At 70.0% G+C, this 56307-nt stretch carries 51 protein-coding genes and 1 pseudogene (2 of these 52 only partly in view); 21 read left to right on the top strand and 31 right to left on the bottom strand.

Going from position 1 to position 56307, the window contains the following annotated elements:
• On the bottom strand, positions 1–468 hold the beginning of the coding sequence (locus tag ACFXJ5_RS03525) for an alginate lyase family protein (protein WP_384626180.1). It extends 849 nt beyond the left edge of the window; 468 of the gene's 1317 nt are visible here — the first part of the coding sequence; it begins with the start codon at positions 466–468; its stop codon lies off the left edge, out of view.
• Positions 469–775: 307 nt separating this feature from the next.
• Here ACFXJ5_RS03525 and ACFXJ5_RS03520 point away from each other — a divergent pair, with 307 nt between their 5' ends.
• Positions 776–2437: a glycoside hydrolase family 55 protein gene (locus ACFXJ5_RS03520; RefSeq protein WP_384626177.1), complete on the top strand. Its 1662-nt coding sequence runs from the start codon at positions 776–778 to the stop codon at positions 2435–2437.
• 68 nt (positions 2438–2505) lie between these two features.
• Here the strand turns inward: ACFXJ5_RS03520 and ACFXJ5_RS03515 are convergent, their stop codons facing one another.
• Positions 2506–3549 (bottom strand): right-handed parallel beta-helix repeat-containing protein, encoded by a 1044-nt coding sequence (locus ACFXJ5_RS03515; protein ID WP_384626175.1) that lies wholly within the window; start codon positions 3547–3549, stop codon positions 2506–2508.
• Positions 3550–3794: 245 nt separating this feature from the next.
• Positions 3795–6224 carry a SpoIIE family protein phosphatase gene (locus ACFXJ5_RS03510; protein ID WP_384626173.1) on the bottom strand — a complete coding sequence of 810 codons (2430 nt, stop codon included), beginning with the start codon at positions 6222–6224 and terminating at the stop codon, positions 3795–3797.
• 554 nt (positions 6225–6778) lie between these two features.
• Between ACFXJ5_RS03510 and ACFXJ5_RS03505 the strand changes: the two genes are divergently transcribed.
• Complete coding sequence (locus ACFXJ5_RS03505; RefSeq protein ID WP_384626170.1) at positions 6779–9046, top strand: M4 family metallopeptidase; 2268 nt, start codon at positions 6779–6781, stop codon at positions 9044–9046.
• A gap of 73 nt (positions 9047–9119) precedes the next feature.
• Here the strand turns inward: ACFXJ5_RS03505 and ACFXJ5_RS03500 are convergent, their stop codons facing one another.
• Positions 9120–9836 (bottom strand): SDR family oxidoreductase, encoded by a 717-nt coding sequence (locus ACFXJ5_RS03500; RefSeq protein WP_384626167.1) that lies wholly within the window; start codon positions 9834–9836, stop codon positions 9120–9122.
• A gap of 72 nt (positions 9837–9908) precedes the next feature.
• Here ACFXJ5_RS03500 and ACFXJ5_RS03495 point away from each other — a divergent pair, with 72 nt between their 5' ends.
• Positions 9909–10715, top strand: coding sequence for a helix-turn-helix transcriptional regulator (locus ACFXJ5_RS03495; protein WP_384626165.1), 807 nt, complete (start codon positions 9909–9911; stop codon positions 10713–10715).
• Between the two features lie 334 nt (positions 10716–11049).
• Here the strand turns inward: ACFXJ5_RS03495 and ACFXJ5_RS03490 are convergent, their stop codons facing one another.
• Entirely contained in the window at positions 11050–11478 is a 429-nt protein-coding gene (locus ACFXJ5_RS03490) for a cysteine hydrolase family protein (protein WP_384626162.1), read from the bottom strand.
• Between the two features lie 166 nt (positions 11479–11644).
• Between ACFXJ5_RS03490 and ACFXJ5_RS03485 the strand changes: the two genes are divergently transcribed.
• The 6 genes from ACFXJ5_RS03485 to ACFXJ5_RS03460 all read left to right on the top strand — a co-directional run bounded on the left by ACFXJ5_RS03485 (position 11645) and on the right by ACFXJ5_RS03460 (position 17381).
• Positions 11645–13153, top strand: coding sequence for a purine-cytosine permease family protein (locus ACFXJ5_RS03485; RefSeq protein WP_384626159.1), 1509 nt, complete (start codon positions 11645–11647; stop codon positions 13151–13153).
• The gene (locus ACFXJ5_RS03480) at positions 13150–13713 is read left to right on the top strand and encodes a cysteine hydrolase family protein (protein WP_384626156.1); all 564 of its coding nucleotides are present in this window, start codon (positions 13150–13152) and stop codon (positions 13711–13713) included. Before ACFXJ5_RS03485 ends, ACFXJ5_RS03480 begins: the two co-directional genes overlap by 4 nt.
• Positions 13710–14417 (top strand): GntR family transcriptional regulator, encoded by a 708-nt coding sequence (locus ACFXJ5_RS03475; protein ID WP_384626154.1) that lies wholly within the window; start codon positions 13710–13712, stop codon positions 14415–14417. The genes ACFXJ5_RS03480 and ACFXJ5_RS03475 overlap by 4 nt, the downstream gene beginning before the upstream one ends.
• Positions 14418–14438: 21 nt before the next feature.
• Complete coding sequence (locus ACFXJ5_RS03470; RefSeq protein ID WP_384626151.1) at positions 14439–15458, top strand: ADP-ribosylglycohydrolase family protein; 1020 nt, start codon at positions 14439–14441, stop codon at positions 15456–15458.
• Positions 15459–15462: 4 nt separating this feature from the next.
• The gene (locus ACFXJ5_RS03465; protein WP_384626148.1) at positions 15463–16422 is read left to right on the top strand and encodes a PfkB family carbohydrate kinase; all 960 of its coding nucleotides are present in this window, start codon (positions 15463–15465) and stop codon (positions 16420–16422) included.
• A 77-nt stretch (positions 16423–16499) separates the two neighbouring features.
• Complete coding sequence (locus tag ACFXJ5_RS03460) at positions 16500–17381, top strand: LLM class F420-dependent oxidoreductase (RefSeq protein WP_384626145.1); 882 nt, start codon at positions 16500–16502, stop codon at positions 17379–17381.
• 33 nt (positions 17382–17414) lie between these two features.
• On the opposite strand, the gene ACFXJ5_RS03455 is transcribed toward ACFXJ5_RS03460, so the two are convergent.
• From ACFXJ5_RS03455 to ACFXJ5_RS03445, 3 genes are all read right to left on the bottom strand, one after another.
• The gene (locus tag ACFXJ5_RS03455) at positions 17415–18434 is read right to left on the bottom strand and encodes an LLM class flavin-dependent oxidoreductase (protein WP_384626142.1); all 1020 of its coding nucleotides are present in this window, start codon (positions 18432–18434) and stop codon (positions 17415–17417) included.
• 125 nt (positions 18435–18559) lie between these two features.
• Positions 18560–19978 carry a glycoside hydrolase family 43 protein gene (locus ACFXJ5_RS03450; protein ID WP_384626140.1) on the bottom strand — a complete coding sequence of 473 codons (1419 nt, stop codon included), beginning with the start codon at positions 19976–19978 and terminating at the stop codon, positions 18560–18562.
• A 13-nt stretch (positions 19979–19991) separates the two neighbouring features.
• On the bottom strand, positions 19992–21467 hold the full coding sequence (locus tag ACFXJ5_RS03445; protein ID WP_384626137.1) for an RICIN domain-containing protein: 1476 nt from the start codon (positions 21465–21467) through the stop codon (positions 19992–19994).
• Positions 21468–21854: 387 nt separating this feature from the next.
• On the opposite strand from ACFXJ5_RS03445, the gene ACFXJ5_RS03440 reads away from it, so the two are divergent.
• Positions 21855–23345: an APC family permease gene (locus ACFXJ5_RS03440; RefSeq protein ID WP_384626135.1), complete on the top strand. Its 1491-nt coding sequence runs from the start codon at positions 21855–21857 to the stop codon at positions 23343–23345.
• Positions 23346–23512: 167 nt separating this feature from the next.
• Here ACFXJ5_RS03440 and ACFXJ5_RS03435 read toward each other — a convergent pair whose 3' ends face one another.
• The 3 genes from ACFXJ5_RS03435 to argS all read right to left on the bottom strand — a co-directional run bounded on the left by ACFXJ5_RS03435 (position 23513) and on the right by argS (position 26022).
• Positions 23513–23743: a hypothetical protein gene (locus ACFXJ5_RS03435; RefSeq protein WP_384626133.1), complete on the bottom strand. Its 231-nt coding sequence runs from the start codon at positions 23741–23743 to the stop codon at positions 23513–23515.
• On the bottom strand, positions 23730–23984 hold the full coding sequence (locus tag ACFXJ5_RS03430; protein WP_384626132.1) for a DUF6400 family protein: 255 nt from the start codon (positions 23982–23984) through the stop codon (positions 23730–23732). The genes ACFXJ5_RS03435 and ACFXJ5_RS03430 overlap by 14 nt, the downstream gene beginning before the upstream one ends.
• Positions 23985–24276: 292 nt before the next feature.
• Entirely contained in the window at positions 24277–26022 is a 1746-nt protein-coding gene (argS, locus tag ACFXJ5_RS03425; RefSeq protein ID WP_384626130.1) for an arginine--tRNA ligase, read from the bottom strand.
• Between the two features lie 123 nt (positions 26023–26145).
• Here argS and lysS point away from each other — a divergent pair, with 123 nt between their 5' ends.
• Complete coding sequence (gene lysS, locus ACFXJ5_RS03420) at positions 26146–27810, top strand: lysine--tRNA ligase (protein WP_384626127.1); 1665 nt, start codon at positions 26146–26148, stop codon at positions 27808–27810.
• A 40-nt stretch (positions 27811–27850) separates the two neighbouring features.
• Here lysS and ACFXJ5_RS03415 read toward each other — a convergent pair whose 3' ends face one another.
• The 3 genes from ACFXJ5_RS03415 to ACFXJ5_RS03405 all read right to left on the bottom strand — a co-directional run bounded on the left by ACFXJ5_RS03415 (position 27851) and on the right by ACFXJ5_RS03405 (position 30661).
• Entirely contained in the window at positions 27851–28996 is a 1146-nt protein-coding gene (locus ACFXJ5_RS03415; protein ID WP_384626571.1) for a DUF2637 domain-containing protein, read from the bottom strand.
• 120 nt (positions 28997–29116) lie between these two features.
• Positions 29117–29818, bottom strand: a complete 702-nt coding sequence (locus tag ACFXJ5_RS03410) for a DUF3558 family protein (RefSeq protein WP_384626124.1) — start codon at positions 29816–29818, stop codon at positions 29117–29119.
• A 54-nt stretch (positions 29819–29872) separates the two neighbouring features.
• On the bottom strand, positions 29873–30661 hold the full coding sequence (locus tag ACFXJ5_RS03405; protein WP_384626122.1) for a hypothetical protein: 789 nt from the start codon (positions 30659–30661) through the stop codon (positions 29873–29875).
• Between the two features lie 174 nt (positions 30662–30835).
• Here ACFXJ5_RS03405 and ACFXJ5_RS03400 point away from each other — a divergent pair, with 174 nt between their 5' ends.
• Both ACFXJ5_RS03400 and ACFXJ5_RS03395 read left to right on the top strand, forming a co-directional pair.
• Positions 30836–32029 (top strand): RtcB family protein, encoded by a 1194-nt coding sequence (locus ACFXJ5_RS03400; protein ID WP_384626119.1) that lies wholly within the window; start codon positions 30836–30838, stop codon positions 32027–32029.
• Between the two features lie 483 nt (positions 32030–32512).
• Entirely contained in the window at positions 32513–38680 is a 6168-nt protein-coding gene (locus ACFXJ5_RS03395; RefSeq protein ID WP_384626117.1) for a DNRLRE domain-containing protein, read from the top strand.
• Positions 38681–40221: 1541 nt separating this feature from the next.
• Here the strand turns inward: ACFXJ5_RS03395 and ACFXJ5_RS03390 are convergent.
• The 3 genes from ACFXJ5_RS03390 to ACFXJ5_RS03380 are packed head-to-tail and all read right to left on the bottom strand — an operon-like array spanning position 40222 to position 41222.
• On the bottom strand, positions 40222–40419 hold the full coding sequence (locus tag ACFXJ5_RS03390; RefSeq protein ID WP_384626115.1) for a DUF397 domain-containing protein: 198 nt from the start codon (positions 40417–40419) through the stop codon (positions 40222–40224).
• Positions 40416–40907: a DUF5753 domain-containing protein gene (locus ACFXJ5_RS03385; protein WP_384626112.1), complete on the bottom strand. Its 492-nt coding sequence runs from the start codon at positions 40905–40907 to the stop codon at positions 40416–40418. Before ACFXJ5_RS03385 ends, ACFXJ5_RS03390 begins: the two co-directional genes overlap by 4 nt.
• A 15-nt stretch (positions 40908–40922) precedes the next feature.
• Positions 40923–41222, bottom strand: a complete 300-nt coding sequence (locus ACFXJ5_RS03380; protein WP_384626109.1) for a multiprotein-bridging factor 1 family protein — start codon at positions 41220–41222, stop codon at positions 40923–40925.
• A 133-nt stretch (positions 41223–41355) separates the two neighbouring features.
• Between ACFXJ5_RS03380 and ACFXJ5_RS03375 the strand changes: the two genes are divergently transcribed.
• Entirely contained in the window at positions 41356–41595 is a 240-nt protein-coding gene (locus ACFXJ5_RS03375) for a hypothetical protein (RefSeq protein ID WP_384626107.1), read from the top strand.
• On the top strand, positions 41592–41843 hold the full coding sequence (locus ACFXJ5_RS03370) for a DUF7848 domain-containing protein (RefSeq protein WP_384626104.1): 252 nt from the start codon (positions 41592–41594) through the stop codon (positions 41841–41843). The genes ACFXJ5_RS03375 and ACFXJ5_RS03370 overlap by 4 nt, the downstream gene beginning before the upstream one ends.
• 97 nt (positions 41844–41940) lie before the next feature.
• On the opposite strand, the gene ACFXJ5_RS03365 is transcribed toward ACFXJ5_RS03370, so the two are convergent.
• Both ACFXJ5_RS03365 and ACFXJ5_RS03360 read right to left on the bottom strand, forming a co-directional pair.
• On the bottom strand, positions 41941–42705 hold the full coding sequence (locus ACFXJ5_RS03365) for an SDR family NAD(P)-dependent oxidoreductase (RefSeq protein WP_384626102.1): 765 nt from the start codon (positions 42703–42705) through the stop codon (positions 41941–41943).
• Positions 42706–42793: 88 nt separating this feature from the next.
• Positions 42794–44248: an FAD-dependent monooxygenase gene (locus ACFXJ5_RS03360; protein ID WP_384626099.1), complete on the bottom strand. Its 1455-nt coding sequence runs from the start codon at positions 44246–44248 to the stop codon at positions 42794–42796.
• Positions 44249–44369: 121 nt separating this feature from the next.
• On the opposite strand from ACFXJ5_RS03360, the gene ACFXJ5_RS03355 reads away from it, so the two are divergent.
• Positions 44370–44939 (top strand): TetR/AcrR family transcriptional regulator, encoded by a 570-nt coding sequence (locus ACFXJ5_RS03355; RefSeq protein ID WP_384626095.1) that lies wholly within the window; start codon positions 44370–44372, stop codon positions 44937–44939.
• A gap of 27 nt (positions 44940–44966) precedes the next feature.
• Here ACFXJ5_RS03355 and ACFXJ5_RS03350 read toward each other — a convergent pair whose 3' ends face one another.
• From ACFXJ5_RS03350 to ACFXJ5_RS03340, 3 genes are all read right to left on the bottom strand, one after another.
• Complete coding sequence (locus tag ACFXJ5_RS03350; protein ID WP_384626092.1) at positions 44967–45674, bottom strand: hypothetical protein; 708 nt, start codon at positions 45672–45674, stop codon at positions 44967–44969.
• A 118-nt stretch (positions 45675–45792) separates the two neighbouring features.
• The gene (locus ACFXJ5_RS03345; protein WP_384626089.1) at positions 45793–46635 is read right to left on the bottom strand and encodes a bifunctional 5,10-methylenetetrahydrofolate dehydrogenase/5,10-methenyltetrahydrofolate cyclohydrolase; all 843 of its coding nucleotides are present in this window, start codon (positions 46633–46635) and stop codon (positions 45793–45795) included.
• Positions 46632–47252: a cyclodeaminase/cyclohydrolase family protein gene (locus ACFXJ5_RS03340; protein ID WP_384626087.1), complete on the bottom strand. Its 621-nt coding sequence runs from the start codon at positions 47250–47252 to the stop codon at positions 46632–46634. Before ACFXJ5_RS03340 ends, ACFXJ5_RS03345 begins: the two co-directional genes overlap by 4 nt.
• Positions 47253–47355: 103 nt before the next feature.
• Between ACFXJ5_RS03340 and ACFXJ5_RS03335 the strand changes: the two are divergent.
• Positions 47356–47934 (top strand): annotated as a pseudogene (locus ACFXJ5_RS03335) (histidine phosphatase family protein).
• Here ACFXJ5_RS03335 and ACFXJ5_RS03330 read toward each other — a convergent pair.
• The 8 genes from ACFXJ5_RS03330 to ACFXJ5_RS03295 all read right to left on the bottom strand — a co-directional run bounded on the left by ACFXJ5_RS03330 (position 47929) and on the right by ACFXJ5_RS03295 (position 51656).
• Positions 47929–48294 (bottom strand): SbtR family transcriptional regulator, encoded by a 366-nt coding sequence (locus tag ACFXJ5_RS03330; protein ID WP_384626085.1) that lies wholly within the window; start codon positions 48292–48294, stop codon positions 47929–47931. The pseudogene ACFXJ5_RS03335 and the gene ACFXJ5_RS03330 overlap by 6 nt on opposite strands.
• Before the next feature lie 95 nt (positions 48295–48389).
• Positions 48390–48797 carry a VOC family protein gene (locus tag ACFXJ5_RS03325; RefSeq protein WP_384626083.1) on the bottom strand — a complete coding sequence of 136 codons (408 nt, stop codon included), beginning with the start codon at positions 48795–48797 and terminating at the stop codon, positions 48390–48392.
• Complete coding sequence (locus ACFXJ5_RS03320) at positions 48775–49461, bottom strand: rhomboid family intramembrane serine protease (RefSeq protein WP_384626080.1); 687 nt, start codon at positions 49459–49461, stop codon at positions 48775–48777. Before ACFXJ5_RS03320 ends, ACFXJ5_RS03325 begins: the two co-directional genes overlap by 23 nt.
• 133 nt (positions 49462–49594) lie before the next feature.
• Positions 49595–49996: a hypothetical protein gene (locus tag ACFXJ5_RS03315; RefSeq protein WP_384626078.1), complete on the bottom strand. Its 402-nt coding sequence runs from the start codon at positions 49994–49996 to the stop codon at positions 49595–49597.
• 196 nt (positions 49997–50192) lie between these two features.
• The gene (locus tag ACFXJ5_RS03310) at positions 50193–50483 is read right to left on the bottom strand and encodes a ribosomal protein L7/L12 (RefSeq protein WP_384626076.1); all 291 of its coding nucleotides are present in this window, start codon (positions 50481–50483) and stop codon (positions 50193–50195) included.
• Positions 50484–50510: 27 nt separating this feature from the next.
• Positions 50511–51017, bottom strand: coding sequence for an NUDIX domain-containing protein (locus tag ACFXJ5_RS03305; RefSeq protein ID WP_384626074.1), 507 nt, complete (start codon positions 51015–51017; stop codon positions 50511–50513).
• Between the two features lie 32 nt (positions 51018–51049).
• Entirely contained in the window at positions 51050–51310 is a 261-nt protein-coding gene (locus ACFXJ5_RS03300) for an SCO5918 family protein (RefSeq protein ID WP_384626071.1), read from the bottom strand.
• Positions 51311–51452: 142 nt separating this feature from the next.
• On the bottom strand, positions 51453–51656 hold the full coding sequence (locus tag ACFXJ5_RS03295; RefSeq protein ID WP_127361257.1) for a cold-shock protein: 204 nt from the start codon (positions 51654–51656) through the stop codon (positions 51453–51455).
• 296 nt (positions 51657–51952) lie between these two features.
• Between ACFXJ5_RS03295 and ACFXJ5_RS03290 the strand changes: the two genes are divergently transcribed.
• A complete protein-coding gene (locus ACFXJ5_RS03290) occupies positions 51953–52471 on the top strand; it encodes a GNAT family N-acetyltransferase (RefSeq protein WP_384626068.1) in 519 nt (172 codons plus the stop codon).
• Positions 52472–52485: 14 nt separating this feature from the next.
• Here the strand turns inward: ACFXJ5_RS03290 and ACFXJ5_RS03285 are convergent, their stop codons facing one another.
• Positions 52486–53598: a MerR family transcriptional regulator gene (locus tag ACFXJ5_RS03285; RefSeq protein WP_384626065.1), complete on the bottom strand. Its 1113-nt coding sequence runs from the start codon at positions 53596–53598 to the stop codon at positions 52486–52488.
• A gap of 106 nt (positions 53599–53704) precedes the next feature.
• Between ACFXJ5_RS03285 and ACFXJ5_RS03280 the strand changes: the two genes are divergently transcribed.
• The 3 genes from ACFXJ5_RS03280 to ACFXJ5_RS03270 all read left to right on the top strand — a co-directional run.
• Positions 53705–54484: a metallophosphoesterase gene (locus tag ACFXJ5_RS03280; protein WP_384626062.1), complete on the top strand. Its 780-nt coding sequence runs from the start codon at positions 53705–53707 to the stop codon at positions 54482–54484.
• 123 nt (positions 54485–54607) lie between these two features.
• The gene (locus ACFXJ5_RS03275) at positions 54608–56095 is read left to right on the top strand and encodes an NCS1 family nucleobase:cation symporter-1 (RefSeq protein ID WP_384626059.1); all 1488 of its coding nucleotides are present in this window, start codon (positions 54608–54610) and stop codon (positions 56093–56095) included.
• Between the two features lie 25 nt (positions 56096–56120).
• A protein-coding gene (locus tag ACFXJ5_RS03270; protein WP_384626056.1) for a pentapeptide repeat-containing protein crosses the window boundary here: on the top strand, positions 56121–56307 show its beginning. 1415 nt of this gene lie beyond the right edge of the window; only the first 187 of its 1602 coding nucleotides appear in the window; it begins with the start codon at positions 56121–56123; its stop codon lies beyond the right edge, outside the window.

Genomic DNA, 56307 nt, shown 5'->3' with positions numbered 1-56307 from the left:
GCCCCGCTCTGCGTGGTCGGTGATCGTGTCCACGTCCGGGTTGCGGACGCCGTCGCGCTGCACGTACGGGCAGCCTTGGGGGTTGTCCGCCGTGCTGGGCTCGGAGGGCCACCAGTACGGTGCCTGGCTGAGGTAGTCGTGACGGTCACCGCCGGGCGGGGTCTGCGGCTTGTCCATGACGGACCAGGGGCCCTGGTCCACGAGCGTGTCCGCCCGGGCCGTGAGGGTCCGCACCTCCTGCCGTAGTCCGGGGTCTCCCGCTCTGGCCCGGTCACGGGTCAGCCGCAGAGTGCGGCCGTCCAGGACGACGGTCTGCGGAACGCATGCCGCGTCGGCGAGGCATCTCCCACCACCGGCCGAGCCGTTGGTCGCGGCATCGGCGGAGGCGGAGCCGGTCAACGCGAGCAGGACGGCGACGATGCTGCCGACGGAGAGCACGGCGCGCTGTCGTGCGCGATCACGTCTCATGGAGTACCACCCGTTCATGTCAGTGATTGAGGGTCAGCCGCGTGGGAATGTAGCAGCGGCCCGGCAGCTGTCAACCGCTCTCGTGGCCCCCGACGGGGCGGGAGGGCGGCGATCCATCCGGACGTGGTCACTCCGTGGGTGCATGACCTGGTGTGATGCACGCCGGCTCGCACGGGCGAATACCCGTCGGGAAGAGACGTGGACAAGCAGTCGATGTACGACCCCTTCCCTGCGGTCGTGGACTCGTGGCACCCTCAGGTCCGTCGCCCACGTGAACACAGTTCATATACATGGAAGTCGGGGGCTCATGGCCATCAGCCGCAGAAGCCTGCTCCAGGCCGCCACGGCCGCCGCCGCGGTCGGCGCGGTCGGCGCCGGAGCCGGGTTCACCCGCGCGCCCGCGGAGTCGTCCCTCTGGGCTGAATACCGGTCAGCCCCCTACAGCCACCCGCAGATCCCGCACATCGCCCTGGCCGGTTACGCGGCCGGGGACAAGCCGCTCCCGTACCACCGGCCCGTACGCGCCAATGTGCTGGACTACGGCGCCCGCCCGGACGGCTCCGCCGATGCGGCGCCCGCCATCAACCGGGCCATCGCCGAGACCGGCGAGCGCGGCGGCGGCACGGTGCTGGTGCCGGCCGGGACCTACCGGATCGACGACATCATCCGCATCGGCTACAGCAACGTCACCCTGCGCGGCGAGGGCAGTGACGCGACCACGCTGTACGCCACCCGCTCGCTCACCGACGTCATCGGCGTCTACGGCAGCCGCTACGGCGGCACCAAATCGGCGTGGTCGTGGGCCGGTGGCATGGTCTGGGTGTGCCCGCGCGACCGCTTCCGCACCCTGACCGACGCCATCACAGCGCAGAACTGGCCCTTCGAGGGCTGGACCGGGAACAAGCGCGACGAGTGGGACAGCCTGGCGGCCATCACCGCACCCGCCCGCCGGGGCGACTTCACCGTCACCGTCGACACCCCGCACGCGCTGCGCCCCGGCGACCGGGTCCTGCTCCAGCTCTCCGACGACGCCGGACACACCCTCCTCGACCACATGGCCGGCGATCTCCCCGGCGCCTCCGACTACTACTGGACCGACAAGACCAAGCTGCTGTCCTACGTCCCCTACGAGTGGCCCTGCCGCATCGCCGCCGTACGCGGCCACCGGGTCACCCTCGACCGGCCGCTCCCACTGGACGCGCGCCCGGAATGGACCCCGCGCATCACCACCCTGGTCGAGCCCGTGGTGGCCTCCGGCGTCGAGGGGCTCACCATCGAGATGGTGGAAACCCCGCAGTCCCAGCACCTGCTCGACAAGGGCTACAACGGCCTTGCCCTGCAGTGCGCCTGGGACTGCTGGGCCGACGACGTGCATGTCGTCAACGTCGACAACGGCTTCCTGCTGGTCGCGGCCAAGGCCGTCACCCTGCGCCGCACGCGGGTCTCCGGACGCGGCAGCCACCATCCGTACGCGTGCCGTGAGGGCTCCCACGACAACCTCATCGAGGACTTCGCCATCGACCAGCGGACCGTACCGGCGCCCGCGGGAACCCAGTTGCACGGCATCAATGTCGAGGGCCTGTCCAGCTACAACGTCTGGTCGCGGGGCCGCATGGACATGGGTACGTTCGACAGCCACCGGGGCATGCCCTTCGCCAACGTCCGTACCGAGATCACCGTTGACAACGACGGTGTGCACGGCGGCGACGCCAGCGCCGGTCCCCTGTACGGCGCGCGCTTCACCCACTGGAACATCACGGTCACCAACGGCCGCGCGGGCCTCGTCAAGATCGACGACATCGCCCCGTACAGCGCAACCGTCGGCATCTCCCAGGTGACCCCCTTCGGCCAGATCGACGTCCCCGACTTCACCGGCCCCCTCGAATCCCGTCTCGAGTCCTACGGCGTCCCCGCCGTCACCCCGCCCAACCTCCACACGGCGCAACGCCGCCTGCTGGGCCGGGGCTGACGGACCGCGGTCCGGCCGTTTGCGCGGAAGGGCCCACCGGCCAGAGGCTGGTGGGCTCTTCCGCACGGTCAGCTCACGGAGATGTTGGTGAGGCCTTTGCCGCCGGTGGAGGTGTTGGTGGAGGCGACGGTGTTCTTGGTGGAGCAGCCGCTGTTGTCGGTGATGTTGATGCCGTAGCCGGGTGCGGAGCCGAGGGTGAATTTGTTGTTGGTGAATGTGTTGCCGCAGCCGTAGGGGTTGTAGACGTTGTGGACCTGGAAGCCGTCGGTGTAGGGGTTGGTGACGGTGTTGGCGTCGATGGTGTAGGTGTCGCCCTTGACGTCGATGGTGGAGTCGCCGGAGTTCTGGTTCTGTTCGCCGGTGCCGTTGAGGGTGTTGCCGCGGATGGTGCCGCCTTTGGTGCCTTCCTTGATGTCGATGCCTTCGGCGGCGATGTTGGGGCCGACGAGGTTGTTGAGGACCTGGACGTAGTCGGAGGCGTCGACGCCGGTGGGGCCGGCGTACTGGTCCCAGTTGCTGTTGGCGGAGCCGATGTAGATGCCTTCGCCGTAGCTGGGCTGGGTGGTGCCGGTGTCGTGGATGTTGGAGTTCTGGATGATGCCGTGGTCACTGCCGGAGCGGAAGTGGACGCCTTCGTAGCCGATGTCGTGGACGTGGACGTCGTCGAGGGTGACGTGCGGGGAGGCGTCCATCACGATGCCTTTGACGGAGTTGTCGACGGTGATGCCCTTGACCTTCCAGTAGGGGGCGGTGCTGAGCCACAGGCCGTAGCCGTTGCCGCCGTTGGAGGTCAGGACGGCTTTGCTGCTGCCGGTCAGGGTGATGGGTGAGGACGAGGTGCCGTCGGCGGTGGCCTTGAACTGGCCCTTGTAGACGCCGTCGGCCAGCGTGATGGTGTCGCCCGCCAGCGCGTTGGCCAGCGCGGAGGTGAGCTGTGCGGCGGTCGAGACACTGACCGTACGATTCGCGGAAGCCGCCGACGCCGGGCTGCCCAGGATCGACGCCAGGCCCAGGCCCATGGCGGCCGCGCCGCCCACGGCGCTCACGGCGACGGCGCGCCGGCGGACGCGGCGGTGACGGCCGTCGGGACGGCCTGTGCTGGAGCTGCTCATGAACTACCTCCTGTGTGGGGGGTGGTGGGGCCGCGGGACTCTCTGCCGCTCACCAGGATTCATATGTATGAACGCTGGCTCTGCATGTAAACGCTGCCCTGCTCGGCGAAGTTAGGTCGGGCCATTGGAGGCGTCAAGAGATGCTGCAAGAATCGCCTCAATCGCGGGACCGTTGAGCGGGGCACGGCATCCTTGGCCGTGGCGCGATTCAGGTAGCTGAACAACGGGTGGGGTGGTAGGGGGAGTTACTCGTCCCCGAGCACCTGCTCGCACCAGATGACCTTGCCCGTCGTGGTCTGCCGGGTGCCCCAGCCCTGGGTGAGCTGGGCGACCAGCAGCAGGCCCCGGCCACCCTCGTCGAAGACCCGCGCGCGCCGCATATGGGGTGCGGTGCTGCTGGCGTCGGAGACCTCGCAGATCAGGGTGCGGTCGCGGATCAGGCGCAGTTGGATGGGGGCGGCGCCGTAGCGGATGGCATTGGTGACCAGCTCGCTGACCACCAACTCCGTGACGAACTGCGCCTCCTGGAGCCCCCACACTTCGAGCTGGCGGACGGCCAGTTCCCTGGCGCCCATCACCCGCGCGTTGTCGGCGGGGATGTCCCAGGTGGCGACCTGTTCCGGCGACATGGCGCGGATGCCGGCGAGGAGCAGGGCGACGTCGTCGGCCGGCCGTTCCGGGTCGGGCAGCAGCGTGTTGATCACGGTGTCGCAGGTGATCTCCAGCGACTGCGCGGGCTGGGACAGGGCTTGGCGCAACTGCTCGAGCCCATGGTCGATGTCATGGTCGCGGGACTCGATCAAACCGTCCGTGTAGAGGGCGAGCACGCTGCCGGCGGTCAGTTCCAGCTCGATGGACTCGAAGGGCAGACCGCCGACCCCGAGCGGGGGCCCCGTGGACCCGGTGACCAACTCGACGGAGCCGTCGGGCGCGACGACGAAGGGCATCGGATGCCCGGCCGAGGCCAGGACGCAGTGCCGTGAGATGGGGTCGTAGATCGCGTACAGGCAGGTCGCGCCGAGTTCGCCGGCGGCCGCCTTGTCGCCTTCGGCGATCCCGGCCTGTTCCTCGCTGGTGAGGTGGATGACCAGGTCGTCGAGGTGGGTGAGCAGCTCGTCGGGCGGGAGGTCGACGTCGGCCAGGGTGCGTACGGCGGTACGCAGCCGCCCCATGGTGGCGGCGGCGTGGATCCCGTGGCCGACGACATCACCCACGACCAGGGCGACCCGGGTGCCGGACAGGGGGATCACGTCGAACCAGTCGCCCCCGACACCGGCCCGCGAGCCGGCCGGCAGATAGCGGGAGGCGACTTCCAGGGCCGCCTGTCCGGGCAGCCGCTGCGGCAGGAGGCTGCGTTGCAGGGCCAGGGCGGTGGCACGTTCGCGGGTGTAGCGGCGTGCGTTGTCGATGGCCACGGCGCCCTTGGCGACCACTTCCTCCGCGTAGGACAGCTCGTCGGCCTCGAACGGTTCGGACCGCTCAGAGCGCCAGAAGGTGACCACTCCCATCAGCACGCCCCGGGCCCGCAGCGGTACCGACATCAGCGAGTGCATGCCGAATTCGAGCAGTTTCGTGGCCCGGTCCGGGTCCTGGGCGCGCCAGTCGGTCGCGGTGTGCAGGTCGGGTTCGCTCACGGCCTGCCCGCCGGCGAGGCTGCGGGCCTGGGGGGTTTCCGGGGCCTGCGTGATCACCTCGCCGGGCGGGAAGAGCGGGGCGTCCTCGCGGATGCCGCTCACGGCCACCCGGAGCAGCCCCGTGAGGTCGTCCGGCGTTGGCTCCTCGCCCTGCAGGACCGAACCCGCCAGATCGACGGTGACATAGTCGGCCACCCCGGCGACCGCCACCCGTGCCAGTTCCTGCACGGTCCGCTCGACGTCGAGCGTGGTCCCGACGGCCACGCTGGCGCCGTACAACAGCTCGAGGCGTGCGCGCGCCATCTCCGCCCGTTCGAGGCTCCTCCCCAGCGACCTCCCCATGGTGTTGAACGCGACTTCCAGGTCGCCGATCTCCCCCACGCCGGTTTCCGGCATGCGTGTGGTGAGGTCGCCGTCGGCCAGCCGGCCGGCGACGGCGGCTGCCCTGCGGACGGGCCGGACGATGGCGCGTGACTGGTACCACGCGAAGGCCCCGACGAGGAGTATCGACCCCGCGAGGCCCGCCACTGCCCCGACGGTGGCCCGTCGGACATTGGCGGCGGCGGCGTCCTCACGTGCCGAGAGGGTGACTCGGGACACCTGGTTGTACCGGTCGAACAGCCTTCTCAGCGTGTCGACGCGCTGCCGCCCTTCCTGCGTCGTGGCGATGCTCGACGCGGACGGATCTCCCCGGCGCACCGATTCGACCAGCGGAACGGAATAGTCGTTGATGTAGGACTGCCCGTCCCGGGAGATCGTCACCGCGATGCTCTGCTGCCCAGGAGCGTCGGACAGCCGCACGAATTCCCGGGCCTGTCCGGCGAAGGCGGCCCGCCCGGCCCTCCACGGCTGCAGAAACTGCTCCCGCCGCGTGATGACGAAGCCACGCTCGCCCGTCTCGATGTCGAGGATGGTCTTCTCCAGCGCTCCCGCCTGGACCAGTGACGACCGGATGTGCTTACGCGCGTCGGTCGACGAGCGCACGTCGTCCACGGCCCGCAGGAGCGCGGCGAAGGTAACACCGAGCAGCAGCGCGACCACGCTGCTGGCGATGACTGTCCGGAGGGTCAGCCCCCGTCTGGCACCCGCCGTCCTCGATCGGGTTGGCGCCCGTGACCTCATAGTTCGCCTGCTGACTATCGAGATTTAAGGCGATATCAACAAAAATACCAAAAACCGGGCCTGGCGCGCCGGTCCTCAGTCGTCCGGGACAGGCGCGCCCACATTGCGGCCATGCAAAATCTCTCGGCGCCGCTGCGAACGGGAGGCGGGGGCGCTGATCCCGAAAAGGGCCCTTCTGCCTCCGGGTTGGCGGCGCGAGACACCCCTGCCGCCCTCGGTGCGAACGTATCCAGGTAAAGGGATTGCATTGACGCGCCCCTGACAACGTTGCCAAAAGGTGGCATGCTCTCCTCAGCCACGACCGCGGGGGTCTAGACCTGTGGTGTCCATCGGGCCTGAGGCCCAGCTCACTGCACCGCCCGGGCGGACCGACCGACCGTCCGGTTGTCTACGGCCGACGTCCCACGGCCGCGGAAGAAGGAGCAGCAGTGCAACATTTATCGTCCCGAGACCGCTCTCGTACGACGAAGTCCGTGACCCGCCGCACCACGACCGCCGCCGGCGCGCTGATCGCCGTGACCGCGCTGCTCGCCTTCGGCGCGCAGACGGGCACCGCCGGCGCCCAGCCCTCGACCGGCGCCCAGAAGAAGATCATCGCCACCCCGGAGCCGGGTGCCGCCCAGGTCGAACTGACCCCCACCCAGCGCGCGTCGCTGCTGCAGCGGTCCGCCGACTCCACCGCCACCACCGCGAGATCCCTGAAACTGGGCAGCGGAGAGAAGCTCATCGTGAAGGACGTCGTCAAGGACGCCGACGGCACCGTGCACACCCGCTACGCCCGCACCTTGGCCGGGCTCCCGGTGCTCGGCGGCGACCTGGTCGTCCACGAGCGCGCCGGCGGCGGGGAAACCGTCACCAGGGCCACCAACGCCCGGATATCCGTACCGACGACGAAGGCCGGGACGCCGAAGGCCACGGCGCAGAAGGATGCGCTCCGGGCCGCTCTCGCCGAGGGCGCGGAGAACGTGAAGGCGAAGAGCACGCCGCGCCTGGTGGTCTGGGCGGCCGCCGGCACGCCCGCCCTCGCCTGGGAGTCCGTGGCCACCGGGAAGCAGGACGACGGCACCCCCAGCGAGCTGCACGTCGTCACCGACGCCCGGACCGGCAAGCAGCTCTCCGCGTACGAGGCCGTGGAGACCGGCACCGGCACCGGCCAGTACGGCGGCACCGTCACCATCGGCAGCACGCTGTCCGGCAGCACGTACGAGCTGACCGACACCGCGCGCGGCGGCCACAAGACGTACGACCTCAACCAGGGCTCGTCCGGCACCGGCACCCTGTACACCGACGCGGACGACGTCTGGGGCAACGGCCTACAGAGCGACCGCCAGACCGCCGGCGTGGACGCCGCCTACGGCGCCCAGGAAACCTGGGACTTCTACCAGGACACCTTCGGCCGCAACGGCATACGCAACGACGGCGTCGGCGCCTACTCCCGCGTCCACTACGGCGCCAACTACGTCAACGCCTTCTGGCAGGACTCCTGCTTCTGCATGACCTACGGCGACGGCTCCGGCAATGCCAAGCCGCTGACCTCGCTCGACGTCGCCGCCCACGAGATGAGCCACGGCGTGACCGCCGCGACGGCGGCCCTCAACTACAGCGGCGAGTCCGGCGGCCTCAACGAGGCCACCAGCGACATCTTCGCCGCCGCCGTGGAGTTCTACGCCAACAACCCGCAGGACGTGCCTGATTACCTGGTCGGCGAGCTGATCGACATCCGCGGCAACGGCACCCCGCTGCGCTACATGGACAAGCCCTCCAAGGACGGCGCCTCCAAGGACTACTGGTCCTCCAGCCTCGGCAGCGTCGACGTCCACTACTCCTCGGGCCCCGCGAACCACTTCTTCTATCTGCTCTCCGAGGGCAGCGGCGCCAAGACCGTCAACGGGGTCGCCTACGACAGTCCCACCTACGACGGCCTGCCGGTGCCCGGCATCGGCATCACCAACGCCGAGCAGATCTGGTACCGGGCACTGACCACCTACATGACGTCGACGACCAACTACGCCGGCGCCCGCACCGCCACCCTGCAGGCCGCCGCCGACCTGTTCGGCGCCGACAGCGCGACGTACGAGACGGTCGCCAACACCTGGGCCGCGATCAACGTCGGCAGCCGTGTCGTGCACGGCACCTCGGTCACCAACCCGGGCGGCCAGACGGGCGTGACCGGACTGGCCGCCGCCCTGCAGCTCCAGGCCACCACCACCAACACCGGCGCCACGCTCGACTACGCCGCCACCGGCCTGCCCGACGGCCTGGCCATCGACCCGGCCACCGGGCTGATCTCCGGCACCCCGACCACGGCCGGCACCTCCACCGTCGGCGTCACGGTGACCGACTCCACCGGCAGCGCCGCCTCGGTGTCCTTCGACTGGAACATCGCCGCCTCCGGCGCCTCCGTCTGGGAGAACCCCACCAATATCGACATCCCCGACGCGGGCCCGGCCGTCGAATCCCCGATCACCGTCGCAGGCCGCGACGGCAACGCCCCGAGCACCCTGCAGGTCTACGTGAAGATCGTGCACACCTACCGCGGTGACCTGGTCATCGACCTGGTGGCGCCCGACGGCTCGACCTACCGCCTGAAGGGCTCCGGCAGCGACTCGGCGGACAACGTCGACACCACCTACACGGTCGACGCCTCCAGCGAGACCGCCGACGGCACCTGGAAGCTCCGCGTCCAGGACGTCTACAGCGTCGACACCGGCTACATCGACACCTGGAAGCTGACCTTCTGACCCCTCCCCGTCCCCACGCACTCCGGGCTCCGGCCCCGTCCCTGTCGGGGCGGGGCCGGAGCCCCCGGCGGGCCTACCAGGGCACAGTGGTTCCGTCCCAGCTGAAGAACTGGCCGGTGGGGCCGTCGTCCGGCAGGAGGGCCAGCCTGACGGCGCCCGCAGCCCCCTCGGCCGGGTCTCCGTCGCTGCCGGCGGCGCGTGCGTTGAGGTCGGTCGCCCGGAGGCCGGGGGCCAGGGCATTGACCTTGAAACCCTCGGCGGCGAGGGCCTGGGCGTAGAAGAGCGTCACCGCGTTGAGGGCCGACTTCGACGAGCGGTACGCGGCGCCGGAGCCGGCCGAGACGGCGAACTGGTGCTCCGGGTCCGCGCTCCAGGTCAGCGACCCGGTCCCGCTGGAGACGTTCACGATGCGGGGCCCCGCGGACCGGCGCAGCGCCGGCAGGAACGCGTTGGTGACGGCGAGGACCCCGAAGACGTTCGTCTCGTACGTACGGCGGAAGCTGTCGACGTCGGCCTCGGGCGGCGAACTGCCGTCGACCATGATGCCCGCGTTGTTGACCAGGATGTCCAGGCTTCCGATCCGCCGGGCGGCGTCGGCGATACTCGCGCCGTCCGTGACGTCGAGGACCAGCAGCCGGGCGTCGCCGCCGATCTCCTTGACGGCCTGCTCCCCGCGCCCGGCGTCGCGCGAGCCGACGTGGACGGTGAGCCCTGCGACGGCGAGCTGCCGTGCGATCTCTTTGCCGATGCCCTTGTTCGCGCCGGTGACCAGTGCTGTGGAATCGTTCATGGTGTCCACGATTCCGTAGGGACATCGGCCGATCCAGGGACAACCGATCCCTGTCAGCCGGAAGGAGGCGGCATGGCGAGGCCGGAGCTGGCCCGTTTCCTTCGCGACCGCAGGGAGAACCTGCGCCCCGCCGACGTCGGCCTGCCCGCCGACCGGCGCCGCCGAACCCCCGGCCTGCGCCGGGAAGAGGTCGCCGTGCTGGCCCACATGTCCGTCGACTACTACGCCCGCCTCGAACAGGCCCGGGGCCCGCGCCCGTCACCGCGGATCCTGGACGCCCTCACCGGCGCGCTCCGGCTCACCCCGGCCGAGCGCACCCACCTCTTCCGGCTGGCCGGCACCAACCCGACACCGCTCGCCGGCCCGGTGCGCCGGGTCCGCCCGCATGTGGTGGACCTGCTGCGCCGCATGCCCGAGACGGGGGCCATCGTCACCGACGCCACGTACGACGTCATCGCCTGGAACCCGCTCGCCGGTGCCCTGCTGGGCGGCGACCTCGGCGCGGAGCCGAACCTCGCCCGTCGGCGGTTCCTGGGCGTCGGCCGCCCGTACGAGAGCTCGAGCGCCGAGGAGTTCACCCACATCGTGGTCGCCCGGCTGCGCCGCGCCGCCGCCCGCTACCCCCACGACGAGGCACTCGGCCGCCTGCTGGCCGAACTGCGCGCCGGAAGCGAGGAGTTCGGCCAGATCTGGGAAACCGACCCGGTGCACGCCCCCGGTCACCGCATCAAGACCCTGACCCACCCGGAAGTGGGCCGCCTGCGCCTCAACTGCGACGTACTCACCGTCCCCGACGACGACCAGCAGGTCGTCTTCATCACCGCGGACCCGGGCACCCCCTCCGCCCGGGCCCTGCGCCACCTGCTCCCGGCCGGCTGACCGTCCGGGCTCACCCGTCGTGCGGTGCCGGTTCGCTCGGATCGCGCAGCCCTGCCGCCCAGCTGCGGGCCGTGGTCACATCGGCGGACCGGTCAGGGAAGACGGTCTCGACGAAGAAGTCGTGCACGCGCGGATCCGGGTCCGCGCAGGCATCGGCGAGGACCGTCAGCCGGTAGGGCCTGTCTTGTGGATCTCCGCGGCGTCGCGTGCCCTGGCACCAGCGCTCGCGGCGTTGTCGTCAGTCAACGACGCTCCGCGTCGCTTCCTTCCTCCGCCTTGCGATCACAGGCGCCAGACCCCGCTCCTTCTCCCACGGAGATCCACAAGACAGGCCCTAGTCCCGGTCGAGGGCGTCATAGACGGTCGCGGCCACCATCGCGCTCGTGGCCACTCCCGCGACCGCCGGCGAGCCCACGCCCCGGCCGCGGAGAACCATGTCCAGCTCGGTCCCGGTGAAGGCACTTCCGCGCCGCTTGGTCACGACCGCATCGCCGTCGGCGATCCCGAGCGCCGGATCCACCTCCGCACCGGGTGAGCCCTGGTGGAAGATGTCTCCGGCCGCGTGGCAGGCGGTGATCAGGGGGTTGGTCGGCGCGACGTCGAGGCCGTTGACACGCAGTGCGGTGCGGACGAAGACGATGAGCACCCCGGCCGCCCGTGCGGTCGGAAGGATCTCGGAGACCACCGGAACGAGGTTCCGCGCGAACGGATAGTTACGGGTGATTCCGGACTGCAGGTCGCCGACCACCAGCGCGTTGGTCATCACCCAACTCCTTCGACGGCGGTTCGAGCCGGACCGGTTGAGCCTAACAACGCCGAGTCGAATTCTCAGGCCGGTCCGGCGGTGACACCGGCCGGCCCTGCACTCTTGACGCACCGGGGTCACCGGCCTAGCCTCCACTGAACACGTCTAGACAGGTAGGTCGACGATGACGGATTCTCTCGGCGGCGGAACCGGCCGCGGCTCCTCGGGCCGACAGCTCCAAGTGGAGGTGCACGGCCTCGATGTGATCGGCGACGCGGAGCGCAAGGGCACTCCGCGCACGCTGTTCTGGCCCTGGTTCGGGGCCAACGTCTCGATCCTGGGCCTCAGTTACGGGGCCTTCGCGCTCGGCTTCGGGATCTCCTTCTGGCAGGCGCTGGCCGCCGGAGTGATCGGCATCGTGTTCTCCTTCCTGCTCTGCGGCTTCATCGCCGTGGCGGGCAAGCGCGGGTCGGCCCCGACGATGGTGCTCAGCCGTGCCGCGTACGGCGTGCGCGGGAACCGGCTGCCCTCGGTGATCTCGTGGATGCTGACCGTCGGCTGGGAGACCGTGCTCACCGCGCTCGCCACGATGGCCACCGCGACCGTCTTCGGGCGGCTCGGCTGGGGCGGCGGCACCGAGACCAAGGTGATCGCTCTGATCGTGGTGGGCGCGCTGACCGTGGTCGGCGGTGTGATGGGCTTCGACCTGATCATGCGGCTGCAGACGGTGATCACCGTCGTCACCGGCGTGCTCACGGTCGTCTACATAGCGCTGGTGGCCGATCACATCCACTGGCACACCGTCAGCGCCGTACCGGCGGGCTCCGCACAGGAGTTCATCGGCGCCCTGGTCTTCATGATGACCGGCTTCGGCCTCGGCTGGGTCAACGCCGCCGCGGACTACTCCCGCTACCTGCCGCGCGGCTCCTCCAGCCGGGGCGTGATCGGCTGGACGACCTTCGGCGCCTCGGTGGCGCCGCTGCTCCTGCTGGTCTTCGGCCTGCTCCTCGCGGGCTCCTCCGGCGACCTCAGCAAGGCCGTCGCCGCCGACCCGATCGGCGCGCTGACCACGATCCTCCCCACCTGGTTCCTGATCCCCTTCGCCGCCGTCGCCGTACTCGGCCTGGTCGGCGGCGCGGTCCTCGACATCTACTCCTCCGGCCTCGCCCTGCTCGCGGCGGGCCTGCGGATCCCGCGCTACCTGGCGGCGCTCGTCGACGGTGTCCTGATGATCGCGGGCTCGGTCTACATCGTCTTCTTCACCGACAACTTCCTCGGCCAGTTCATCGGCTTCCTGACCACGCTGGGCGTCCCCGTCGCCGCCTGGTGCGGTGTCATGCTGGCGGACCTGCTGATGCGGCGCCGCGACTACGACGAGAACGATCTGTTCCGCAGCGGCGGCCGCTACGGCGACGTACCGCTGCAGCCGCTGCTGCTCACCCTCGTCTCCACCGCGCTCGGCTGGGGCCTGGTCACCAACACCGCCGCGAGCTGGCTGGACTGGCAGGGCTATCTGCTCGGCCCGCTGGGGCTCGGCGGCAAGTCGGGCTCCTGGGCCTACGCCAACCTGGGCGTCCTGGCCGCGCTCGCCCTCGGCTTCCTCGGCACGCTGGCCCTCGCCGGCGGCCGCGTGCGGGCCCAGGAGCGGGAGGACCCGAGCCCGGCGGCGAGCGAGGAGGTGCTGAGCGCATGAGTGCCGAGGCCATCCGCGGCCGGCTCGCCGTCATCGACATGCAGCGGGTGTTCGCCGAGCCCGACAGCCCCTGGGCCACCCCGCGCTTCGACGAGGCCGCCGAGGGCGTACGCCGACTGCTGCCGGCGTTCGGGGACCGGGTCACCTTCACCCGCTTCCTCGCGCCCGACAAGCCCGCCGGCGCCTGGCGCGCGTACTACGACCAGTGGCCCTTCGCGCTGCAGCCGCCGCAGTCCCGGCTCTGGGAGCTGACGGACGACTTCGCGGCACACGCCCCGCATGTGGTGGACGCCACCACCTTCGGCAAGTGGACCCCCGGACTGGCCGAGCGGGTCGGCTCCGACGGGCGGCTGGTCCTAGCCGGGGTCAGCACGGACTGCTGCGTGCTGTCGACCGCCCTCGCCGCCGCCGACGCCGGAGTCGAGGTGCTCGTGGTCGCCGACGCGTGCGCGGGAGTGGACGACGACTCGCACGCCAAGGCGCTCCATGTGATGGACCTCTACCGGCCGTTGATCCGCGTCGTCACCGTGGACGACGTCCTCACCGGGGACCCGTCATGACCGCTGTCCGGCTCAAACACCAGCAGATCACCGAGGTGCTCGCCAAAGAGATCCGCAGCGGACACCGGCCGGCCGGCGAGCAGCTGCCGGGGGAGCACGCCCTGGCCCAGCGCTTCGGTGTCAGCCGCACCACGGTACGGGCCGCGCTCGCGGAACTGAGCGAAGCCGGCCTGATCGCCACCCGCACCGGCAAGGGCTCGTACGTGCTCTTCGACGGCCGACCGCTGGACGACCGGCTCGGCTGGGCGCACGCCCTGGCCGCCCAGGGCATCGACACGCGCGTACGGACCCTCGCGGTCCGGGAGGTCCATGACGAGGAGCTGGCCGAAGAACTCGCCCTGGAAAAAGGCGTGTTCGTACGGGTCGAGCGGATCCGGGAGCTCCTCGGGGACGGCTCCGTGATCTCGTACGAGCGGAGCTTCCTGCCGGCCGTCCCCAGCATCAGGGAGCTGCCACAGCGAGGCCTCGACGACCTGTCGCTCACCGAGGTCATGCTGCGGGCCGGGCTGCACCCCGACCACGGCGAGCAACGCCTGGCCGGGCGGCGGATCGACGCGCGCGAGGCGGAGGTGCTGCGGCGCGCGCCGGGTGACTGGTTCCTCGACACCCGGCGCACCAGCCGCGCGGCCGACGGCTCCTTCGTCGAACATGTCGTCAGCCTGCTCGATCCCGACCACTTCCAGCTGTCCCTCGAGTTCGGCTGACCCCACCACCGGAAAGCGCACATGAGTCCCGTGAGCCCCAGCCTCCACAGCCGCGCCACCGGAGCCCTGTACGGGCTCGCCCTCGGCGACGCCCTCGGCATGCCGACGCAGATGCTGTCCCGCCCGCAGATCACCGCCCGCTACGGGCCGGTCCTGACCGGCTTCCACCCCGCCGCCCCGGACCACCCCCTGGCCGCCGGGATGCCCGCCGGCGCGATCACCGACGACACCGAACAGGCCCTGCTGCTGGCCCGGTTGCTGCTCGACGGTGACGGCACCGTCGACGCGGCGGAGCTGGCCCGGCGCCTGGTCGCCTGGGAGGACGACATGCGGGCCCGCGGCTCGCTCGACCTGCTCGGCCCGTCCACCAAGCGCGCGGTGGAGCAGGTCCTCGCGGGCACCCCCGTGGACGAGGTCGGCCGGTACGGCGCCACGAACGGCGCGGCGATGCGCATCGCGCCCGTGGGCATCGCCGTGCCGTCGGCGGACCCGGTCGCCCTGGTGGACCGGGTGGTGGAGGCCAGCCGGCTGACCCACAACACCGGGGTCGCCCTGGCCGGTGCGGCGGCCGTCGCCGCCGCCGTCAGCTCGGGACTTGACGGTGCGTCGGTTCCGGAGGCGGTGGACGCGGCGGTCGGCGCGGCCCGCCTCGGGGCCGAGCGCGGCCACTGGGTCGCCGCCGCCGATGTCGCCGAGCGGATCGTCTGGGCCACCGGTCTCGTACGGGAGCTGCCCACGCAGGTCGAGGTGTGCGAGCGGGTCTACGCGCTGGTGGGCACCAGCCTCGCGACCCAGGAGTCCGTACCGGCCGCCTTCGCGGTGCTGACCGCCTGTCAGGACGACCCGTGGCGGGCAGTGTTGCTCGCCGCGTCCGTCGGCGGGGACTGCGACACCATCGCCGCCATCGCGGGCGCGATCGGGGGCGCCTGCCACGGAGTGGAGGCCTTCCCCGCCGAGGCGCGGGCCACCCTGGACCGGGTCAACAAACTCGACCTCGACGCGACGGCCACGCAGCTCCTCGCGCTGCGCGGGCGGAAGTAAGCCGATGCGATACGACCGGCTCCTGCACCTCGGCAACGTGGTCATGGATCTCGTCCTGGAGGTCCCGGTCCTGCCCGAGCGCGGCGGCGACGTGCTCGCCACCCGGACCGGGAGCACCCCCGGCGGCGGCTTCAACGTCATGGCGGCGGCCGCCCGGCAAGGACTGCCCGTGCTCTACGCGGGAGCCCACGGCACCGGGCCCTTCGGCGACCGCGCGCGGGCCGCGCTGCGCACCGAGGGCATCGAGACCCTGCTCCCGCCCCGCGCGCAACCCGACACCGGCTTCGTCGTCTGCCTGGTGGACGCCGAGGGCGAGCGCACCTTCGTCACCAGTCCAGGTGCCGAGGCCACGCTGACCCCGGAGGACCTGGCCCAACTACGCCCGGGCCCGGGGGACTTGGTCTACCTCTCCGGATACGGCCTGTTGTACGAGTCCAACCGCGCCGCCCTGACCGGCTGGCTGCCGCAGCTCGACCCGGCCGTCACGCTGGTCGTGGACCCGGGGCCCCTGGTCCATGAAATCCCTTCGACCGCACTGGAGTTGCTCACGGCACGCGCCGACTGGTGGAGCTGCAACGCCCGCGAGGCCGCGTTGCTCACCGGGATCGACGATCCGTCCGCCGCCGCCCACGCCGTGCGGTCCCGCCTGAAGCGCGGCTCGGCCCTGGTCCGTACGGGCCCCGACGGCTGTCTGCTGCACCACGACGGGACGCTCGACGTGATCCCCGGATTCGCCGTGGACGCCGTCGATCTCAACGGCGCCGGCGACGCCCACACCGGCGCCTTCATGGCCGCCCTGGCCCAGGGCCTGGCCCCGGCCGCCGCCGCCCGCCGCGCCAACGCCGCCGCCGCGATGGCCGTCACCGCTCCGGGGCCGGCCACCGCGCCCGACGCGCACACCCTGGACGACTTCCTCCGTCAGGCGCGCCCGGCGCCGGTCCCGCGCGGCACGACTTCGTACTGATGCCGACGTCCTTGACCTGGAGCGCACTCGAAGACCTACTGTCGTGACTGTCCATGACGACGCGAACGGAGATCACCGTGCGACTCGGTGTACACATCACCAAGTTCGACCACCCCCAGGGGTCCGCCGGTCTCGGGCCGGAGCTGGCCGCGGCCGGCGCTGCCGCCGAGGCGGCGGGCGTGAGCTGGGTGTCGGTGATGGACCACTACTTCCAGATGGAGCACAACGGCGGCGCCGAGGCCGCGATGCTGGAGGCCTACACAACGCTGGGCTACCTCGCCGCGCACACGTCCTCGGTCCGGCTCGGGGTGCTCGTCACCGGGACGACCTACCGCCACCCCGGTCTGCTGGCGAAGATCGCCACCACGCTCGACATCCTCTCCGGCGGCCGCGCCACCCTGGGCATCGGCGCCGCGTGGTACGAGCGCGAGCACCTGGGTCTGGGTGTGCCGTTCCCGCCGCTCGCCGAGCGTTTCGAGCGGCTGGAGGAGACGCTGCGCATCTGCCTTCAGATGTGGGACCAGGACAACAACGGGCCCTTCGAAGGCAAGCACTACCGGCTCGCCGAGACCAGGTGCACGCCGCCGCCCGTGAGCACCCCGCACCCCGAGATCATGATCGGAGGCGGTGGCGAAAAGAAGACGCTCCGGCTGGTCGCCCGGTACGGCGACGCCTGCAACCTCTTCGGCTCCTCCCAGGCCGACGTCGCGCACAAGCTCGACGTGCTGCGCAGGCACTGCGACGAGGCCGGGCGCGACTACTCCCGCATCCGCAAGACCATGCTCTACATGGGTGACACCATCGGGAACGGCGACATCGACGCTTTCGTCGACGACCTGGCCGGCTATGCCAAGCTCGGCATCGATACCGCCATCGTGATGCCGCCGGACGCTACCCCGGCCCCGTGGATCGAGAACCGCTGCTCACCCGCCGTACCGCGGCTGGCCGAACTCGGCTGACCGCGACCCGCCGCCAGGCGCCGCACACCGGGGTCAGGCGGCGGGCTGCCAGCCCAGGGCCGGTCCGAGCTTCGTGGCGATGTCGGTGAGGATCTGGACGTAGTCGTCGTGGTCGAAGGTGAACGGCAGCGCGAACGCGACCTCGTCGATCTCCCGGAAGGCGGCGTGTGAGTAGAGCCGTTCGGCGATCTCCGTGGAGGAGCCGACAAGATCCGGCGCGAACATCATGCGCGCCGGCCCCTGAGGCGCGGCGGTACGCGGCGTCCGCTTGAGGGCGTACTCCTCGTACTTCGCGCGCTGCTCCGGAGAGGCGTTGTCGGTCGGGATGACGACGAGTCCCTGGGAGACGCGGGCGCGATCGCCGTCCGGGTGGTGGGTACGGAACGTCCGGATGTGCGAGAGCTGGACCTCGGCGAAGTCCTCGGACTCCTCCGCCTTCACGACGCTGCTGGTCAGGAAGTTCATCCCGTGCTCACCGGCCCACCGGGCCGACTGCAGGCTCGCGCCGCCGTACCACAAGCGGCGGCCGAGGCCGGGGGCGTGGGGCTGGACGCGGTCGGAGAACACCTCGAAGCCCTTGATCCCGCTGAAGTCGGTGGCGGGTTCGCCGCGCACGTGCTCCAGCAGCCGCTGCACCCGTTCGTAGCCGAAGTTCTCGCTGTCGGCGGTGTCGGGGTACAGCGCGGTCCTGACCTGGTCGTAGTTCATCGGCGGTCCTATGCTGACCCCCGGATTCAGCCGGCCACCGGACAGGATGTCGACCGTCGCCAGGTCCTCGGCCAGCCGCAGCGGGTTCTCCCAGCCGAGCGGAATGACCGCCGTGCCCAGGTCGATACGGCTGGTGCGCTGCGAGGCCGCCGCCAGGACCGCGACGGGGGAGGAGATGCCGTACTGCAGATGACGATGCCGCACCCACGCGCTGTCGAAGCCCAGCCGCTCACCCAGCTCGATGATCTCCAGCGTCGACTCGTGGCCCCTCCGTGGATCGGCCTCGTCGAACAGGCCGATCGTCAAGAACCCCAGCTTCCGCAACGGCTCCGAGGTCAGTGGCACAGGGCTCCTCCATCGTCCGCGGCATGCTCTGCCGAACACCACACCGCCTCGATGATCTCACTCCTCCAGGGCCGCCGAAATCGTGCGGTGCCGTCCACCCCGGGGTGGACGGCACCACAGGTCGGTCAGGCCCAGGCGGTGACCGGCAGGAAGGAGCTGTCCGATCGGAAGAGGTCGGTGCCGTCCTCCAGATCCACCCGCAGCTGGTAGTTGTAGTGCCGCAGGTAGTACCCCGGGTAGTTGTACGACTCCAGGCGGACCGCGCCCGTCGTCGGACTCACCCGGGCCACGAAGGTGGCGTCCTTGGCGAACGTCGTGGTGCCGTCGTTCGTGTCGAAGCGGCCCACGAAGCCGTAGTGCCGCAGATACCTGCCCGCCGAGTCCTTGAACGAGTAGCCGCCCGGGTCGGCGAGCCCGGCCACGACGGTGAAGGTCGCCGCCTGCTTCGCCGCGGCGGTGCTGGAGCCGGTCACCACGGGAAGGCTGACGACGTTCGTGCCCTCGGTCCAGTAGCGGGTGGTGTAGTTGGCCGACTGGAAGGAGCGCGTCACGCCGGTCGTCAGGCTCGCCCCGCCGGGGACGGTCTCCTTGAGCACGGTGAAGTGGCGGGCCGTGCCGGAGACTTCCGGCAGCTTGGTGGGGGTGCTCCAGGTGGCGAAGGTGTCGTAGCTGTCACTGAAGTAGTACACGCCCTCGCTGTAGGCGTCGTAGTAGATCCGCCAGCCGCCGTTGTCGAGCCGGACCAGGCAGGGGCCTTCCTTGTAACTGCCCCAGCCGGCCCAGTCGCCGGTCTTCTGGAGGGTCCAGGTCCCGGTGAGGCTGGACGCGGTGGCGTACTCGATGTACTTGGCCGTCTCGTTCTTGGTGAAGGCGTGGTACGTGCTGCCGATCTTCACGACGAAGGTGTCGATGTGGTTGGTGCCGATACCCGCCATCGCCACCGGCGCGCTCCACGCGGTGAGCGCGGAGTTCGTGGCGGTCAACACGTAGGGCGTGAAGAGGTATTCGTCGGCCGTGGTCGAGCAGGACACGATGATGTGCACGCTGCCGTCGCCGTCCACGAACCACTCCGGTGCCCAGGCCCGGGACAGGTTGGTGATCGGGATGGTGTGGTCGTACAGATGCGTCCAGGTGACCCGGTCGGAGCTGCGGGCGAAGCCGATGGTGGTGCTGGAGACCGACCAGGTGTCGGTGGTGTACGTGAGGTAGTACAGACCGTCGGTGTGCTTGAAGACACTGGCGTCGCGGATCCGGCCGCTGGGCGGGGTGTACGCGGAGGCCTTCAGCAGCCGAAAGTCGGTCGCGTCGTCCGCCTGGTAGACGTTGACGGTGTAGTCGCTGGCGTTGGTGAACGCCACGATGGTGTAGCGGTCGGCGCTGCCGGCGGCCGGGGCGGCGGCCTCGGCGGTGCCGAGCAGGCCCGGCAGTCCACCGAGGCCGCCCACGACGAGCGCCGAGACGGGCAGGGCGGCCAGGGCGCGCAGCAGGCTGCGACGGGACGGTTCGGCGGTGCTGCTCATGTCGTTGCTCATGTGGCTGCTCATGTCGCTGCTCATCTCAGGCCACCGACCAGGTCTGGTTGGCTCCGCCGTTGCCGACCCACTGGTCGACGACGGCGCCCGTGCTGGTGGAGTTGCCCGCGACGTCGGCGACCCAGCCGCTGTTGGCGTTCACCAGGGTGTAAGCCGTGTTGGTGGACGAGGTGTACGTCCCGGTGGCGTCCAGGGCCCACTGCTGGTTGGTGCCGCCATTGCAGGTGTACTGGGTCAGTTGTGTGCCCTGGGTGGTGGACTGGCCCGGCACCTCGAGGCACTTGCCGCTCTTGACATTGGTCAGGGTGTACACGTTCCCCGAGACCCGTGCCAGGGTCCACTGCTGGTTGGTGCCGCCGTTGTCGGTGTACTGGATGACCTTCCCGCCGTTGGCGGTGGAACCACCGCTGACGTCCGCGACCAGCCCGCTGTGGGCGTTGGTGAGGCGCACCGTTGCGTTGGCCGGGTTGGACGAACCGGCCGACCACGCACCGGTGGTGACGTCGAGCGACCAGGAGTTCTGCCAGCCGACGGTGACCGTGGTGCCCGAGACGGTGAGCGGCAGCCAGACCATGGGCGAAGCGCCGAGGTCGGCGGTGGTCCAGCGGTCACCGGCGTAGACGTACGTGGTGCCCGAGGTGCCCTGCACCGGGATGATGTTCGCGGTCTGGGTGCTGTACGTGTTGGTGCCGACCGGCGCGAAGGTGCGGAAGGCCGACCACGTCCCGGACAGCGAGGTCGCGGTGGCGTACACGTTGTCGTTGAGGGACCAGCCGGTGAGCTTCGAACCGAGCAGGTAATAGGTGCCGTTGATCTTCGCCATGGCGGGCGCCTCGTAGTCGGCGAAGACCGCCACCGCGCTGTCCACGGTCAGGTAGTCGGCGGAGAGCCTGTCGATCCGCAGGCCGTCGGCCCGGTCCTCGCTGAGCAGGTAGCCGGTGCCGTCGGTGTCCTGGAAGAGCCCGAGGTCCCGGCTCTGGAAGCCCAGCGGCCGGGAGCTGCCGAGGTACGTGTAGGCGCCGCACGGGGTGTCGCTGGTGGCCACGCCCACCTTGGCCTCGGAATAGGCCGTGTTGTCGATGTGCAGGTACATCACGTACTTGCCGGTGGTGGAGTTGTGGATGACCTTCGGCCGCTCCACGATCCGGCTCGGGCCGAGGTCGCCGCTGCTCTGCAGGCTCAGCGCCTTGCCGACGTACGTCCAGGTGGAAAGGTCGGTGGAGCTGTAGCAGTTGATGGACTGGAAGGACGTGTCCGACGAGCTCTCGCCGCTCTTGTTCTCGCCGTACCCGTACCAGGTCGAGCCGACCTTGATGATGCCGAGGCCGTGCATCTGCAGCGCGTTGCCCGAGGTGTCGTTCCGGGCGGCTCCCGGGGTGAAGGTGCTGGTGGTGTCGGCGTGGGCCGTCCCCACGGGCAGCAGCAGTACCGCCAGCCCGATGGCGAACGCCACCAGTGCGGCGGCCAGTCGGCCGGCTTGTTCGACGACTCTGTCGAGCATGCCATTTCCTTTCGTCGTACGGTCCCGTCCCGACGGGACCGTGGAGAAGGCACCTTGAAGCCCCTTGCGGCCGGGGCGGCTGTACGGCCGGGGGAGTGGACCACGCATCCAAAGCGTTCGATATGGCGAACATCATGCGGAAGGCCGAACAAAAGATAGGGGTGTGCCAGAACCGCGTCAATGCATCCGTCCGGATTCCCTGAACCCTTCTTCTATCCCTCAGAGAAAGCCTGCGCGTCGCAACGGGAGCCCGTGACGCGGGCGTTGACGGCGACTGGCCGTGCCCGCCGCCGGGAAGACGGAAGTTTTCCCTGCGCGTCCCTGGGAATCACCGGCGGTGCCCCGGACCATGGTCAGCAGACCGCCGAGCAGAGGAGAACCGTCACCGTGACCGCCCCTGCAGCGCCGCCGTCCTCGCCGCCGGACTCGCCCGCAACCTCGCCGTTACGCCGCTCGCTCACCGTCTGGCAGGCCGTCGGCCTGTCCGTGGCCCTGATGGCGCCCAGCATGGCGGTCAACATCAACCCGCAGGCCGCCGGTTCGCTCGTCGGCCGGGCCGTGCCGTTGGCGTTCCTGCTCTCCGCTGTCGGTGTGCTCCTGGTCGCGTACGGGTTCGTACGGCTGTGCCAGTACTACCGGCACGCGGGGAGTGTGTACGCCTTCGTCGGCGCGACCCTCGGCCCGCGCACCGGCGTGGTCGCCGGCTGGGGGCTGGTCGGGACGTATCTGGCCTACGGGGTCACCACGTCCTCGGTGGTGGGGATCTTCGGCACGTCCTTCATGAAGACCGCCGGATGGTGGACCGCGCCGCCGGACTGGGCGCCCTTCCTGATCGCCGGGATCGTGCTGGTGCTGTGCTGGCTGCTCACGGCCGTACCGGCGCGGCGCGGCACCAATGTGCTGCTCGCGGTCGAGGGGGCGACGGTCGCCCTGATCCTCGCCGTGTCGGTGACGGTGCTCGTCAAGCTGCTGGCCGGGCACGCACCGAGCGGCCAGAGGTTCACCCTCTCCGTCTTCCATGTGCCGGCCGGGACCCAGACCTCCGCCCTCTTCCTCGGCATCGTCTTCGGATTCCTGTCGTTCGCCGGCTTCGAGGCCTCCTCCACCCTGGGCGAGGAGACCCGCCATCCGCACCGGGACATCCCCCGCGCCATCATCGGCACCGCGGTCTTCGGCGGGGTCTTCTTCACCGTCGTCACCGCCATCGAGATGATGGGATTCGGCGCAGGCCCCAAGGGCGTCGCCGCGTTCGCCGGCTCCTCCTCCCTGCTCGGCGATCTGGGCAGCGCCTACGTCAGCGCCTGGGTCGGCAACGCCATCACCCTCGGCGCCACGGTCAGCGCCTTCGGCTGCACCCTCGCCTGCACCGTCGGCAGCTCCCGGCTCCTCTTCGCCCTCTCCCGCGACGCCTTCGGCGACCGCGGCCTCGGCCGCGCCTCCCGGGGAGGTACCCCGGCGCGCGCCGGGTTCGTGGCCGCCGCGGCGATGGGGGCCGTACTGCTGCTGTGCACCCAGGCCTTCCACGCCAAGGCCGAGGACACCTTCATCTGGTTCGGCACCATCGGCACGCTGATCCTGCTGGTCGCCTACGCCCTCACCACGGTCGGCGCCATCCGGCTCGTCTTCTTCCAGCGCCGCATGCACGTACCGCCCTGGCAGATCGTCATCCCCCTCGCCGCGCTGCTCCTGATCGGATACACCCTCTACCGCAACGTCATCCCCTACCCGGCCGGCGGACCGCCCCGCTGGTTCCCGGTGGTCGCCGGCGCCTGGCTCCTGGCCGCCGTCCTCGCCGTCCTCGCCTCGCCCACGCTGGCCAAGCGGCTGGGTCGCCGGCTCGCCGAAGCGGAGGGCCTCACGGCGGGGGAAGGGGACTGAGCGTCCGTGCCATTCGGATCGGCGGCGGATCGCCGAGAGGGGGCGCCGCATGTGAGATCCACACAGGCTACGGAATGCTGCGTTGATAAGGAAAGCGTAGTTCCGTGGGCTCACGATCGCGGACGATCACCGTCCCGGCGACCGAAGGGGTTGGTTGCGGGGGTGGCTCAGGGACGGGGCGCGCCCTCGGCGCCGAATCGGGAATCCCAGACCCACAGGTGCGCGCAATTGGGGCACTGCAGGTGCACCAGGCGCCCCTGCGTCGACAGCAGGTAACGCCAGTGATCAGCGCATGTGCGTCCGGCTTCGCACGTCACGCAGCCCTGTTCGTCGTCGCAACCGGGGCATGACACCCAGGCCCTGCGTCCCTTGTCGGCGCCAGGATCAATCGGCAGCACGGCCGTCCCCCTCGCGCGGCGGCAGCACACCGGCTGCCTCCAGTCGCCGGTAGATCGCCGTCTGCTCCTCGTCGAGACCGGAGTAGAGGAGGCGATAGGCCGCGTCCTCGTCCGTCATCACGGCCACCGGGTCCCACTCGTCGCCCAGAGCGGCGACGACCGCGGCCCGGCGTCGTCCCTCGTCGCCGATGAGGTCGAATTCGATCGCATGGAGATGTTCGTTGGAGGCACCATTTATCATGCTGGGTTTCCCGAATCGCGTGGGCGTATCAATTTTGCATGTCTAACAAATCGCCCGAGATCGAGAAAGCCTTTGCCGGAAAATGCGACGTAGATCGCACTGGCGGAATTTTGATAGTGAATTGGCGGATATGCCCCAGTTCATCCACGCAAGACCACGAAGCACGACTGGCCGCGCAGCCGCCGGCTGCGCTTTGTCCTCAATCGCCGGACGGGCTGACTTTCAGCCCGTCCGGCGATTGAGGACGGAACCGGGAACCGGACGGACCCGGTGAACCATTCCGGTCACCGCACTAGAGCTGCTCGGGAGTGCGGATGCCCAGCAGCGTCATGCCCTGCTGCAGGGTGCGGCCGGTGAGGTCGGCGAGGAAGAGCCGGTTCTCGACGGTCTCGGGGGTTTCGGCCTTCAGGACCGGGCACTGCTCGTAGAAGGTCGCGAAGGCGGACGCCACCGAGTAGAGGTACGAGGCGAGCTTGTGCGGCTCGTACGTCTCCGCGACACCGGCGAGGGTGTCGCCGAACTCGTCGAGCAGCAGCCCGAGGGCGCGCTCGGCGGGCGCCAGCGGCAGCTCCGGGTGCGCCGCCGGCTTCGCGTCCCCCGCCTTGCGGAGGATCGACTGGATACGGGCGTAGGCGTACTGGAGGTAGACGCTGGTGTCGCCGGTGAGGGAGACCATCCGGTCGAGGTCGAAGACGTAGTCCCGGCCGAGCGAGGTGGACAGGTCGGCGTACTTGATCGCGCCGATGCCGACCTCGGCGGCGCGCGCCGCGACCTCCTCCTCGGACAGTTCCTCGTTCTTCTCCCGGATGACGACGGCCGCCCGCTGGACCGCCTCGTCCAGCAGGTCCTCCAGCTTGGTGGAGACACCCTCACGGGTCTTCAGCGGCTTGCCGTCCTTGCCCAGCACCGTGCCGAAGGGCAGGTGCTTGACGGTGACGTCGTCGGTGAGCCAGCCGATCCGCCGCGCGGTCTCGAAGACCATCTTGAAGTGCAGGGCCTGCCGGGCGTCGACCACGTAGAGCAGGGTGTCGGCGTGCAGGTCGGTGGTCCGGTTGCGGATCGCGGACAGGTCGGTGGCGGCGTAGCCGTAGCCGCCGTCGGCCTTCTGGACGATCAGCGGGACCGGCTCGCCGTCCTTGCCCTTGATGTCGTCGAAGAACACGCACAGCGCGCCGTTGGAGCGCACGGCGACGCCGGACTCCTCCAGCAGCTTGCAGGTCTCGACGAGCATGTCGTTGTAGCCGCTCTCGCCGACGATGTCCTCGTCACGGATGGCGATGTCCAGCTTGTCGTACACCGAGTAGAAGTAGATCTTCGACTCGTCGACGAACCGCTGCCACAGCGCCAGCGTCTCGGGATCGCCGGCCTGGAGGTCGACGACCCGCTTGCGGCTGCGGGTCTTGAAGTCCTCGTCCGCGTCGAACAGCTTCCGCGACGCCTTGTAGACACGGTCGAGCCGGGACATCGACTCCTCGCCCGCCGCCGTCTCCCCGGCTTGGTGGTCCAGCTCGTGCGGGTGCTCGATCAGATACTGGACGAGCATGCCGAACTGGGTGCCCCAGTCGCCGATGTGGTGCCGCCGGATCACCTTCTCGCCCTCGAACTCGAGGATCCTGGTGATCGCGTCACCGATCACGGACGACCGCAGATGGCCGACGTGCATTTCCTTCGCCACGTTCGGCTGCGCGTAGTCGACCACGGTGATGCCGGGCTCGGCCTTCACGGGCACGCCGAGCCGGTCGTCGGCGGCGCGGGCGGCCAGCGTCCGGGTGATCGCGGCGTCGCTGACCGTGATGTTGAGGAAGCCGGGGCCCGAGACTTCGACGGCGGCGATCAGGCCGTCGTCGTCGCCGGTGGGGAGGGCTTCCACGACCTGGGCGGCGACCTCGCGCGGATTGGCCTTGTTCCGCTTGGCCAGGCCCAGTACTCCGTTGGCCTGGAAGTCGGCCCGGTCGCTACGTCGCAGCAGCGGGTCGGCACCGAGGGCGTCAGCGACGCGCTGCTGGATCGAGGCGGAAAGGGAAGGGACCGAGGCCATGGGATGGATGCCGTTCCTGAGAGGGGGCTGAGATCGATTCTCAGTATCCCACGCGGGTACCACCCAATATTCTCTGGGACAATTGGTGGGTACCAGCTAAACCTCTGGAAGGAAGTCGAGACAGTGGCTCAGAGCACCGAGGCCGACTGGGTCGCCCGCTTCGCGGACGACGTCATCGAGGAAGCCGAGCGGCGGGCTCCGGGCAAGAAAATCGTGGTCGCCTCCGGGATCAGCCCGTCCGGCCCGATCCACCTCGGCAACCTGCGCGAGATCATGGTCCCGCACCTCGTGGCGGACGAGATCAAGCGCCGGGGCGTGCCGTGCGAGCACATCCTGTCCTGGGACGACTTCGACCGTTACCGGAAGGTCCCGGCCGGTTACGACCCCTCCTTCGCCGAGCACATCGGCAAGCCGCTGACCTCCGTACCGGCCCCCGAGGGCAGCGAGTACGAGACCTGGTCCGACCACTTCAAGGCGCCCTTCCGGGCCGCGCTGAAGACCCTGGGCGTCGAGGTCACCGAGATCAGCCAGACCCACGAGTACCTGTCCGGCACCTACCGCGAGCAGATCCTGCACGCCATGCGCGAGCGCCGCCGTATCGACGAGGTGCTCGGCCGCTACCGGACGAAGAAGAAGCCCGAGCCGGAGCAGGACGACGAGGACGCCGCGCCGGCCGCCGACGCTGCCGAGTACTTCCCGTACAAGCCGTACTGCTCGAACTGCGACCGCGACCTGACGACGGTCACCTCGTACGACGACGAGACCACCGAGCTGGCGTACACCTGCCAGGCATGCGGGCACTCCGAGACCGTCCGGCTCAGCGAGTTCAACCGCGGCAAGCTGGTCTGGAAGGTCGACTGGCCGATGCGCTGGGCCTTCAAGGGCGTGGACTTCGAGCCGTCCGGTGTCGACCACTCGTCGCCTGGCTCCAGCTTCACCGTCGGCAGTCAGCTCGTGCGCGAGATCTTCGGCGCCGAGCCGCCCATCGGTCCGATGTACGCCTTCGTCGGCATCAGCGGCATGGCCAAGATGAGCAGCTCCAAGGGCGGGGTGCCGGTCGCGGCCGACGCCCTGCAGATCATGGAGCCGCAGCTGCTGCGCTGGCTGTACGCCCGGCGGCGGCCGAACCAGGCCTTCAACATCTCCTTCGGCGACGAGATCTCCCGTACGTACGACGAGTGGGACGCCCTGGAGCGCAAGATCGAGGCCGGCACCGCGGCCCCGGTCGATGTGGCGGTCCACTCGCGCGCCGCGGGCACCGCGTCCGGTGTGCTGCCGACGACACCGCGCAAGCTGCCCTTCCGTACGCTCGCGTCGGTTGTCGACATCACCACCGGGGACGAGGAGCAGACGCTCCGCATCCTGCGCGACTTCGACCCCGAGCACCCGCTCGGCTCGCTGGCCGAGGCCCGGCCGCGGCTGGACTGCGCGGTGAACTGGGTCAACACCCACGTCGAGCCCGAGAACCGCACGCAGCTGCGGACCGAACCGGACCGCGAGACGCTCGCGGCGCTGTCGGACGGCGACCGGCAGGCGCTGAAGCTGCTGGTCGACGGCCTGGACGAGCACTGGTCGCTGGACGGGCTGACGACGCTCGTCTACGCGGTGCCCAAGATCCAGGCCGGCCTGGAGCCGGACGCCAAGCCGACGCCCGAGCTGAAGGTGGCGCAGCGGTCGTTCTTCGCGCTGCTCTACAAGCTGCTGGTCGGGCGGGACACCGGGCCCCGGCTGCCCACGCTGCTGCTCGCCGTGGGCGCGGACCGGGTGCGGGAGCTGCTCGGCGGGTGATCAGGGCCGTAAGCCGGGGCCGCCGTGATCATGGCCCCGGCTACGGCACGTACTGGTCGTCCATCTCGCTGCTGAAGCGCTCGTGCAGCTCACGGATGTCGTTGACCACGGCCCGCTCGGGGAGGATGTCGCCGCCGTACAGCTCGTTCAGCTTGCGCACGAAGCGGCGGGCGTTGGGCCGCTCACCGGTCTCGGCGACGATGGTGCGATAGGCGTGGAAGTACGCGTCCTCGCGCGCGACGCCGTCCGGGAGCGGGACGGACGGCGGCTCCGGCTCCGGGCCGGTCGCGAGAGGACGGCGGCCGTTGGCGGCCGTCCGGGGCTGCACCGGTACGGGCTCCGGCTCCGGCTGCCACATCGGCTCCGGCTGCGGCGTCGGGGACGGGGCCCACGGCGAGAGGGGCATGCCGTTGGCGTCGATCGGCGGGGCCGCCTGGCGCTGGGCGGGGAACGGCACGGGGGCGGCTGCCTCCTGGGCCGGGGCGACGATGGCCGCGGGTGACGGTGCCGGGGTGGTCGGCGACAGCTCGTCCGGCACGGCCGGGATCGTCTCCGACAGCGGTACGCCGAACCGCGCGAGCCGCAGCGGCATCAGGGCCTCGATCGGTGCCCGGCGGCGCCAGGCCCGCCCGTAACGGGCCCGCAGGCGTGCCTGGTAGACCAGCCGCTCCTGCTCGAGGCGGATCACTTCGTCGTAACTGCGCAGCTCCCACAGCTTCATCCGCCGCCAGAGCCGGAAGGTCGGCCAGGGCGCGAGGACCCAGCGGGTGATGCGTACCGACTCCATGTGCCGGTCGGCGGTGATGTCCGCGACCCGGCCCACCGCGTGCCGCGCCGCCTCGACGCTGACCACGAACAGGACCGGGATGATGGCGTGCATCCCGACGCCCAGCGGGTCCGGCCACGCTGCGGCGCCGTTGAAGGCGATGGTGGCGGCGGTCAGCAGCCAGGCCGTCTGCCGCAGCAGCGGGAACGGGATCCGCAGCCAGGTCAGCAGCAGGTCCAGGGCCAGCAGCACGACGATGCCCGCGTCGATGCCGACCGGGAAGACGTTCGCGAACCAGCCGAAGCCCTTGGCCAGCGCCAACTCCCGTACGGCCGCGTACGATCCCGCGAAGCCGATCGCGGCAATCACCACCGCCCCGGTCACGACCACACCGGCCAAGATCCGGTGCGTCCGAGTCATAGGTATCGCGGCCACGCCCGCCCCTCCTGCATTCGCCGAACTGGCGGGGCCAGCCTGTCATATGGGATGAGTGGCAAGACGCACAAAGCGGCGTAATCGGTGCAGGAGGGGCAGTAGTTGTTACGCGTTCTTCGCCGCGACCGACGCCACGGCCTCCTTGGCGGCCTTCAGTGCGTCCGTCCGCAGAGCCGACGCCTTCGGGGTCTTCGCGGTCTCGAAGCCCGCGCCGTTGTAGGACAGGATCACCACGACATTCCCGGTCCGTGCGACCACGGTCACGTCCTCGTACTGCTCCTTGTCCTTCTTCACCTCCGCCGTGACGACGGTCGCCGCGTCCCCGACGCCGGTGACCGCCTCCGCGCCGGCGCCCTTGACCGCCTTGGTCTCGGTCAGCTGCTCCGTATACCGCTTCTCCGCCTGGTTCTGGGCCGTGCCGACGCCCGCGACCGTGTCGAAGCGCTGCAGGGCCACGTCCAGCCAGCGGTACTGGTATCCGTCCAGGCCGTTCCAGGAGCAGCCGCCCCGGGAGGTGGCGTCCGAGGACCTGGCGGCGTCGCCGGAGGCTTTCTTCAGCTTCGGGACGAGCGACGTGACGGTCTTGGCGGAGATCGTCCTGCACGGCTCCGGCAGCGCTCGGTACTTCGCGGCGACCGGGCTCGGCGAGGCGGAGCCCGAGGCCGAGCTGGAGGCCGAACCGTCGGCCGCCGTCTTGGCGGACGAGCTCGACGGGGCCGACGAGCAGCCGGTGACAAGGGCTGCGGAGATGGTCGCGGCGGCCGCGCAGGCGAGCAGTCGGGCGTGGCGCTGGGCTGATCGTTGCATGGGTCCTTCGCTCACTTCGTACAGACAGCAAACGGCCAGAATACGCGTTTTGCCTTATCGGGCGAATTGATCTGCCACTTCGCCCGCCACCTCGCGGGCCCCGTCCTGCAGTTCCTGGGGGGCCGGAGCGACCGAATTGTCCGTCGACCATTGCGAGTACTCGACGGTGACCAGCACATTCGCCTTCCGGAACACGACGGTGATGTCGCGGTGCACGCCGGAGTCCTGGGTCTTGAGCACGTCATCGAGGTACGCGCTGTCGCCAAGGCCACTCAGGGCGCGGGGCGCGAGGGCGGCGGCGGAGTCCGAAGCGGAAGCGGAAGGCGTCGCCGACGCGGACGACGAGGCGGAGGCGGAGTCCGAGGGGCCGGCCGAGGCGGACGTCGCCGTCTCGATGCCGGCGGCGAGTGCCTTCTCGTCGTAGTCCGTGGTGGCCTGCGACTCGTCGCTCACCGCGTTGTCGTACGACACCACCCGCAGGAAATCGACGTGCAGATAGCGATTGCCGTTGCTCGTGCTGCCCGTCCACCCGCACCCGACCCGCCGGTCGGTGTCGTACGTCAGGTCAGCCGTGCCCGCGTAGTCCTTCGCGTTCGGCACCAGCGACTTCAGCGTGTTCGCGCTCACCGCCCCGCACGGCTCCGGCAGCACCCGGTACTTCCCCGGCGCCGCCGTCGTGGACGCCGCACCGGTCGCCGCCTTCGCGTCGGCCGCGCCGGCGGCCGAGCCGCTCGACGAGCTGCACGCCGTCAGCGCGGCGAACGCGACGGCGAACGCGGTGACGGACAGCGCGGCCCGCCGCGCCGCACGGGACGAATGGGGTCGGTCTCCCGATGGCAGCACTGACCTGGCCCCTTCCTCGAAATCCCGTGGCGCGGTAACGCGACCGGTGGACACAATGTTTACCGCACTGGTCTGGGTGGGCGCCCGATCATGGACCTTTTTAGTCCGCTTTGTGCTTGATTTCTGCTTTCGATAAGACTTGATTTGTTGTACCTGTTTGTCTGGGGGATGAAAATGTCATACACCGAGGTACCCGGCGTCCGCGTCCCGATCCGCATGTGGACCGACCCGTCCGGGGTCGAGGACGTCGCCATGCAGCAGCTGCGCAACGTCTCCTCCCTGCCCTGGATCAAGGGCCTCGCCGTCATGCCCGACGTCCACTACGGCAAGGGCGCCACGGTCGGCTCCGTCATCGCCATGCACGGCGCCGTATGCCCGGCGGCGGTGGGCGTCGACATCGGGTGCGGGATGAGCGCGGTCAAGACCTCCCTGACCGCGAACGATCTTCCCGGTGACCTGTCGCGCCTCCGGTCCAAGATCGAGCAGGCCATTCCGGTCGGCCGGGGCATGCACGACGAGGGCGTCACCCCGGACCGCTTCCACGGCATGCCGACGGCCGGGTGGGACGACTTCTGGGCGGGGTTCGACGGGCTGGCGGAAGCGGTCCGGTTCCGTCAGGAGCGGGCCGTGAAGCAGATGGGAACGCTCGGGTCCGGCAACCACTTCATCGAGTTCTGTCTCGATGAGAACGGTTCCGTCTGGCTCATGCTCCACTCCGGCTCCCGCAACATCGGCAAGGAGCTCGCCGACCACCACATCGGCGAGGCCCAGAAGCTCCCGCACAACCAGGGCCTGGTCGACCGCGACCTCGCCGTCTTCATCGCCGACACCCCGCAGATGGCGGCCTACCGGCGTGACCTCTTCTGGGCCCAGGAGTACGCGAAGCGGAACCGCGCGATCATGATGGCGCTCTTCCAGGACGTCGTACGCAAGGAGTTCAAGAAGGCCAAGGTCACCTTCGACCCCGTCATCTCCTGCCACCACAACTACGTGGCCGAGGAGCGCTACGAAGGCATGGACCTGCTGGTCACCCGCAAGGGCGCCATCCGCGCCGGAAGCGGTGACCACGGCATCATCCCGGGGTCCATGGGCACGGGTTCGTACATCGTCAAGGGCCTGGGGAATGCCGCGGCCTTCAACTCCGCCTCGCACGGCGCCGGCCGCAAGATGAGCCGTAACGCGGCGAAGAAGCGGTTCTCGACGCGGGATCTGGAGGAGCAGACCCGGGGCGTGGAGTGCCGTAAGGACTCGGGTGTCGTGGACGAGATCCCGGGTGCGTACAAGCCGATCGAGAAGGTCATCGACCAGCAGCGGGACCTGGTCGAGGTCGTCGCGAAGCTGAAGCAGGTTGTGTGCGTGAAGGGCTGACGTACGGATGGCGAAGACCCCGCCGCTCGAAGGGGACGAGCGGCGGGGTCTTCGGCTGGGTGGCGCCGGCGAGGTGGGGTTCGGAAGGGGGTCGTATCCGAAAAAGCTCCACAATGTCGCGTCGGACGCGTCCGATCAGGCGCCCATTTCTTCACGGCTTGGCCGTATCTTCCTTTACTTCTTCGGAAAATCTTGAGCCAAGTACGGGAACCTCAGCCGCATTTCACTCATCAGGGTGATGGTGGCCAATCGGGCAATCGTTGCGCATGGGGCAGACCATTTCGGTCACCCGGTAGTGGCCCGTGAAGATCCTTTGACCCTTCTTTGAGTTTGCCGTGGCCTGGTATACGACCTGCCGCATCCGCCTTCTCCGGCTCCCGTGAAGATCAGCTCTGTTCTGTCATGTACGGGAGGGAATTGATGATGCGTCACAGACCGAGACCCGGGGTGGGGGCGCCCCAGTCGGCACGATGGCTGCGCCAAGTGGCCACGGGCGTCGCGATGCTACTGGCGGCGGAAACCGCACTGGTCGCCGCGGACAGCGGGGTGGCACTCGCCGTCGAGAACGCGAAAGCGACCACGACCACCCCAACATCCTCCGCGAAGCACACGTTGGGTCCTGCGGAGGCGCAGGACGAGGCGTCGGCCGTGCTGATGGCGCGGTTGCAGAAGCGGGAAATCGAGGTGCTGTCGGAGCGTACGGCGGCCTCGACGACGTATGCGCTGCCGAGCGGTGAGATACGGACCGAGTCGTATGCCGGTCCGATCCGGGTGAACAGGAACGGCACCTGGAAGGACATCAACACCGCGCTGTCGGACACCGGTGCGGACCTGACCCCGGGCGCGACGACCGCGGACATCGCGGTGTCGGACGGCGGGGACAGCCGGCTGGCGTCGGTGACCAAGGGCAAGGAGTCCTTCGGGCTGGGCTGGGCCGCCAAGCTCCCCACGCCGACGGTGAAGAACAACACCGCCTCGTACGCCCTCGGCAGCGGTCAGACCCTGTCGGTGAGCGCGCTGGCGCAGGGCATCTCGGAGAACATCAAGCTGACCCAGCAGCCGCACGGTGACAAGGTCACCTACCGGATCCCGCTGAACCTGCACGGGCTGAGGCTGTCCCAGGCCGCATCCGGGCACCTGCTGCTGAAGGACTCCAACGGCAAGCTGGTGGCCGAGGCGCCGGCGCCGATGATGTGGGACGCCAGTAAGGACCCCGCCTCCGGTGAGTCGGCGCACGCCGAGCGGGTCACGACCAAGGTCGAGACGGCCTCGGACGGTTCGCAGACCCTGGTGCTGACCCCGGACACGAACTTCCTGGCCACGGCGCAGTATCCGGTCACGGTGGACCCGACCACGACGTTGGCGGTGACCACCGACACCTGGCTGCAGACCCCGGACTACACCGACTCACAGGTCTCCTCCGAGGAGCTGAAGTCCGGCACGTACGACTCCGGTACGGACCTGGCCCGCGCCTACATGATGTTCGACGTGTCGAAGTTCGCCGGCAAGCACATCACGGCCTCGACGCTGTCGCTGTACAACTACTACTCGGCGACCTGCTCCACCACCGGTGCGCCCACCGAAGCTCGCCGGCTCACCACATCGTGGTCGTCAACGTCGGTGACCTGGGCCACCCGGCCCTCGTCCACCGGGACCGGCGCGGCCACCAACACCGGCCACTACGGCTACAGCTCCTCCTGCCCCGCGAACTGGTCGAGCTGGAACCTGCAGGCCATCACGCAGGCCTGGGCCGACGGCACCGCCAACTACGGCGTCATGCTCTACGGCCAGGACGAGACCGACTCCTCCACCTGGCGGCGGTTCCGCTCGGCGAACTACAGCACCAGCGGGTACGCGCCCAAGCTGGTGGTGACCTACAACTCCTACGCCACCACCAGCTCGTCGGCGATCTCGCCGTCGGCGGTGAACGCCTACAACGGCAAGCGGTACGTCACGTCGCTGACGCCGACCCTGTCGTCGAAGGTCACCGACGCGGACGGCTCCACGGTCAAGGGGCAGTTCGAGATCACCGCCGACCCGGCGGTCGCCGACACCACGTACACCTACACCGGGACGTCGGCGTCGGTGTCGTCGGGCGGTACGGCGAAGTTGACCATCCCCTCGGCCAGCGCCTTCCCGGCCGGTGTGCACCTGCGCTACCGGGTCCGCGGCTATGACGGGACGGACTACGGGGCCTGGTCGGGCTACACCACGTTCGTGATGAACACCGCCCTGCCGGTCGCGCCCACCATCGCCTGCGGCACCTACACCCAGGACACCTGGACCGCGAAGGCGTCCGGGTCGGTGACCTGCACCCTGGACACCACGTCCACCGACGGGCAGGGCTTCTCCTGGGGCCTGGACGACTCCACCACCCCCAAGAGCGTGTACGACACCGTGGATGGCAACGGCGGTGACCCGCTGACCATCTCGATCACCCCCGGCGACGGCTGGCACACGCTGTACGCCAAGACGATCGACTCCGGCGGCAACATCTCCACGGCGACGACCTCGTACAACTTCGGCGTGGGCGCCGACGGGGCCGGCCTGCTCACCCCCGGCAACGGGGACAGCACCGCCCGCCGGGTCAGCCTGACCTCCACCGGCAAGACCACCTACACCGGGGTCACGTACCAGTACCGGCGCGGTGAGACCGACAGCTGGACCAACGTCCCAGTCGCCCAGGTCACCAAGACCTCCGACGGTTCGGCCGTCCCGGCCTGGCCGGTCACCGTCACCAGTGGCGCCCCGGCCCCGCTGACCTGGGACGTCACCTCGTCGCTGTCCGCGGACGGGCCGATCGACATCCGGGCCGCCTTCACCGACGGCACCACCACCGGATACAGCCAGTCCAACACCGTCACCATCGACCGCAACGCCGGCACCGCGCCCTCGCAGAGCGTCGGCCCGGGTTCGGTGAACACCCTCACCGGTGACTTCACGCTGTCGTCCACCGACGTCTCGGCGTTCGGGATGTCGGTGTCGCGCACCGCGTCCTCCCGCCGGCCGACCGCCGGGTCGGACGCCACCGGCCAGGCGGCGATCTTCGGTCCGCAGTGGACCTCCGGGGTCACCGCCGAACTGACCGCCTCGGACTGGGCGTACGTCAAGCAGTCCACCGCCACCTCGGTGGCGCTGGTCGACGTCGACGGCAACGAGACCGGCTTCACGGCGACTTCCGCCGGTGGCTGGAAGCCCGAACCGGGTTCGGAGGACCTGACCCTGACCGGGTCGCTGTCCACCACGTTCACCCTCAAGGACGACCAGGGCACCACGACCACCTTCGTGAAGGCGGGTTCGACCGCCACGACCTGGCAGGTCTCCACCTCGTACCTGCCGACCGACAACTCCACCACCAAGGTGGTCTCCGAGCTGGCGCCGGGCAGCACCACGCTGGCGCGCCCGACCTACCTGATCGCGCCCACCTCCGCCGTCTCGCAGTCGACCTGCCAGACCACTCCGTCGACGGCCGGCTGCCGCGTGCTGCAGTTCGTCTACTCCACCAGCACCACGGCCACCTCCACCAGCTACGGCGAGTACGCCGGGACGGTGAAGGCGATCAAGGAATGGTCCACGGAACCCGGCGCCACCACGGCGACGGCCAAGACCGTGGAGTACTACCAGTACGACAACTCCGGCCGCCTGGCCGGCGCCTGGCAGTACGCCGTCGACGCGGCGACGTACACCGCCTACACCTACGACAGCGCGGGCCGGATCGCCACCTACGCCGACCCGGGCCAGCTGGCCTGGTCCTTCACCTACGGCACGGCGGGCAACGCCGCCACCGCGGGCGCCGGCATGCTGCTCTCGGCCGCGCGGAAGAACCTGACCCAGGGCACCGCGAGCACCCTGGACGGCACCACGTCCACGACCTCGGTCGTCTACGACGTGCCGCTGTCCGGCAGCAGCGCCCCCAACGCCATGGGCACCTCCACCGTGGCCACATGGGGCCAGACCGACGTCCCGACCGACGCCACGGCGGTCTTCCCGCCCGACTCGGTCCCGACCTCCAACACCGGCTCCGACCTGGCGGCCTCCGCCTACACCCGGGCCACCATCACCTACACCGACGCATCCGGGCGGGAGGTGAACACCGCCTCCCCGGGTGGGCACATCACCACCACCGAGTACGACCGGTTCGGCAACACCGTCCGGAACCTGACGGCGAGCAACCGTGAGCTGGCCCTGGCCACCTCCGGCGACCAGCTGACCGAACTGACCACGCTGGGCATCGACGGGCTGTCCACGGCCGACCGTGCCCAACAGTTGTCCACCAGCTCGGTCTACTCCTCCGACGGTCTGCGGGAGACCGACGAATACGGTCCCCTGCACCAGGTCACCCTGACCTCGGCCCTCACCGCCGGATCCGGCGGCACCGACCTGCCGGCCGGAACCGTCATCCCGGCCCGCTCGCACACCGCCAACACCTTCGACGAGAACCGCCCCACCGACGGCACCGCGACCGTCGCCAACGAGATCACCACGACCAAGGCCGGCGCCTCCGTGGACGGCTACCCGTCCGACGCCGATGTGCGCACCAGCACCACGGCCTACGACTGGGTCAAGGGCCTGCCCACCAAGCAGGTCACCGACCCCAGCGGCCTCGCGATCACCACGTCCACGCAGTACGACTCGCAGGGCCGGGTCATCAAGACCCTCCAGCCCAAGTCAACCGACGGCACCGACGCCGACACCACGGTGACCACCTACTACTCGGCCACCGGTACCGGCACCTGCAACGGCCGCCCCGAATGGGCCGACCTGGTCTGCTCCACCGGACCCGCCGGCGCCATCACCGGCGGCGGCAGCAACCCCACCCAACTGCCCACCAAGACCAGCCAGTACGACTGGTGGGGCAACGAGGCGATCGTCACCGAGACCGCCAACTCCGTGACCCGGACCACCACCACGACCCACGACAGCTACAACCGCGTCAGCACGGTCGCGGTCAGCGGCGGCGTGGGCACGGCGGTCCCGGACACGACCACGACGTACGACACCACGTACGGCACGGTCGCCACGGTCAGCACCAGCGCGGGCACCATCAGCTACGGCTACGACAAGCTCGGACGCCAGATCTCCTACAGCGACGGCGCCGGCAACACCGCGACCACGGCGTACGACGCCCTGGACCGCCCGGTGAAGACCACCGACTCGGCCCCGTCCACCACCACCTACACCTACGACACCACCAAGGACCCGCGCGGCCTGGAGACCTCCCGCACCGACTCCGTCGCCGGGACCTTCTCCGCCACGTACGACAGCGACGGCGACCTGACCACCGAGGCCCTGCCCGGCGGCTACACCCTCACCGACACCCAGGACGAGACCGGCACCGAGACCTCCCGGGTCTACACCAAGGACAGCGACGGCACCGTCGTCGCCTCCGACACCACCGACCACACCGCCCAGGGACAGACCGTCGCGGACGTCGACAGCAACGGCCAGACCCGTTCGCGTAGTTACACCTACGACGCGGCCGACCGCCTGACGCAGGCCGACGACACCGCCGCCGACAGCTCCTGCACCCGCAGGAGCTACACCTTCGACAACAACACCAACCGCACCGCCCTGGCCACCTCCACCAGCGACGTCGGCTCCGCGTGCACCAGCACCGGCGCCACCACGACGTCGTCCACCTACGACAGCGCCGACCGCCTGGAAACCTCAGGCACCGTCTACGACGCCCTCGGTCGCACCACCACCCAGGCCGGCGGCGCCACCATCGGCTACTACGCCAACGACCTCGTCCGCCAGCAGACTTCCGGCACCAACCGGCAGACCTGGACCCTGGACGCGGCCGGCCGCCTCGCCGCATGGACCACCGAATCCAACTCCACCGGCACCTGGACGCAGACCGCGTCCAAGACCAACCACTACGGCTCCGACGGCGACAGCCCCGACTGGACCCAGGAGACCAGCTCGACGGTCACCCGCAACGTCCAAGGCATCAGCGGAGACCTCGACGCCACCACCAGCGCCACCGGCAGCACAGTCCTCCAGCTGACCGACATCCACGGAGACACCACCGTCCAGCTCCCGCTGGACACCAGCGTCGCCCCGACCGCCCAGTCCTACGACGAATACGGCAACCCCGAAGACAGCACCCCCGCCACCCGCTACGGCTGGCTCGGCAGCAAACAACGCTCCAGCGAAACGGTCACCGGCGCCACCCTCATGGGCGTACGCCTCTACGACCCCACCACCGGACGCTTCCTGTCCATCGACCCGGTACCAGGCGGCAGCGCCAACGCCTACGACTACGTTGACGCGTCCCCGCTTAACCAATTCGATCTCGAAGGACGCTGCGTGTGGTACCACCCCTCGTGCGTCTACCACCGCGCACGTCGCCACGTGCATCGCTATTGGAAGCGCTGGGTTCGGCGTACGATCCGTTTCGGTGGGATTATGCTGGCCTACGGGCTGGGTGCGGCTGCTTGCGTAGCGTTGCCTGGAATCGGATGCGTGGTTGCGGGAATTATCGCTGGAGCAGCCGCCGGATCGTTCGAATATAGCGCTGAGCATATGTCTCGCAAGGGGCGTCGCTCATGGAGCAACAAGGGGTATCTGAAGAGCGTGGGGGAGTGGGCCTTCTTTGGAGGCCTCGGCGCCCACTTCGGGGCAGCGCGGTGGATAAGGAGGATGGTCTGACGCGTTAGCTGCGCCCATGCTCGGATCCGTATTATCGGCCGACCCCCGGGAGAGAAACCTGGGGGTCGGTTCGCTCAAGAACAAACTGAAGCACGCAAAGGACTGATTCAATTGTCATCCGGAGACAAGTTTCGATTCGCCAGAATAGTGCTTCTCTGGATCGCGATCGGCGGCATCATTTCGATATCTCTCGGATATGTAAACCTCGTACACGGAGGGCTCCTGGGTGCCATTTGGTACGGGTTCGCCACATTTGGAGTGACTTCCGCAATCATGCGTTACAAAGCTGATTCGAGAGGCTCTGGAGGAAAGCCCGAGAAGGACGGCTAAGGCTGTTCACTGTCAATGACACCTCACCCTTCTCGAGCGGGCGGCGCGGAGACCTGCGCGGAGCGACGTAGCCGACCAGGCTGTTTTCGACGCAGGCCGATTCCATAGCGGCGGGGTGCGGCTGGCTTTCCTGCCGCACCCCGCCCTACTCCTCGTACAACTGACACGCAGAGGAGTGGACGCGGTAGCTGTGGAGCGCGAGACGATCGGGTGGACCGGTGTGGGCACGGGCGGGTCCTGATGGGGGTCACCGGAGCAATGCCTCGCGTGTGGCGGTGGCGAAGGCCTCCCAGGCGCTGGCGGGGAAGGCGAGGGGATGATCTCGTACGCATGAAACTGAGAGAGGCCCCAAAGGGACGCCTCTACTCGTAGGCCGAAACTTCTTGGTTGGCCATGGAGCGCACCTGGGACGTTGGCGGTTGTAGACGTTCTTGGGATTGCGTTTCCTATAGGTCAGTCGTAGTCAACGCAGAGACGGGAACAAGATGATCCCAGGAGTCGCTCTCAGGGAAAATTATTCCTGAGAGCGACTCCCTCCCGGATCATATGTACAATCTGAGAAGCGCTGAAGTGTGAGGGTAATCAATGACTGATGGATCTGACCCCATTGACCGGCGGGCAATGCATCAAACGTCGGAACATACCGCCATCGCTCGGGCATGGAGTGCCAAGTTCCTCACGGCCGCACTGCTGATTCTCGTGGTCTATGCGACAGTTGTGACGTGGCTGGTTCCAGACGGCTGGCGTATCGTTTCATATCCGTTGGGTATGATTCCTGTCTATGCAGTTGCTCGCTGGTTCAATCACGCGAGCCATGCCGGCGACCCGGAGCTCAGCTCGGGGAACGACTCGGATTGAACCGGCGATCTCGCAAACCCGACCGTATCGGCGGCGTCATAGCAGCCGTTGCCGGTGTGAGTACCTTGTCCATCGCGCACTTGGCAGTTCCAAAGGTGTCCATCTGGCTGCTCCTTGTCCCGTCGATAGTCATCGGAGCAGGGATCGCAGTGGCAGTGCGCCGGACGATGCGAAAGCAATAGCGGCTGGGAGCCGTATCGCGGTTGACGCCTGATTGACGGATGGCCGAGGGGATCTCCCCTCGGCCATCCGACTTTGGCAGGCCATCCCGTCCGGTGCTACCACCTGCGCTGGGTCGAACACCTCTGGTTCGAAGTCGTCTTCCCGGGCCGGCCCGCGGAGGGTCCTCACTACTACTGACTGCGGCCCTCCCGGACGGCGTTCACGAACGTCGTCCAGGCGGCGGGGGAGAAGGCGAGGGCCGGACCTTCCGGGGCCTTGCTGTCGCGTACGGGGATGGTGCCCGTGGAGGCTGCGAGGTTGCGGGCGAACTCGACGCACTGGCCGCCTTCGCCATTGCTGTAGCTGGACTTCTCCCACTGTGGGGTCATCGAGACAGCTCCTCAATCGCCCTGCGGATCATGGCAATTGAATCCTCCGGGGAGAGGGCGTCCGCGCGCAAGCGTTCATACTTCTCCAAGGCGTTGGACACGTCCTTCGGCGAGTCATACACGAGGCCTGACAGCGGGGTGTCGGCGTAGACGACACTCGGCTCGCCCTCGAACTTCAGCACCGTGAAGCTCTCGGTGGCGGTGGGCGCGCCGCTGGCGAAGGGGAGGACCTGCAGGGCGATGTGCGGGGACTCTGCCTGTTCCATCAGGTAGGCGAGCTGTTTGCGCATGACGTCCGGGCTGCCGACGACGCGGCGCAGACAGCCTTCGTCGAGGATCACCCACAGCAGCGGCGGCCCCTCGCGTTGCAGCACCTCGCGGCGTCGCATACGCGTTTCCACCTTCTCGTCGGTCAGCTCCAACTCGTCCCGGGGGTACGCGGCCCGGAAGAGCGCGCGGGCGTAGGCAGCGGTCTGCAGGATGCCCATGACGAGGTTCGCGCTCTAGTCGAGGATCTGGGTCGCCGTGCTCTCGTACTGGATGTACGGCACGAACCACTCCGGATGGCCGCGTTCGCTCAACCGCTCGCGCAGGCGCGCGAAGTAGCCACTGGTGTCGAAGATCTTGTCGCAGCCGTGGGCGAAGTCGGCGCTGCCGAGGCGTTCGCCGTTCTCGACCATGCCGACGTACGAGGAGCCGTAGTTGGTGCGGGCGGCGAGGTCTTTCTGGGTGAGGCCGGAGTGGAGGCGGGCGTGGCGTACTTCGGAGCCGAAGTACTCCGGGCCGCCGTAGGGCTCGGGCAAGGTGCGGGACCCCCTTGTCGCGCAGTCCACAGCGCGGCTGTGGAGCCGTTTGCAGTGGTCAGGGTACGCGGGGTTGGGAAGTCTGTGAGTACGGAACGTGATTTCCTGCTCACGGAGGGATGGAGTGGCCTGCATGGACGGGGCGAGCGGAACCGGGACGCCGGAGGTGGGTGAGGTGGTGATCGACGCCGCCCGGGACGCGGTCGGCGTGGTGATGGGGCGCGAGGGCCCCTACGTACAGCTCAGGCCGATCGGGGGCGGCCGGGAGTGGGATGCCCGGCCGGAGTGCGTACGACCGGCGACGGCGGCGGAGCGCCTGAGCGCGCGAGTGGCCGCCGCCAACGCGAACGCGGGCCGGAGGTGGGGGCGTTGACCGGGCCACGGCAGCGACCGCACACGGTGGTCCGGTACGCCGACTGGACCATCAGCCCGGAGACCGCACCGGAGGCGCCGCCGATCGTCTTCGAGTTCCGCTGCACGACCTGCGGGGCGGAGGGGCCGGCGGATGAGGACTTCGAGGCGGCGCGGGACTGGACGTTCGCCCATGTGGGCCGGAACCCGACGCACCGGGGATACGGCGAGGTGATTCACCGGTTCTGGCGGATGACGCTGGTGGGGTGAGGGGCTCTGCTTCTCGGCCCGGCGGCGGGCGTCGGCGGCGGTCGCGTCGGGGCGGCCGCACGCCGCCCCGACGCCCTCGACGACGCGGAGCGCCGGCTCACCCCTCCCCGGGCACCCGGTGCACCTTGTGCTGCGCCGCCTGTGCCCGGGGCCGAACCACGAGCAGGTCCACATTCACGTGCGACGGACGCGTGACCGCCCACACGATGGTGTCGGCGACGTCGTCGGCCGTGAGCGGCTCGGCCACGCCCTCGTAGACGGCCGCGGCCTTGTCCGCGTCGCCCCGGAAGCGGGTGACCGCGAACTCGTCCGTCTTCACCATGCCCGGAGCGATCTCGATGACCCGGACCGGATCGCCGCACAGCTCCAGCCGCAGCGTGGCCGCGATCGCATGGGTGCCGTGCTTGGCGGCGACGTAACCGCCACCGCCCTCGTAGGCGACGAAGCCCGCCGTGGACGACAGGATGACGACGGTGCCGTCACCGCTCGCGGTCAGTGCGGGGAGCAGCGCCTGGGTGACATTCAGGACGCCCAGCACATTGACCTCGTACATCGCACGCCAGTCGTCGGGATCGGCCTTGGCGACGTACTCGGCGCCGAAGGCACCGCCCGCGTTGTTGACGAGGACGTGGACTTCGGGGAGGGAGGCCGCGAAGGCGTCGACGGCGGGGCGGTCGGTGACGTCGAGGGCGTGGGCGGAGACCGAGGCACCGGCGGCGGTGAGCTCCTTGGCCAGGGATTCGAGGCGGTCGGCGCGGCGGGCGGTGAGGACGACGTGGTAGCCGGCGGTGGCGAGTTTGCGGGCGGTGGCGGCGCCGATGCCGCTGCTTGCGCCGGTGACGACTGCGGTGCGGGGGCTCATGTCGCGGGGCCTTTCACCAGTTGAGGGGCTGTCCCTGCAGCATAGGCGGGGCAAGGCGGAGGACCCGAAGGGCACCCTCGCGGCACCGTCATATGGCCGGGCCCGTCCAGCGGTCGAGGGCATCCCGGAGGGCCGCCGGGTCGGCCGTGTCCGAGGCCCAGGCGATGTAACCGTCGGGGCGGACGAGCAGGGTGATGCGGCGGTCGCCGGACCAGGTCGCCGGGGTGACCCGGGGGTCCGTGGCCGGCTCACCGGCCGGGGTGACGAGGACGAACCTGCCCGCGCGGAGCGCCTCGTACAGGCGGCTGCCGTCGGCCAGGCGGACGTCCGGGGCGCGCTTGCCGGCGAGGGGGTGGGCGCCGGGGCCTGCGGGGGCGTAGGAGATGCCGATGCCGCTGATGACGCCCATGGCCTTGCGGTTGAGGGGGCGGAGGTGGGTGACGAGGGAGGCGAGGAGGTCGCGGGCGGCACGCTGGAGGGGGTTGTGGGCCATGGCGAGTCGGATGATGCCGCCGCTGCTGCGGAGGACGAGGCGGCCGACGGGGTGCCGTTCGGACTGGTAGGTGTCGAGGAGGGAGTCGTCGGCCCGGCCGGTGAGGACGGCGGCGAGCTTCCAGCCGAGGTTGGCGGCGTCCTGGAGGCCGGTGTTCATGCCCTGGCCGCCGGCGGGGGAGTGGACGTGGGCGGCGTCGCCGGCGAGGAGGACGCGGCCGACGCGGTAGGCGGGGGCCTGGCGTTCGTCGCTGTGGAAGCGGGAGAGCCAGCGGGCCTCGTACATGCCGTAGTCGGTGCCGACGGCGCGGCGGGCGAGGTCCTGGACTTCGCGCAGGTCGAGCGGGTCGGTTTCGGCGTGCTGGACCAGCCGGTCCCAGCCCATGACGCGGTACCAGCCGTCGCCGAAGGGGGCGATGAAGGCGAAGGCACTGCCGGTGGTCTGGACGGTGAGCAGGCCTTCGGGCTTCTCCGCGAGGCGGACGTCGGCCAGGACCATGGACTTGATGACGGACTGACCGGGGAAGGGCAGACCGAGGGCGGCACGTACGGCGCTGCGGTGGCCGTCGGTGCCCACGGCGTAGGCGGCGCGGTGGAGGGCGACGGAGCCGTCGCCGTCGTGTACCTCCAGCTCGACGCCTTCTGTGTCCTGACGCAGGCCGGTGACCTCGGCCCCGTACACGAAGCGCACGCCGGCCTTGACGGCGCGACGCTCCAGTATGCGCTCGGCTTCGTACTGGGGAGCGATGAGGACGAAGGGGAAGCGGGAGGCCAGGCCGGTCAGGTTGAGGGAGAGGCGGCCGAAGAGGCGGAGGCGGTCGAGGGGGTGGCCGGCGGCGACGAGGTCGTCGGCGAGGCCGCGGGCGTCGAGCTGCTCAAGGGCGCGGGCGTGGACAGCGAAGGCACGGCTGAGGTTGCTGACCTCGTGGGGCCGCCGTTCGAGCACGGTGACGGAGACTCCGGCCGTGGCGAGGTCTCCGGCGAGGAGCAGGCCGGTGGGGCCGGCTCCGACGATCAGGACGTCCGTGCGAGCGGGGGTCTTGCCGGTCATGGCTTCCTCCTGCGGATCCACGAGCTCCTACGAATGCCAACGGTTGTTGGTCAACGCTTGTTGACAACAGTAAACCGCCCTGCCTCGACATGTCAACGCTTGTTGGCCTACGCTTGTGGACATGGCACCACCGACCCCGACCCGCCGCTCCGACGCCACCCGCGCCGCGATCCTCGCCGCCGCCCGCGACCGCTTCTCCTCCGACGGTTACGAACGCGCCACCATCCGCGCCATCGCCAAGGAGGCGGGCATCGACCCGTCGATGGTGATGCGCTACTACGGCAACAAGGAGGGGCTGTTCGCGGCCGCGTCCGACTTCGATCTGCGGCTGCCCGACGTCAGCGTCATACCGACCACGCACCTGGGCGCGGCGCTCACCGCCCACTTCCTCGACCGGTGGGAGGCGGACGAGACCTTCGCCGCGCTGCTGCGGGCGGGTGCGACCAACGAAGCCGCCGCCGAGCGCATGCAGGAGATCTTCCGCAGACAGATAGGCCCGATCGCGGCGGTGGCCTGCCCCGACCCCGGCCAGGCGGCCACCCGCGCGGCGCTGGCGGCCTCGCAGATCCTGGGTATGGCGCTGGCCCGGTACGTGCTGCGCTTTCCGCCCGCCGTCGCCATGACCCGGGAGGAGGTGATCGCATGGGTGGCGCCCACCGTGCAGCGATACCTCACCGCCGAGCAGCCGTAACGGTCCCGCGGCCGGGGCCGAGCAGGCTCAGGAAGCGACGGTCGAGGCCTTGCCGAGCGCGGTGAGGGCTTCCTTCGCGGCCGACAGCGCGCCCTGGCGTACGTCGGTGGCGCTCGGGGCCTTTTTGGTCTCGAAGTCGCTGCCGTTGTACGTGACGGTGACCAGAGCGTTGCCCTTGCGTACGACGAGGACCGCCTCCTGCGTCTGCTGGCCGCTCTCCTTGGTCAGCGATGTGCTGACGGAGGCCTCGTCGCCGAGCCCGGTCAGGGCCGAGGTCTTCTTCTGTGCGGCGTAGGTCTTGCGGGCGGTCGCCTCGGCGCTCTGGCCTGTCGTGCCGTTGTCGGCGGCGGCGACCTCGAAGGTCACGTCGAGCCAGCGGTAGTCGAAGCCCTTGAGGGCGTTCCAGGAGCATCCGGTCCGGTGCGTCGGGTCGGTGAGCTTGAGCTCCTTGCCGGCTGGTTTGACGTCCGGGACGAGCTTCTTGAGGGTGGCGGCCGTGATCGAACCGCAGGCCGCGGGCGGCGTGGAGTACGACGCGCCTGACCCCGACCCCGAATTCGTACCGGTACCGGAACCGGAACCGGAGGACGAGGAGGACGGTGCGGGCGACACGGCTGAGTTCCGGCTGCCCGCATCCGCGGTCGAGTTGCCGGTCGTCGTCATGGACCAGCCGACGATCGCCAGGACGACGGTGGGCAGCAGGCGTGCCGCAAGGGTGATGGGCAGGGGCGCCACAGGGTCTTCTCTTCGGTCGTAAGGATGACGACGGAAATGAGACTGCCATACGAATGTGAGAGCGGACAGTCTCGTCGGCCTCTGCTTTCACACGGTCCACACAACTACGGTCGCGCCCCTATAATGCCGCCGCCCGCACCGTGTGCTGCAACAGCAGAGCCGTGGTCACCGGCCCGACCCCACCCGGCACCGGCGTCAGCGCGCCCGCCACCGCCGCGACCGACTCCGCGTCCACATCGCCGACCAGGCCACCGTCCTCCGTCGGATTGGTGCCGACGTCGACCACGACCGCCCCCGGGCGCACATGCGCCGCGGTGATCAGCCCCGCCCGCCCGACGGCGGCCACCACGACATCGCAGGCCGACGTGACGGCGGCCAGGTCGGCCGTACGGGAGTGGCAGACGGTGACGGTGGCGTTCCGGTCGAGCAGCAGGTGTGCGGCGGGCTTGCCGACGACCGTCGACCGGCCCACGACCGCGACATGGCGGCCGGTCAGCTCGACCTTGTGGTGGTCGAGGATCGCCACGACCGCCTCGGCGGTGGCGGGCGCGTAGGCGGGGAGCCCGGCGGCCAGCCGCCCGAGGCTGAGCGGATTCGCGCCGTCCACGTCCTTCCCGAAGGCGATGGCCGAGGCGAGGTCCTCCAGCGCGGCCCCGTCCGGGAGCGGGGTCTGCAGGATGATCCCGTGCACGCCGGGGTCGTCGCTGAGCGCGGCCAGCCGGGCGCGGATCTCCGCCGCGCTCGCGTCGACACCGAGGTCGACGAGGTCGCACGCGATGCCGGCCCTCTCCGCCGCGCGCGCGATGGAGCGTACGTACCAGGCGCTGGACTCGTCCGCCGTCGCGATGACGACCGCCAGCTTCGGCGGCCGGCCCGCGGCCGTCAGCTCGGAGGCGCGGGCGGCGGTCTCCGTACGGATCGACGCGGCGAGCTCCTTGCCCGACAGGACCAGCGCGCTCACTTGGCGATCTCCTTCCGCACGGCGTCCGTGACGTGCTCGGCGCGGGCGGCGATGCCGTCCACCGCGTCCGCCGAGGCGGTGAGTTCGGCGCGGGCCTGCTCGTCCTTGATGCCACCGAGGTTGATCTCGACGTTCACACGGGCGGTGGTCGCGGCGGCGCGGGCCGCCTCGGTGGCGGCGGCCACGTCCGAGACAACATTGGGGTTGCCGATCGGCAGCAACTCGGCGGCCAGGTCGACCACCCGGCCCGCGACCGCGATCACCTCGGCCGGGGGCCGACCCGCGCCGACCAGCGCGGCGGCGATGGCGGCGGAACGGGCCGAGGCCTCCTCGTCAGTGGCCTTCGGCAGCTTGTACGCGTCCGTGACGGCGGTGAAGGCCGCCGCGTCGTCCTCCGCCAACCGGAGCGCGGTGGCCCGCAGTTCGTCGCTCTCGGCGATGACCCGCTCGACGGTCTCGCGGTGCTGCGCGTACTTCTCGCCGGTGCTGTAGCGGGCGACCATGCCCACCAGCGCCGCGCCCTGCGCCGCGTGCAGGGCGGCTGCCGCGCCTCCGCCCGGTGCGGGCACGCGTGCGGCCAGCCGCTCCAGGAAGTTCTCGATCGTCTCGTCACGCATGGGGCGCTCGTCCTCCCGCAGACCGGCTGCTGATCTTCTGATCGTCGCAGGTGAATCCTCCCACGACGGCAACCGGCCGTTCCGGATCAACGTCCCCAACGCCATGACCCACAACGCGACCCGCTACCTCTATCTCGCCCGCCACGCCCAGGCACTGCCCGACGAGAGCGGCCTCACGGACACCGGCCGCCGCCAGGCCGCCCGCCTCGGCGAGCGGCTGCGGGACGTGCCGCTGTCCGTCGTCCACCACGGCCCGCTGGCCCGGGCGGCGCAGACCGCGGCGCTGGTGGGCGAGCAGCTGGACGGCGTACCGCTGCGTGAGTCGGCGATGGCCGGGGACTACGTCCCGTACGCCCCCGACAAGCACGAGTTGCCCGCCGAGTCGGCCGGCTAGCTGCTGCGCTTCCTGGACGGGTACACCGAGCAGGAGCGACGGGAGGGCGAAGCCCTCGCCCGCCGAGCCCTCAACGCATTCACCGGCCCCGTCGAAGGGGACGGGGAGGTCCACGAACTGGTCGTGACCCACAACTTCCTGGTCGGCTGGCTGGTTCGGGCCGCGCTGCACGCACCGCCGTGGCGCTGGCTGGGCCTCAACCACGACAACGCCGCCCTGACGGTGCTCTGTTACGCCCCCGACCGGCTGCCGTCCCTTCGCCTGTGGAACGACACAGGCCACCTATGACCCCATCTGCTCCAGCACGTCGCCGATCTCCTCCATGCTGAGCGGCGGCGCGGGCAGCGGCCGGGCCGCCGCCGGACGCAGCCCGTCGAGGAACAGGGTGAGGTAGCGGCGCCAGGCGTCCGGCACGACGGCGGCGGACAGCGGGACCAGCTTGGCGAGGGCGGCCAGGAGGAAGAGGAGATCCTCGGCCACGATGTCGCCGCGTACGGTGCCCTGTTGCTGGGCGCGGGTGATGAGGACCGAGACGGTCTCGTGGTTGTGCCCGTGCAGTGAGTCGAGGGAGGGCACGCCGCGCAGGCCGGTGGTCATGAGGTCGATGGCGCCTCGGTCGGCGGCCAGCCCCTCGAAGATCGTCGTCAACGGGTCGGGTCGGGGCCGGCGGCTGAGGGTGCGGCTGTCCCGGGCCTACTTCGGGGAGAGCGGTCAGGTCGCGAAGCCGGAGGCGGCAGAGCCGGTCAGCCGAGCTCCTCGAACAGGGTCAGCTGAAGGCCGGCCGGCCCTTCGAGGCGGGCGTTCAGGGAGTTCCACGGAGTGATCACGGGGTCCTTGACCACGGTCGCGCCCGCCCGCTCCGCCCGCCGGGTGGCCGCCTCGGCGTCCGGGACCTGGAAGGCGACCCGGATGTGCCCGGCCGCCCGCCGGCCCACCTCGACCGTGTCGATGTACGTGGCGTGCGGCGGGTCGGCGATCTCCAGGGTGGCGCGGCCGGCCTCGAGGATGGTCACGCGGCCGCCGGGGGAGGTGAACGCGGCCCGCTCGGGCAGACCGAGGACGTCGCGGTAGAACGCGAGCGCCGCTTCGTAGTCCTCGGCGGTCACCACGAGCCGCAGTTCGGCGACTTCAGGCCTGCTGTCGGTCGTCATGTGCGGGCAACGCGGTGACCGGCGCCGACATTCCGGCCGCCGTACCCGGCGCCATGCCTACCGCCACACCCAGCGCCGCGCCGAACAGGGCGACCACGCCGTGCCCGTCACCGATGGCGACGAGGACGACGGCGGCGCCGCAGGCCGGCAGCGCGAGCACGCGGACACGGCCGTCGCCGCGCAGCAGCGCGAGGCCGGCCATGCTCATCGCGAGGCCGAAGGTGGCGCCGGAGTTGCCGCCGCCCTCGGCGTTCCACCAGACGCCGAGGACGTTCATGGCCAGGGCGCAGGCAGCGAAGATCGCCGGCGTGGGGCGGGGGCCCCAGAGGCGTTCGGCGACGACGGCCACGACCGCGAGCGCGGCCAGGTTGAAGGCGGTGCCGCCGACGCCCCCGTCCTGGACGAGGACGGCGGTGAGCAGCCGCCACCACTGGCCGTGCTGCGTGATCAGGTCGGGCGCGCGGTGGAGAGCGCGGTAGATCGAGGGGAAGGCGAGCTGGAGGAGGGAGGGCACGGCGACCAGCAGCCACAACGTCAGCGCCGCCACCGGGAACGGAGCCCGCCGCGGCCGAAGGGACCGCATGCGCAGGGCGGCCAGGACGGCCGACCACAGCATGACCGCGTAGAGCGCGCTGTTGGCGAGGCCGTTGCCGGATGTGTCCATGTCTGCCTGTCCCCCCGGGTGTCGGATCGGTGTCCGACTCAAGACTGCCGTGCCAGGGGGAGGCGTGGGCAGATGCGTCGGTCACCGGTCCGGCACGACAGATGTCACCAGGGCCACGCCAACGGCCCCCGGATCAGCCTGCCGCAGGCGTCTGGTCCTGCTGGGCCCGGCCGGCGAGCGACGACACGCGCGCGGAGTGCTCGGCGACGGCCGCGTGGGCGCCGGTGGAGACGGGCTGCTGGGCCTGCTGGGTGTGACCAGCGGTGTGACCGGCGGTGATGGCGATCGGCGCGGCGGTCGGGGCGGCCGGTTCCGGGGTGGGGGCAGGCGCCGCCGGGGCGGCGAGGCGGCTGCGGAGGTGGTGGGTGGCGGCCTCGTCGAGACCGACGGGGCGTTGCATGCGCACCGCGAGCCGGCTGGCCTCGCGGCCGAGGGCGGCGAGGTCCTCCCAGCGCAGGTGGACGACCAGTTGGAGCTCGGCTTCCCCGTCGGGGAGGGCCTGGAGGGAGGAGAGGCTGGAGTGAGCGGTGGTCATCGGCTGGTCCTCACGATCTCGATCTCGGCGGGGGTGCGTGACGATCCCGGTCGGTGAGGGATACGGATGACCACGCCGGGGCGTTCAAGTGCCCCCGCAAAGGGCCGCGTCGAGCCCGTCAAAGAGCCCCGGCAAAGAGCCCCGCCATTGAGCGTCTTCCAGCGCCTTCGATGAGTGGCTTCAACGAGCCCGTCCGTCACAGCTGTTCGACGCCGCCCTGACCGTCCAGCCGCTCGACCGCTTCCTTGGCCTCCTTCAGATCCGCGCCCGTGAGCTCACGGTAGATCTTGATGGCCTGGATTTTCCGGCCCTGCCGCAGCTGCTCCCGCACCCGCTCCAGCCCGGCGGGCGTCGGCTCGTCGACACCGAGATGCCGCAGCAGCAGATCGAGCTTGCGCTCCACACGCTTGATCTTGCTCTCCATGGCCGAAACCGTCAGTCCGTACGCGAAGAGGGAAATGGCCAGCAGCGGCAGTATGTATTCCACGGTCGGCGACCCTACTCAGAAAACGCGTCAGCCGTCCCAGCCGTGAAGCAGCACCTTCGAGGCGCCGGCCAGGTAATGGGCGAGAGCGTTCGACGTGCTCGGGACAAATGCTTCGGGGATGGCGGCGACATCGACCCAGCCGGCATGGGAGTGCTTGGCCGGTTCGGTATTGCGAGGCTCGCCGGACCACTCGTCGGTGGCGAAGACCACGGTGAGGAAGCCGTTGGGGGACTCGACGCCCCAGGCGCCGTGGATGAGCTGGGCGAGGCGGAGGGAGGCCGGGTCGACGACGATGCCGGTCTCCTCGCGCAGCTCGCGTACGGCGGTCGCGGTGACGGGCTCACCGGGGTCGGCCTTGCCGGAGGGGAGATCCCACAGGCCCTGGGCGAACGTGGCCTCGGGGCCGCGCTGGATGAGGACGACGCGGTCGTTCTCGCGGTCGTGGACGATCACTGCGGCGACGAGCAGTGTCATCGACTCGGTCGCGGGGCTCAGGGAGCGGGGCGGGTTGAGCGGGCGGGGCGGCGGCGGCATCACCCCATGATGCCGGGCGCCACTGACAACGGTCAGATACCGCCGGAATTGCTGTTGGCACCGGTCTCGCAGGTGAAGCCCAGAGCACGCATTGCCCGGATGACCTCGCCCGCGCTGAAGTCGCGACGATCCTGGCGGGTCACAACGGCGCCGACCTGCATCGGGGGATAGGTGATCCCGCCGATCTTGATCGAGGCACCGGAGACGGGCTCGGGAGTGACCCCGCTCATCGCCTGTTCCACCTCGATCGCGTGGATGTAGAAGTGTCGGCGGGCGATGGTGACGCGCATCATGCCTCAGCAAGGGGTAGGTGGGCGGGGCCAGTGTCGCCAGACTCTCACGGAACGGCGGGCGAAGGTAGCCGCGCAGGCAGCGAAGCCGGGGGCCCGCACCGTCGTGGTGCGGGCCCCCGGCCAGGTGGTGCTTCGTCCCGGATCAGACCGGAATGATGTTCTCGGCCTGCGGGCCCTTCTGGCCCTGCGTGACGTCGAACGACACCTTCTGGCCCTCCTGAAGCTCACGGAAGCCGGAGGTGGCGATGTTCGAGTAGTGGGCGAAGACGTCGGCGCCGCCGCCGTCCTGCTCGATGAAGCCGAAGCCCTTTTCCGCGTTGAACCACTTCACGGTGCCAGTAGCCATTGTCAATCTCCTCTGATAGGGGCATTGCCGGAAATACACACCTCGTGCATTACCGCGTCGCCGCATTGACCCCATCCGGACGGCCGTAAAAACGAAAATGCGCCCGAGGGTCACATCCCGTCAGGCGCACACAGAAATCATGGGTACCAAAACTGCAACTGATCCGAAGCTAGCACAGATCTCATCGAAGCGGGAGATTCACGGCAAGGGCACGCGTCACCGCAGCTCACACTGCCCACACCGTACCTCACCACGCGCTATTTCCCGGATCCTCGCGCGGTGTCACGATGAGACACATGGCGGACATGGTGTTCCTGCGGCATCTCAGCAGGTGGCAGGCGGAGCAGCAGCGCGAGGCCTTCGCGGACCTGTACGTCGAGGCCTACGGGGGCGGGCCAGGGGCGGAATTCCACGACCGCCAGGACTTTCTGCGGCGCTTCGCCGACTACGTCCAGCACCCGGGCTTCGACATGATGATCGCCAGCGAGGCGGGCGCCGTCGTGGGGTGCGTCTGCGGCTTCCGTACCGACCGCGGCGACTCCTCCTGGCCCGGGCACGAGGACCTCACCTCCGCCGCCGGCCAGGTCTTCACCGTCGTGGAGGTCATGGTGCTCCCCTCCCACCGCCGCAGGCGGGTCGCGACCCGCCTCCTGGAGCAGCTCCTCACTCGCGCGGGCGCGGCACTCGCCACGGCCCGCGTGCAGCGGACGAACACCCCGGCGCTGGCGGCCTACCGGTCCTGGGGCTGGACACGGGCCGAGGGGGCGGACGGTTCCTCCGAGCCGTACGAGACCTGGAGCCACAGCCGCGCCTAGTGCCCCGGCTCCACCTAGAGCCCCGGCTCCACCACGTCGGCCACCACGCACGTCACGTTGTCCGGGCCGCCGACCTGGTTGGCCAGGGCGACGAGGTCCCGTACGGCCTGCTCGCGGTCGGGGGTCGCGGACAGGACGCGGCACAGGTCATCGGCGGGCACGACGGTGGACAGGCCGTCGGAGCAGAGCAGGTAGCGGTCGCCGGGGCGTGCGTCGTGCAGGTGGAGGTCGGGCTCCGGGGAGGCCGTGTCGGCGGCTTCGGCGGTGAGGGCGCGGAGGAGGAGGGAGCGCTGGGGGTGGGAGGTGGCCTCGTCGGGGGTGAGGCGGCCCTGGTCGACCATGGACTGGACGAGGGTGTGGTCGTGGGTGATCTGGAAGAGCTCGCCGTCGCGGAGCAGGTAGGCGCGTGAGTCGCCGATGTGTACGAGGGCGAGCTGCGAGCCGGTCCAGAGCATCGCGGTGAGCGTCGTGCCGGAGTCGGCGCCGGTTCCGGACTCGGCGGCCGGGTCGAGGTCCTGGACGGCCTGCCCGGCCCGGCGGACCGCGTCCTGGAGGACGTTGAGGAGTTCGCCGGCGGGGAGGGTGTCGGTCTCCAGCCCCTTCAGCGCCTCGATGGCGGCGGTGCTGGCGGGGGCCCCGCGCCGGCCGTAGCCGTCGGCGACGGCGAGCAGCCGGGTGCCGGCGTAGGCCGCGTCCTGGTTGGTGTCGCGCACCCGGCCGGGGTCGGAGAGGGTCGCGTAGCGGATGGCCAGGGGCGAGGCGGCGGGCGGGGTGGAGTGCGGCGTCTCGGCGGCGTCCTTCCAGGACAGGTGGTCGATGAGGAAGGTGGCCAGCTCCCGCCGGGCAGCGGTGTCCGCCTCGACCTCGGCCCAGTACGCCCGGACCTCGTCGGCGGCCGCGGCGGCCTGGAGCCCGCAGACCTCGCGGATCCGGGCCAGCGGCATCCCGATGCGGCGCAGCCAGGCCACGAGCCGGGCCCGCTCCAGCTGGGCCGGGTCGTAGAAGCGGTAGCCGGTGGCCGGGTCGACCTGGGCGGGCGGCAGCAGGCCCAGCTCGTCGTACAGCCGCAGCGCCTTCGGCGACAGCCGCGACGCCCTCGCGAACGCCCCGATCGTCAGCAGTCCCATCCGGCCAGACCCTCCTCCCTCCGGGCGGCTCGCCCGGCGGCACCGATGCTGGGGGTTCCCCCAAGGACAAGGTCAACCAGCCGCTTCGTATGGTTCCCTGGTCGGCGTGATCATCGCCCACGTCAGTGATCTGCACATCGGCGGCAGCGACGCGAGCGCCGACCGGGCGGTCCGGGTCCGCGACTACCTCAACGGGCTCCCCGGGCCGGTCGCCGACGTCGTCGTCACCGGCGACATCGCCAACCACGGTCTCGTCGAGGAGTACGAGATCGCCCGCGAGGCGATGTGCTACGACGCGCCCACGATCGTCTGCCCCGGCAACCACGACTCCCGCGCCGAGTTCCGCAAGGTGCTCCTGGACGAGCCGGGCGGCACCGGCCCCGGAACCGGCACCGGCCCCGGCCCCGTCAATCAGGTCCTGCGTCTGGACGACGGCCTGACCGTCGTGCTCTGCGACTCCAGCATCCCCGGCCGCCACGACGGCTACCTGGACGACGGGACCATCGCCTGGCTCGACGCCGAACTCGCGGGCGCGGACGGCCCCGTTCTGGTCGGCATGCACCACCCGCCCGTCGCGCTCGGCCTGCCGTCGGTGGACGCGATCCGGCTCACGCACCCCGAGCGCCTGGCGGACGTACTGGCGCGGCACCGGCACGCCAAGGCAGTCCTCGCCGGGCACGCCCACACCGCCGCCTCGGCGGTCTTCGCGGGAGTGCCGCTCGTCGTCGCCCCCGGAGTCGTATCCACTCTGATGCTGCCGGAGGAACGGATGCTGCCGGAGGGGTGGACCGAGGACGACGCCCTCGACTTCGACCTGCCGCCGGCCATCAGCCTGCATGTCTTCGACGGGGAGCGACTGGTCTCGCACACACGCGTCGTGCGCTGAGGCCGTGGGCACGGGTCGGTCGCCGGGTTGGCATGTTCGCCCCGTTTGACCGGCTCGTAACTCGTCCGGAATCGTCCGGACATGACCTGCCCTTTCCCTGTACCTGATCACAGGGAGGAAGCCATGACGGCGACGGAGAGCAGCACCACCCCGACCCCCATACCGGCGGGATACTCGCCCCGGCTCTACAACGACGACCTCGCGCCCGCCACCGAGCGCAAGTGGGGCGCGTTCAGCATCTTCAACGTCTGGACCTCGGACGTGCACAGCCTGTACGGCTATTTCCTCGCCGCCAGCCTGTTCCTCGTCGCCGGCAACACCTGGAAGTTCCTGGTCGGCATCGGTGTCGGCTCGCTCGTGATCTTCTGGCTCATGACCCTGATCGGCAAGGCGGGGGTCAGGACCGGCGTGCCCTACCCGGTGCTGGCGCGGGCCTCCTTCGGCACCTTCGGCGCGAACGTCCCGGCGCTGGTGCGGGCGGTGGTCGCCACCTTCTGGTACGGCGCCCAGACCAGCGCGGCGGCCGGCGCGATCGTCGCCTTCCTCACCCGCTACAGCGGCCCCAAGCACTTCAACGCGACCACTCACCTGCTCGGTCACACAGGGCTGGAAGTGGTCTGCTTCCTGGGCGTCTGGGCCGCCCAACTGCTCATCATCAGCAAGGGCATGGAGACCGTCCGCCGCTTCCAGGACTTCGCCGGCCCGGCGGTGTGGCTGATGATGCTCGCCCTGGCCGTCGTCCTGTCCGTCAAGGCCGGCGCCCTGTCCTTCTCCGTCGACATGCCCGCCGCCGACCTGGCCACCCTGGCCAAGAGCGCCACCGGCCTGAGCGTCAGCCCCGGCTCCCTGGCCGCGATCGCCGCCATCGCCGCGACCTGGGTCACCTACTTCGCCGCGCTCTTCCTCAACTTCGGCGACTTCGCCCGCTTCGCCCCCGACGAACGCACTCTGCGCAAGGGCAACGTCTGGGGCCTGCCGGTCAACCTCATCCTCTTCTCCCTCGTCGCCGCCCTCACCACGGCCGCCGCCAGCAAGGTCTACGGCCAGGTCATCCTCGAACCCGCCCAGATCTCGGCCAGGTTCGACAGCGTCTTCCTCGTGCTGCTCGCCGCCCTGACCTTCGCCGTGGCGACCCTGGGCATCAACGTCGTGGCGAACTTCGTCAGCCCCGCCTTCGACTTCGCCAACGTCGCCCCGAAGTACGTCGACTTCCGCCGCGGCGGCCTCATCGCCGCCACCGTCGCCCTGCTCCTCTATCCCCTGCACCCCTGGGACAACGCGCCCAGCTTCGTCAACGCCATCGGCTCCACCATGGGCCCGATCTTCGGCGTCGTCGTGGTCGACTACTACCTGCTCCGGAAGGCCCAGCTCAACGTCCCCGGGCTCTACGACGAGGCCGGCGAGTTCCGCTTCCAGGGCGGCTGGAACATCCGCGCCTTCGCCGCGGCCGCCATCGGCGCGGTTTTCTCCAGCATCCTTCCGGTGTACGGGCCGTCGGGTTACGGCTCGACCTTGGGGCCGTACTCGTGGTTCATCGGCGTGATCGTCTCCGGGCTGCTGTACCTCGCGGTGAGCGGGGCGAAGTCGCCCCTGGCGGCCAGGGTTGACTGAGCTGTCCTCCGGATAGCCTTGCCGGGTGCTGCGGGACCATGATCTGACCGACACCGAACGGCTCGTACGGGACGCCTTCGCACGGGGTGAGGAGACCGACTTCGGCGACGGCGACCCGTACGGGCCCGAACGTGTGATCCGGGCCGAACTGCTCGCGCTGCTGCTGCTCGGCGGCGCAGACGGACCGTGGGCCCCGGAGCCCGGGCGGATCG

This window comes from Streptomyces sp. NPDC059373, from assembly GCF_042751495.1.
Taxonomy (GTDB): Bacteria; Actinomycetota; Actinomycetes; order Streptomycetales; family Streptomycetaceae; genus Actinacidiphila.
Note: the sequence above shows the minus strand (reverse complement) of the source record. Positions and strands in the feature narration are given on the sequence as shown.

What these genes read in the sequence shown, in the direction of transcription:
- ACFXJ5_RS03520 (WP_384626177.1), top strand. Translation starts at nt 776, where the DNA reads ATGGCCATCAGCCGCAGAAGCCTGCTCCAGGCCGCCACGGCCGCCGCC.
- ACFXJ5_RS03515 (WP_384626175.1), bottom strand. Translation starts at nt 3,549, where the DNA reads ATGAGCAGCTCCAGCACAGGCCGTCCCGACGGCCGTCACCGCCGCGTC.
- ACFXJ5_RS03500 (WP_384626167.1), bottom strand. Translation starts at nt 9,836, where the DNA reads ATGAACGATTCCACAGCACTGGTCACCGGCGCGAACAAGGGCATCGGC.
- ACFXJ5_RS03495 (WP_384626165.1), top strand. Translation starts at nt 9,909, where the DNA reads ATGGCGAGGCCGGAGCTGGCCCGTTTCCTTCGCGACCGCAGGGAGAAC.
- ACFXJ5_RS03490 (WP_384626162.1), bottom strand. Translation starts at nt 11,478, where the DNA reads ATGACCAACGCGCTGGTGGTCGGCGACCTGCAGTCCGGAATCACCCGT.
- ACFXJ5_RS03485 (WP_384626159.1), top strand. Translation starts at nt 11,645, where the DNA reads ATGACGGATTCTCTCGGCGGCGGAACCGGCCGCGGCTCCTCGGGCCGA.
- ACFXJ5_RS03480 (WP_384626156.1), top strand. Translation starts at nt 13,150, where the DNA reads ATGAGTGCCGAGGCCATCCGCGGCCGGCTCGCCGTCATCGACATGCAG.
- ACFXJ5_RS03475 (WP_384626154.1), top strand. Translation starts at nt 13,710, where the DNA reads ATGACCGCTGTCCGGCTCAAACACCAGCAGATCACCGAGGTGCTCGCC.
- ACFXJ5_RS03470 (WP_384626151.1), top strand. Translation starts at nt 14,439, where the DNA reads ATGAGTCCCGTGAGCCCCAGCCTCCACAGCCGCGCCACCGGAGCCCTG.
- ACFXJ5_RS03465 (WP_384626148.1), top strand. Translation starts at nt 15,463, where the DNA reads ATGCGATACGACCGGCTCCTGCACCTCGGCAACGTGGTCATGGATCTC.
- ACFXJ5_RS03450 (WP_384626140.1), bottom strand. Translation starts at nt 19,978, where the DNA reads ATGAGCAGCCACATGAGCAACGACATGAGCAGCACCGCCGAACCGTCC.
- ACFXJ5_RS03445 (WP_384626137.1), bottom strand. Translation starts at nt 21,467, where the DNA reads ATGCTCGACAGAGTCGTCGAACAAGCCGGCCGACTGGCCGCCGCACTG.
- ACFXJ5_RS03430 (WP_384626132.1), bottom strand. Translation starts at nt 23,984, where the DNA reads ATGATAAATGGTGCCTCCAACGAACATCTCCATGCGATCGAATTCGAC.
- argS (WP_384626130.1), bottom strand. Translation starts at nt 26,022, where the DNA reads ATGGCCTCGGTCCCTTCCCTTTCCGCCTCGATCCAGCAGCGCGTCGCT.
- ACFXJ5_RS03415 (WP_384626571.1), bottom strand. Translation starts at nt 28,996, where the DNA reads ATGACTCGGACGCACCGGATCTTGGCCGGTGTGGTCGTGACCGGGGCG.
- ACFXJ5_RS03410 (WP_384626124.1), bottom strand. Translation starts at nt 29,818, where the DNA reads ATGCAACGATCAGCCCAGCGCCACGCCCGACTGCTCGCCTGCGCGGCC.
- ACFXJ5_RS03400 (WP_384626119.1), top strand. Translation starts at nt 30,836, where the DNA reads ATGTCATACACCGAGGTACCCGGCGTCCGCGTCCCGATCCGCATGTGG.
- ACFXJ5_RS03390 (WP_384626115.1), bottom strand. Translation starts at nt 40,419, where the DNA reads ATGACCCCACAGTGGGAGAAGTCCAGCTACAGCAATGGCGAAGGCGGC.
- ACFXJ5_RS03385 (WP_384626112.1), bottom strand. Translation starts at nt 40,907, where the DNA reads ATGGGCATCCTGCAGACCGCTGCCTACGCCCGCGCGCTCTTCCGGGCC.
- ACFXJ5_RS03375 (WP_384626107.1), top strand. Translation starts at nt 41,356, where the DNA reads ATGGACGGGGCGAGCGGAACCGGGACGCCGGAGGTGGGTGAGGTGGTG.
- ACFXJ5_RS03365 (WP_384626102.1), bottom strand. Translation starts at nt 42,705, where the DNA reads ATGAGCCCCCGCACCGCAGTCGTCACCGGCGCAAGCAGCGGCATCGGC.
- ACFXJ5_RS03360 (WP_384626099.1), bottom strand. Translation starts at nt 44,248, where the DNA reads ATGACCGGCAAGACCCCCGCTCGCACGGACGTCCTGATCGTCGGAGCC.
- ACFXJ5_RS03355 (WP_384626095.1), top strand. Translation starts at nt 44,370, where the DNA reads ATGGCACCACCGACCCCGACCCGCCGCTCCGACGCCACCCGCGCCGCG.
- ACFXJ5_RS03340 (WP_384626087.1), bottom strand. Translation starts at nt 47,252, where the DNA reads ATGCGTGACGAGACGATCGAGAACTTCCTGGAGCGGCTGGCCGCACGC.
- ACFXJ5_RS03325 (WP_384626083.1), bottom strand. Translation starts at nt 48,797, where the DNA reads ATGACGACCGACAGCAGGCCTGAAGTCGCCGAACTGCGGCTCGTGGTG.
- ACFXJ5_RS03320 (WP_384626080.1), bottom strand. Translation starts at nt 49,461, where the DNA reads ATGGACACATCCGGCAACGGCCTCGCCAACAGCGCGCTCTACGCGGTC.
- ACFXJ5_RS03315 (WP_384626078.1), bottom strand. Translation starts at nt 49,996, where the DNA reads ATGACCACCGCTCACTCCAGCCTCTCCTCCCTCCAGGCCCTCCCCGAC.
- ACFXJ5_RS03305 (WP_384626074.1), bottom strand. Translation starts at nt 51,017, where the DNA reads ATGCCGCCGCCGCCCCGCCCGCTCAACCCGCCCCGCTCCCTGAGCCCC.
- ACFXJ5_RS03300 (WP_384626071.1), bottom strand. Translation starts at nt 51,310, where the DNA reads ATGATGCGCGTCACCATCGCCCGCCGACACTTCTACATCCACGCGATC.
- ACFXJ5_RS03295 (WP_127361257.1), bottom strand. Translation starts at nt 51,656, where the DNA reads ATGGCTACTGGCACCGTGAAGTGGTTCAACGCGGAAAAGGGCTTCGGC.
- ACFXJ5_RS03290 (WP_384626068.1), top strand. Translation starts at nt 51,953, where the DNA reads ATGGCGGACATGGTGTTCCTGCGGCATCTCAGCAGGTGGCAGGCGGAG.
- ACFXJ5_RS03285 (WP_384626065.1), bottom strand. Translation starts at nt 53,598, where the DNA reads ATGGGACTGCTGACGATCGGGGCGTTCGCGAGGGCGTCGCGGCTGTCG.
- ACFXJ5_RS03275 (WP_384626059.1), top strand. Translation starts at nt 54,608, where the DNA reads ATGACGGCGACGGAGAGCAGCACCACCCCGACCCCCATACCGGCGGGA.